The sequence below is a fragment of the Novosphingobium sp. GW821-FHT09E05 genome (assembly GCF_059416165.1).
This window is the reverse complement of record NZ_JBWKOQ010000008.1, coordinates 1-54,115: the sequence shown is the minus strand read 5'-3', so window position 1 is coordinate 54,115 and position 54,115 is coordinate 1. Positions and strand designations below refer to the sequence as shown.

The 54,115-nt window shown below is 69.9% G+C and carries 53 protein-coding genes, 1 tRNA gene and 1 riboswitch; of the genes, 35 read left to right on the top strand and 19 right to left on the bottom strand.

The window, feature by feature from the left end:
- The first annotated feature begins 356 nt into the window (after window positions 1-356).
- The 4 genes from AC07M9_RS19825 to mdoH all read left to right on the top strand — a co-directional run bounded on the left by AC07M9_RS19825 (window position 357) and on the right by mdoH (window position 5,932).
- On the top strand, window positions 357-1,334 hold the full coding sequence (locus AC07M9_RS19825) for an RND transporter (protein WP_494886187.1): 978 nt from the start codon (window positions 357-359) through the stop codon (window positions 1,332-1,334).
- Window positions 1,327-2,520 carry an efflux RND transporter periplasmic adaptor subunit gene (locus AC07M9_RS19820; protein WP_494886186.1) on the top strand — a complete coding sequence of 398 codons (1,194 nt, stop codon included), beginning with the start codon at window positions 1,327-1,329 and terminating at the stop codon, window positions 2,518-2,520. The genes AC07M9_RS19825 and AC07M9_RS19820 overlap by 8 nt, the downstream gene beginning before the upstream one ends.
- 95 nt (window positions 2,521-2,615) lie before the next feature.
- Window positions 2,616-4,103: an OpgD/OpgG family glucan biosynthesis protein gene (locus tag AC07M9_RS19815; protein WP_494886184.1), complete on the top strand. Its 1,488-nt coding sequence runs from the start codon at window positions 2,616-2,618 to the stop codon at window positions 4,101-4,103.
- Window positions 4,100-5,932 (top strand): glucans biosynthesis glucosyltransferase MdoH, encoded by a 1,833-nt coding sequence (gene mdoH, locus AC07M9_RS19810; RefSeq protein WP_494886182.1) that lies wholly within the window; start codon window positions 4,100-4,102, stop codon window positions 5,930-5,932. The genes AC07M9_RS19815 and mdoH overlap by 4 nt, the downstream gene beginning before the upstream one ends.
- On the opposite strand, the gene AC07M9_RS19805 is transcribed toward mdoH, so the two are convergent.
- The gene (locus AC07M9_RS19805) at window positions 5,911-7,227 is read right to left on the bottom strand and encodes a cobyrinic acid a,c-diamide synthase CobB (RefSeq protein WP_494886181.1); all 1,317 of its coding nucleotides are present in this window, start codon (window positions 7,225-7,227) and stop codon (window positions 5,911-5,913) included. The genes mdoH and AC07M9_RS19805 overlap by 22 nt on opposite strands.
- Window positions 7,228-7,300: 73 nt before the next feature.
- Window positions 7,301-7,494: riboswitch (cobalamin riboswitch) on the top strand.
- A 114-nt stretch (window positions 7,495-7,608) separates the two neighbouring features.
- Between AC07M9_RS19805 and AC07M9_RS19800 the strand changes: the two genes are divergently transcribed.
- From AC07M9_RS19800 to AC07M9_RS19755, 10 genes are all read left to right on the top strand, one after another.
- Window positions 7,609-9,570: a TonB-dependent receptor plug domain-containing protein gene (locus AC07M9_RS19800; protein ID WP_494886180.1), complete on the top strand. Its 1,962-nt coding sequence runs from the start codon at window positions 7,609-7,611 to the stop codon at window positions 9,568-9,570.
- Complete coding sequence (locus AC07M9_RS19795; RefSeq protein WP_494886179.1) at window positions 9,570-9,977, top strand: DUF1636 domain-containing protein; 408 nt, start codon at window positions 9,570-9,572, stop codon at window positions 9,975-9,977. The genes AC07M9_RS19800 and AC07M9_RS19795 overlap by 1 nt, the downstream gene beginning before the upstream one ends.
- Window positions 9,974-10,990 carry a nicotinate-nucleotide--dimethylbenzimidazole phosphoribosyltransferase gene (cobT, locus tag AC07M9_RS19790; RefSeq protein WP_494886177.1) on the top strand — a complete coding sequence of 339 codons (1,017 nt, stop codon included), beginning with the start codon at window positions 9,974-9,976 and terminating at the stop codon, window positions 10,988-10,990. The genes AC07M9_RS19795 and cobT overlap by 4 nt, the downstream gene beginning before the upstream one ends.
- Window positions 10,987-11,547, top strand: coding sequence for a histidine phosphatase family protein (locus AC07M9_RS19785; RefSeq protein WP_494886176.1), 561 nt, complete (start codon window positions 10,987-10,989; stop codon window positions 11,545-11,547). Before cobT ends, AC07M9_RS19785 begins: the two co-directional genes overlap by 4 nt.
- Window positions 11,548-11,734: 187 nt before the next feature.
- A complete protein-coding gene (gene cobS / locus AC07M9_RS19780; protein ID WP_494886174.1) occupies window positions 11,735-12,445 on the top strand; it encodes an adenosylcobinamide-GDP ribazoletransferase in 711 nt (236 codons plus the stop codon).
- Window positions 12,442-13,425 (top strand): threonine-phosphate decarboxylase CobD, encoded by a 984-nt coding sequence (cobD, locus tag AC07M9_RS19775; protein WP_494886172.1) that lies wholly within the window; start codon window positions 12,442-12,444, stop codon window positions 13,423-13,425. Before cobS ends, cobD begins: the two co-directional genes overlap by 4 nt.
- A complete protein-coding gene (gene cbiB, locus AC07M9_RS19770) occupies window positions 13,418-14,362 on the top strand; it encodes an adenosylcobinamide-phosphate synthase CbiB (RefSeq protein WP_494886171.1) in 945 nt (314 codons plus the stop codon). The genes cobD and cbiB overlap by 8 nt, the downstream gene beginning before the upstream one ends.
- A complete protein-coding gene (locus AC07M9_RS19765; RefSeq protein ID WP_494886170.1) occupies window positions 14,350-15,807 on the top strand; it encodes a cobyric acid synthase in 1,458 nt (485 codons plus the stop codon). Before cbiB ends, AC07M9_RS19765 begins: the two co-directional genes overlap by 13 nt.
- Window positions 15,804-16,310, top strand: coding sequence for a bifunctional adenosylcobinamide kinase/adenosylcobinamide-phosphate guanylyltransferase (gene cobU / locus AC07M9_RS19760; RefSeq protein WP_494886168.1), 507 nt, complete (start codon window positions 15,804-15,806; stop codon window positions 16,308-16,310). Before AC07M9_RS19765 ends, cobU begins: the two co-directional genes overlap by 4 nt.
- A 58-nt stretch (window positions 16,311-16,368) precedes the next feature.
- Entirely contained in the window at window positions 16,369-17,034 is a 666-nt protein-coding gene (locus tag AC07M9_RS19755) for a response regulator (RefSeq protein ID WP_494886167.1), read from the top strand.
- Between the two features lie 3 nt (window positions 17,035-17,037).
- Here the strand turns inward: AC07M9_RS19755 and AC07M9_RS19750 are convergent, their stop codons facing one another.
- Window positions 17,038-18,372: a sensor histidine kinase gene (locus AC07M9_RS19750; RefSeq protein WP_494886166.1), complete on the bottom strand. Its 1,335-nt coding sequence runs from the start codon at window positions 18,370-18,372 to the stop codon at window positions 17,038-17,040.
- Window positions 18,373-18,567: 195 nt separating this feature from the next.
- Between AC07M9_RS19750 and AC07M9_RS19745 the strand changes: the two genes are divergently transcribed.
- Window positions 18,568-19,263: a type IV toxin-antitoxin system AbiEi family antitoxin domain-containing protein gene (locus AC07M9_RS19745; RefSeq protein ID WP_494886164.1), complete on the top strand. Its 696-nt coding sequence runs from the start codon at window positions 18,568-18,570 to the stop codon at window positions 19,261-19,263.
- 59 nt (window positions 19,264-19,322) lie between these two features.
- Window positions 19,323-21,632, top strand: a complete 2,310-nt coding sequence (locus AC07M9_RS19740; RefSeq protein ID WP_494886162.1) for a TonB-dependent receptor — start codon at window positions 19,323-19,325, stop codon at window positions 21,630-21,632.
- 107 nt (window positions 21,633-21,739) lie between these two features.
- On the opposite strand, the gene AC07M9_RS19735 is transcribed toward AC07M9_RS19740, so the two are convergent.
- Window positions 21,740-21,816: transfer RNA gene (locus AC07M9_RS19735), tRNA-Arg, on the bottom strand.
- 114 nt (window positions 21,817-21,930) lie between these two features.
- Here AC07M9_RS19735 and AC07M9_RS19730 point away from each other — a divergent pair.
- From AC07M9_RS19730 to AC07M9_RS19675, 12 genes are all read left to right on the top strand, one after another.
- On the top strand, window positions 21,931-22,416 hold the full coding sequence (locus AC07M9_RS19730) for an MmcB family DNA repair protein (RefSeq protein ID WP_494886160.1): 486 nt from the start codon (window positions 21,931-21,933) through the stop codon (window positions 22,414-22,416).
- A 278-nt stretch (window positions 22,417-22,694) separates the two neighbouring features.
- Window positions 22,695-24,110, top strand: a complete 1,416-nt coding sequence (locus AC07M9_RS19725; RefSeq protein WP_494886158.1) for a DEAD/DEAH box helicase — start codon at window positions 22,695-22,697, stop codon at window positions 24,108-24,110.
- A gap of 318 nt (window positions 24,111-24,428) precedes the next feature.
- On the top strand, window positions 24,429-25,169 hold the full coding sequence (locus AC07M9_RS19720; protein WP_494886157.1) for a sterol desaturase family protein: 741 nt from the start codon (window positions 24,429-24,431) through the stop codon (window positions 25,167-25,169).
- Between the two features lie 2 nt (window positions 25,170-25,171).
- Window positions 25,172-25,576 carry a DUF2141 domain-containing protein gene (locus tag AC07M9_RS19715; protein ID WP_494886155.1) on the top strand — a complete coding sequence of 135 codons (405 nt, stop codon included), beginning with the start codon at window positions 25,172-25,174 and terminating at the stop codon, window positions 25,574-25,576.
- Between the two features lie 62 nt (window positions 25,577-25,638).
- Complete coding sequence (locus AC07M9_RS19710; RefSeq protein WP_494886153.1) at window positions 25,639-26,928, top strand: MFS transporter; 1,290 nt, start codon at window positions 25,639-25,641, stop codon at window positions 26,926-26,928.
- Window positions 26,929-27,022: 94 nt separating this feature from the next.
- The gene (locus AC07M9_RS19705) at window positions 27,023-28,357 is read left to right on the top strand and encodes a PAS domain-containing protein (protein ID WP_494886152.1); all 1,335 of its coding nucleotides are present in this window, start codon (window positions 27,023-27,025) and stop codon (window positions 28,355-28,357) included.
- Between the two features lie 224 nt (window positions 28,358-28,581).
- Entirely contained in the window at window positions 28,582-29,943 is a 1,362-nt protein-coding gene (locus AC07M9_RS19700; RefSeq protein WP_494886151.1) for a M48 family metalloprotease, read from the top strand.
- 39 nt (window positions 29,944-29,982) lie between these two features.
- On the top strand, window positions 29,983-30,681 hold the full coding sequence (locus AC07M9_RS19695) for a DsbA family protein (RefSeq protein ID WP_494886190.1): 699 nt from the start codon (window positions 29,983-29,985) through the stop codon (window positions 30,679-30,681).
- A gap of 198 nt (window positions 30,682-30,879) precedes the next feature.
- Entirely contained in the window at window positions 30,880-32,040 is a 1,161-nt protein-coding gene (locus tag AC07M9_RS19690; RefSeq protein ID WP_494886149.1) for a sensor histidine kinase, read from the top strand.
- A gap of 62 nt (window positions 32,041-32,102) precedes the next feature.
- Window positions 32,103-32,900, top strand: coding sequence for a LytR/AlgR family response regulator transcription factor (locus AC07M9_RS19685; RefSeq protein WP_007680063.1), 798 nt, complete (start codon window positions 32,103-32,105; stop codon window positions 32,898-32,900).
- A 231-nt stretch (window positions 32,901-33,131) separates the two neighbouring features.
- The gene (gene nadC / locus AC07M9_RS19680) at window positions 33,132-33,992 is read left to right on the top strand and encodes a carboxylating nicotinate-nucleotide diphosphorylase (RefSeq protein ID WP_494886146.1); all 861 of its coding nucleotides are present in this window, start codon (window positions 33,132-33,134) and stop codon (window positions 33,990-33,992) included.
- A 98-nt stretch (window positions 33,993-34,090) separates the two neighbouring features.
- Entirely contained in the window at window positions 34,091-34,693 is a 603-nt protein-coding gene (locus tag AC07M9_RS19675) for a ribonuclease T2 family protein (RefSeq protein WP_494886145.1), read from the top strand.
- On the opposite strand, the gene AC07M9_RS19670 is transcribed toward AC07M9_RS19675, so the two are convergent.
- Complete coding sequence (locus AC07M9_RS19670) at window positions 34,690-35,145, bottom strand: nucleoside deaminase (RefSeq protein ID WP_494886143.1); 456 nt, start codon at window positions 35,143-35,145, stop codon at window positions 34,690-34,692. The two genes, AC07M9_RS19675 and AC07M9_RS19670, sit on opposite strands and share 4 nt — an antisense overlap.
- 115 nt (window positions 35,146-35,260) lie before the next feature.
- Here AC07M9_RS19670 and rpmB point away from each other — a divergent pair, with 115 nt between their 5' ends.
- Window positions 35,261-35,545 (top strand): 50S ribosomal protein L28, encoded by a 285-nt coding sequence (rpmB, locus tag AC07M9_RS19665; RefSeq protein WP_494886141.1) that lies wholly within the window; start codon window positions 35,261-35,263, stop codon window positions 35,543-35,545.
- 98 nt (window positions 35,546-35,643) lie between these two features.
- On the opposite strand, the gene AC07M9_RS19660 is transcribed toward rpmB, so the two are convergent.
- From AC07M9_RS19660 to xseA, 4 genes are all read right to left on the bottom strand, one after another.
- Window positions 35,644-36,639, bottom strand: a complete 996-nt coding sequence (locus tag AC07M9_RS19660) for an esterase-like activity of phytase family protein (RefSeq protein ID WP_494886140.1) — start codon at window positions 36,637-36,639, stop codon at window positions 35,644-35,646.
- 76 nt (window positions 36,640-36,715) lie between these two features.
- Entirely contained in the window at window positions 36,716-37,609 is an 894-nt protein-coding gene (locus AC07M9_RS19655) for a M23 family metallopeptidase (protein WP_494886138.1), read from the bottom strand.
- Window positions 37,610-37,616: 7 nt separating this feature from the next.
- On the bottom strand, window positions 37,617-37,820 hold the full coding sequence (locus AC07M9_RS19650) for a DUF2093 domain-containing protein (RefSeq protein ID WP_007680047.1): 204 nt from the start codon (window positions 37,818-37,820) through the stop codon (window positions 37,617-37,619).
- 21 nt (window positions 37,821-37,841) lie between these two features.
- Window positions 37,842-39,350, bottom strand: coding sequence for an exodeoxyribonuclease VII large subunit (xseA, locus tag AC07M9_RS19645; RefSeq protein WP_494886137.1), 1,509 nt, complete (start codon window positions 39,348-39,350; stop codon window positions 37,842-37,844).
- Window positions 39,351-39,355: 5 nt separating this feature from the next.
- Between xseA and purD the strand changes: the two genes are divergently transcribed.
- A complete protein-coding gene (gene purD, locus AC07M9_RS19640; protein ID WP_494886136.1) occupies window positions 39,356-40,639 on the top strand; it encodes a phosphoribosylamine--glycine ligase in 1,284 nt (427 codons plus the stop codon).
- Window positions 40,632-41,165 (top strand): hypothetical protein, encoded by a 534-nt coding sequence (locus tag AC07M9_RS19635; protein ID WP_494886135.1) that lies wholly within the window; start codon window positions 40,632-40,634, stop codon window positions 41,163-41,165. The genes purD and AC07M9_RS19635 overlap by 8 nt, the downstream gene beginning before the upstream one ends.
- 21 nt (window positions 41,166-41,186) lie before the next feature.
- On the opposite strand, the gene AC07M9_RS19630 is transcribed toward AC07M9_RS19635, so the two are convergent.
- Genes AC07M9_RS19630 through AC07M9_RS19620 form a run of 3 tightly spaced genes read right to left on the bottom strand, consistent with a single transcriptional unit; the run spans window position 41,187 to window position 43,144 of the window.
- Window positions 41,187-41,597 carry a hypothetical protein gene (locus AC07M9_RS19630; protein WP_494886133.1) on the bottom strand — a complete coding sequence of 137 codons (411 nt, stop codon included), beginning with the start codon at window positions 41,595-41,597 and terminating at the stop codon, window positions 41,187-41,189.
- Window positions 41,594-42,100, bottom strand: coding sequence for a 3'-5' exonuclease (locus tag AC07M9_RS19625; protein ID WP_494886131.1), 507 nt, complete (start codon window positions 42,098-42,100; stop codon window positions 41,594-41,596). The genes AC07M9_RS19630 and AC07M9_RS19625 overlap by 4 nt, the downstream gene beginning before the upstream one ends.
- 48 nt (window positions 42,101-42,148) lie before the next feature.
- Window positions 42,149-43,144 (bottom strand): adenosine kinase, encoded by a 996-nt coding sequence (locus AC07M9_RS19620; RefSeq protein ID WP_494886129.1) that lies wholly within the window; start codon window positions 43,142-43,144, stop codon window positions 42,149-42,151.
- 470 nt (window positions 43,145-43,614) lie between these two features.
- Here AC07M9_RS19620 and AC07M9_RS19615 point away from each other — a divergent pair, with 470 nt between their 5' ends.
- Window positions 43,615-44,076 carry a hypothetical protein gene (locus tag AC07M9_RS19615; protein ID WP_494886127.1) on the top strand — a complete coding sequence of 154 codons (462 nt, stop codon included), beginning with the start codon at window positions 43,615-43,617 and terminating at the stop codon, window positions 44,074-44,076.
- Between the two features lie 199 nt (window positions 44,077-44,275).
- On the opposite strand, the gene AC07M9_RS19610 is transcribed toward AC07M9_RS19615, so the two are convergent.
- Window positions 44,276-45,217 carry a cation diffusion facilitator family transporter gene (locus AC07M9_RS19610; protein WP_494886126.1) on the bottom strand — a complete coding sequence of 314 codons (942 nt, stop codon included), beginning with the start codon at window positions 45,215-45,217 and terminating at the stop codon, window positions 44,276-44,278.
- Window positions 45,214-45,822 (bottom strand): pyridoxamine 5'-phosphate oxidase, encoded by a 609-nt coding sequence (gene pdxH, locus AC07M9_RS19605; protein WP_494886188.1) that lies wholly within the window; start codon window positions 45,820-45,822, stop codon window positions 45,214-45,216. The genes AC07M9_RS19610 and pdxH overlap by 4 nt, the downstream gene beginning before the upstream one ends.
- Window positions 45,823-46,007: 185 nt before the next feature.
- On the opposite strand from pdxH, the gene AC07M9_RS19600 reads away from it, so the two are divergent.
- From AC07M9_RS19600 to fabI, 3 genes are read left to right on the top strand one after another with little or no spacing between them, the layout of a single operon-like run.
- Window positions 46,008-46,979, top strand: coding sequence for a DnaJ C-terminal domain-containing protein (locus AC07M9_RS19600; RefSeq protein WP_494886124.1), 972 nt, complete (start codon window positions 46,008-46,010; stop codon window positions 46,977-46,979).
- Window positions 46,969-47,946 carry a YihY/virulence factor BrkB family protein gene (locus AC07M9_RS19595; RefSeq protein ID WP_494886123.1) on the top strand — a complete coding sequence of 326 codons (978 nt, stop codon included), beginning with the start codon at window positions 46,969-46,971 and terminating at the stop codon, window positions 47,944-47,946. The genes AC07M9_RS19600 and AC07M9_RS19595 overlap by 11 nt, the downstream gene beginning before the upstream one ends.
- Window positions 47,943-48,746 carry an enoyl-ACP reductase FabI gene (gene fabI / locus AC07M9_RS19590; RefSeq protein ID WP_494886121.1) on the top strand — a complete coding sequence of 268 codons (804 nt, stop codon included), beginning with the start codon at window positions 47,943-47,945 and terminating at the stop codon, window positions 48,744-48,746. The genes AC07M9_RS19595 and fabI overlap by 4 nt, the downstream gene beginning before the upstream one ends.
- 67 nt (window positions 48,747-48,813) lie before the next feature.
- On the opposite strand, the gene AC07M9_RS19585 is transcribed toward fabI, so the two are convergent.
- From AC07M9_RS19585 to AC07M9_RS19560, 6 genes are all read right to left on the bottom strand, one after another.
- Window positions 48,814-49,668 carry a sulfite exporter TauE/SafE family protein gene (locus tag AC07M9_RS19585; RefSeq protein ID WP_494886120.1) on the bottom strand — a complete coding sequence of 285 codons (855 nt, stop codon included), beginning with the start codon at window positions 49,666-49,668 and terminating at the stop codon, window positions 48,814-48,816.
- Window positions 49,669-49,947: 279 nt separating this feature from the next.
- Complete coding sequence (locus tag AC07M9_RS19580) at window positions 49,948-50,553, bottom strand: hypothetical protein (RefSeq protein ID WP_494886119.1); 606 nt, start codon at window positions 50,551-50,553, stop codon at window positions 49,948-49,950.
- A 310-nt stretch (window positions 50,554-50,863) separates the two neighbouring features.
- On the bottom strand, window positions 50,864-51,385 hold the full coding sequence (locus AC07M9_RS19575; RefSeq protein ID WP_494886117.1) for a demethoxyubiquinone hydroxylase family protein: 522 nt from the start codon (window positions 51,383-51,385) through the stop codon (window positions 50,864-50,866).
- Window positions 51,382-51,870, bottom strand: a complete 489-nt coding sequence (locus AC07M9_RS19570) for a disulfide bond formation protein B (protein ID WP_494886116.1) — start codon at window positions 51,868-51,870, stop codon at window positions 51,382-51,384. The genes AC07M9_RS19575 and AC07M9_RS19570 overlap by 4 nt, the downstream gene beginning before the upstream one ends.
- A 14-nt stretch (window positions 51,871-51,884) precedes the next feature.
- The gene (locus tag AC07M9_RS19565) at window positions 51,885-53,246 is read right to left on the bottom strand and encodes a S41 family peptidase (RefSeq protein WP_494886114.1); all 1,362 of its coding nucleotides are present in this window, start codon (window positions 53,244-53,246) and stop codon (window positions 51,885-51,887) included.
- A gap of 176 nt (window positions 53,247-53,422) precedes the next feature.
- A partial coding sequence (locus AC07M9_RS19560) for a murein hydrolase activator EnvC family protein (protein WP_494886113.1) occupies window positions 53,423-54,115 on the bottom strand: 693 nt, incomplete at its 5' end.

Below are 54,115 nucleotides of genomic sequence, written 5' to 3'. Positions count from 1 at the left end.
GCAAACCGTGTGGTCCGCTGCGGTGAAACGCCCTCTAAGTCCCACCCGCGATTCGGTCAACACGGTTTTTCAAAAAAGCTTCATGAAACTTCAGGATCGGCCGTTTTCTGCGGATTTTCCGTTAGATAACCAGCGCTAGAGGCCCGGAGTGCCTTACCGGCGCAGTGTTTCGCATCCAATTGGGCGGACGAGGCATGCAGCCAGTCGCGCCTTGCCGCGTTCGCTGTCGCAGCAAGATTGCTTCGCCGGACTCAGGTGCTATCGCATTGTACGTGTCGAATACGTTCAGAACAGCCGCCCTGCCGGGCCACGCCGCGATGCTCGCGCTCGTTCTCGCGAGTGCGGGATGCACCGGTATGTCCCGCAAGGTGGCAGGCGCGGCGGGGCCGGTGGCCGAAGCGGCGGCCGATCAACCCGCACCGCCCACGCCCGCATGGTGGCGGGAGGCCGGCGACCCCGTGCTCGCGGCGCTCGTGCAGCAGGGACTGGATCGCAGTCAGGAACTGGCCTGTCAGGTTTCGGGTTTGCGCCGCTACGATCAGGAAGCGGAGCACGATGCCCGCCGCATCGGTGCCCGCCTCGGGCGGCTCCTTGGAGACAGAAGCGTCCAGCCCGTTCCGAATGCGCGCGACGGCAGGGTGGAGCGCGTGGCCACGCGGCGAGCCCGCATCGCCCGGCAGATCGCGCTGGCCTATGTCGATGTCAGGCGGCTGCAACGGGATGTCGCCGTGCGCAGCCAGCTGCGCGGCCAGTACAAGGACAATGCGGAAGTCGCCCAGTTCCGCCGTGAGGCCGGCCTCGCTTCGGCAATCGACGGTGCACTGGCCCGATCGCAGGCCGAAGTGGCGCAAGGCGAACTCGGCTTCGCGCAGGGGCGGCTCGAAGAGGCGATGGCCGAACTCGCCCGTCTCGTCGGCGATACGCCGGAGGCCCTTGCCGCCAGGCTGGGCGTGTCCGCGCCCATTCCCGATCCCCCGGTGGACCCGCTGGCGCTGGCCCCGCCCGAAGATCCGCGCCGCGCATCGCTGGCCGACGGCGTGCTGCGCGAGGCGCGTCTGGCCCAGGCGCTCGAGGAATCGCGCCGCACCGTCAGAGATGCCCGCAGCGCCTATCGCGCAGGAGCGGGCAGCTTCCCGGCGCTGTATGTCGCCGAAGCGGCGGCGACCGCGGTCGATCTCGCCCTGCTCGATGCACGCGCCGCACGGGTGACCGCGACGCTGGACCTGTGGTCCGCGCAGAACCAGGACTGGGCACGCGAGGGCCTTGGCCCGGTGGTCGCCGCGAGCCCGCCCGCCACGGATGAGACGATAACGGTGACCGCCGGCTGTGACTGAACAAGACACGCATACCCCGCTCGACGCCCTGCTGGGCGCCGCTCCGCGCCACGTCCTGCGCCACTGGCTGAGCCTGCTGGTACTGGCGCTGGCGGCGCTGGCCGCGCTGACGTTCTTCGTGCGCTTCGTGACGGGCGAGGATTCGCCCTATTATTCCGCGCCCGTCGAAAGGAGAGACCTCACCCCGCTGATATCGGAGCGCGGACAGGTGCGCGGTTCGGGCGAAGTGACGGTCACGGCGGGCCTTGCCGGGCAGATGACCTGGATTTCCGGCAAGACCGACGGCGGGGTCGAGAAGGGCGAACTGCTGGCGGTGATCGATGCCGCGCAGGTGACCCGTCTGGTCGAGATCGACCGCTCGCGGCTCGCCGCCGCGCAGGCCGCGCTCGAAGGGGCGCGCGTTTCCGCGCAGGATGCCGGATCGCGGCTCGCCCGCTTCGAAAGCGTATGGAAGCGCTCGGGCGGGCGGGCGCCGTCGCTCAACGAAATCGAACGGGCGCGGGCCGAAGCGCGCAGGGGCGACCTCGGTGTTGCCGCGGCGCGGGCGGAAGCCGAGGCGGCGCAGCTGCAGCTCAGGGACGACCGCGCGAAGCAGGCCGGCTCCGAAGTGCGCGCGCCGATCGCGGGAACGCTTGTCATGCGCCACGCCCAGCCGGGACAGCCGGTGGCCGAGCACCAGCCATTGTTCACGATCGCCGCCGGGCTCGCCCCGCTGACGGTGGAAGTGCCGCTCACTGCCCGGTCCAGCGCGCCGATCAAGGCGGGAACGCTGGCGCAGGTCCGCCTCGATGCCATGCCGGAGACACCGCAGTCGGCCACGCTGACGCTCATGCGGATCAGCCCGCCGCCGCAGTCCGCGCCGCCCCGCGCGGTGTTCACGATCGAGCGGCCCGACCCCAAGGTCCGCCCCGGCATGGCCGCGACGGTGGAAATCGAGCTGCCACGACGCAGCAATGTCCTCCTCGTGCCCAACCCGGCGCTGCAGTTCGAGCCCGCGACCGGGCAGAGCCACCGGCGCGAGCGGATCTACGTGCTCGAGGACGGGGAGCCGCGCCGGGTCTACGTGACCGTCGGGAGCAGCGACGGGAAGCGCACCGAAGTGTTCGCCAACGGCCTCGAACCGGGCGATCAGGTGATCATCGGTTGGCGGGACGCGACGAGCGGAACGGACCAGACAGGTCGCTGAAAGGTTTGCGGTGCAACAATTACGCCGTCCGAGCGTATTGGGCATCGAGGCAATAGCGCCAGCGAAGGGGTCCATTTCTGAGTATCGACGCGCAGATGTCGCGCCGCATGGCGGTCAGGCTGTTCGCAGCGCTTGCAGCGGCAAGCGCAATGCCCGGAGGAGTCCTCGCGGCCACCAGCGGCCGCCTCGGCGCCCCGGCGGCGTTTTCGTGGGAAATGCTGGTGGCCCGCGCCCGCGCGCAGGCCCGCAAGGCTTACGTCGAGACCGCCGACTCCCCGCGCGCCGCTGCCGACTACGATGCGGCGGTCAAGCTGACCTACGGCGATACGGAAGCGGTAGCGGGCAACGTCCGCCTGTTCCCGGCAACACGCGGCACCGCACCCAAGCCGGTGCGCATCGCCATCGTCGAAGGCGGGCAGGCGCGCGAGATCGTCGATACCGCCGGACTCTTCGTAGGTGATACCAACACCGACCCGGTCGGGTTCCGCGTCATGGATGCGGGCGGCAAGAGCGACTGGCTCGCCTTCCAGGGCGCCAGCTACTTCCGTTCCTCCGGCTCGCGCGACCAGTACGGCCTTTCGGCCCGCGCGGTCGCCGTCGATACCGGGCTTTCCAAGGGCGAGGAATTTCCCGCCTTCACCCACTTCTGGATCGAGCAGACCGGGCCGGACACCGTGCGCATCCACGCCCTGCTCGACGGCCCGAGCCTGACCGGCGCCTATGCCTTCGACTGCCGCAAGGGCGCCAGCCGCGTGACGCAGGACGTCACCGCCGCGCTGTTCCTGCGCAAGAACGTCGAGCAGCTCGGCCTCGCCGCCGCCTCCAGCATGTTCTGGTACGACCAGTCGAGCCCGCCCGCCCGGCGTGACTGGCGGCCCGAGATCCACGATTCCGACGGCCTCGCGATCTGGGCCGGCAATGGCGAGCGCATCTGGCGCCCGCTGGAGAACCCGCCGGTCGCCAGGCTGCATTCGCTGCGCGCGCCCTCGCCCAGGGGCTTCGGCCTGATCCAGCGCGACCAGGCTTTCGACCACTACCAGGACGACGGCGTGTTCTACGACCGCCGCCCCTCGCTCTGGGTCGAGCCCAAGGGGGACTGGGGCGCGGGCGCGGTGTGCCTCTACGAAATGCCGACCGAAAGCGAGACGATGGACAACATCGCCATGTTCTGGCGCGGCGACAAACCCGCAAAGGCCGGCGAGCGGCGCGACTTCGCCTATCGCCTGACCTGGACCTCGCAGGACCCGGCCGCCGACCAGGCCTCGCGCTGCGTCGATGTCTACGACGGTCCCGGCGGAATTCCCGGCGCCCCGCCGATGGCGGGCGTGCGCAAGTTCGTGTTCGACTTCGCCGGCCCTTCGCTGGCCGGACTGACCCGCGACAGCGGCGTGACGCCGGAAACCGACCTGCCCAAGGGAGCCATTGCCTCCGCCACGGCTTATCCCGTCGCACAGGCCGGGGCGCGGTGGCGCGTCATGCTCGACGTGAGGACAAAGGATTTGAACCAGCCACAGTTCCGCCTGTTCCTGAAGCGCGGCGACACCGCGCTCAGCGAAACCGTCATCAAGGCGCTGGAAGCATGAGCATGACCCCCGTCCCCAGCCTGCCGATGTTGCCCGCCGAAGCGCCGATGGCGATGCCGGTGCAGAACCTCTACGGCAACCCGCCCGGCGCGCGCGAGGTGCTCACCAGCCCGCACGGCATGCTGGTCAAGCGCCTGCTGCTGCTGGCGCTGACCGCGGTGATCGGCCTTGCCGCCTCGAGCACGGTGCGCATGGAGCTGTCGCGCGACGGGCTCGACTGGGTCGAAGTCGTGCTGCTGCTGTTCTTCGTGCCGCTGTTCTGCTGGATCGCCTTCGGCTTCGTCACCTCGACGATCGGCTTCCTCAAGCTCATCACCGGCGAGCATCCGGGCTTCACCGCCCTGCCCAGCCCCGCCTCCAGCCTGCGCCACCGCACCGCCGTGCTGATGCCGGTCTACAACGAGAGCGTCGAGGAAGTCTTCGCCCGCGCCCGCGCCATGGCCCACTCGATCGCCGCATCGGGCGGCGCGCCATGGATCGACTTCTTCATTCTCAGCGATTCGAACCCCTTCCACGGCAAGCGCGAGGAAGCCGCCGCACGCGAACTCGCCGCCGCAGCGCCGATCAAGGTCTATTATCGCCGCCGCGAGCAGAACACCGCGCGCAAGCCCGGCAACATCGCCGAGTGGGTCCGCCGCTTCGGCGCCGCCTACGAATGCATGCTGGTGCTCGACGCCGATTCGATGATGAGCGGTGACACCATCGTCGGCATGGCATCGATCATGGAGGAACGCCCCTCGATCGGCCTGCTGCAGACGGTGCCGATGATCACCAATGCGCGCACGCTGTTCCAGCGCTGGATGCAATTCGCGAGCGAGGCCTACGGGCCGATCGCCAGCGCCGGGCTACTGTGGTGGTCGGGCGCGGAATCGAACTTCTGGGGACACAACGCGATCGTGCGCACCCGCGCCTTCGCCGAATCCTGCGGCCTGCCCGAGCTTCCCGGCAAGGCGCCTTTCGGCGGCCACATCCTGAGCCATGACATGCTCGAATCGGCCCTGCTGCGGCGGCGCGGATGGGCGGTGCACATGGTCATGATCGGCGGTTCCTACGAGGAATTCCCGCCGACCATCGTCGACATGGCGATCCGCGATCGCCGCTGGATGCAGGGGAACCTCCAGCACCTCCAGCTGCTCGGCGCCTCGGGCCTGCACTGGGCCAGCCGCCTGCACCTGCTGATCGGCGCCTCGGCCTACCTGACCTCGCCGGGCTGGCTGCTGCTGATCCTGACGATGATCGGCCAGGTCGCGACCCGCGATACCGGCGGCTTCGTCACACTCGCCCCGCCCAGCGTGCTGGCGCTGACGCTGGTGCTGCTGTTCGGTCCCAAGGCGATGGGCACCATCTGGATGCTCGCCGACCGCGACCGTCGGCGCAGCTTCGGCGGCGCCAGCGCGATCCTGCGCACCGTGCCGCTGGAAATCGCGCTGGGCATGCTGCTCGCGCCGATCACGATGGTGACGCAGACCAAGGCGCTGCTCGGCCTTTTGCTGGGCATCTCGGCCGGGTGGAACACCCAGTCGCGCGACGCCCGCCGCATCCCGGTGCGCGAGATCCTGCCGGACCTGCGCGAGCATCTGCTGCTGGGCGCCGCGCTCGCCGCGACCGCGTGGCTCGACCCGATGACCGCGCTGTGGCTTTCGCCGATCATCGTCGGCCTGCTCGCCTCGCCCTGGCTTATCAGCACGTCGTCGAGCGAGGCGCTCGGCGACCGCGCGGCGGCGGCGAAGTTCTTCCGCGTGCCCGAGCCCGGCATCACCGAAACCCCGCGCCTGCCCAGCCCCGAGCCGCTCACCCCGCTCAAGGATCAGGCGGTCGTCGAGGCCTGAGGCGCGAACAGCGCGGCCGCCGCCAGCGGGGCGGATGGGAAGTAGAAATGCATGTAGCTCGCGATGAGCGAGCCTTGCCTATAGATCGCCTCGCCCTCGCGCCCGTCCGGCGTCGCCGCCCGCGCGAAAGGCGACAGCGGCGTTTCCAGCCGGGAATAATGGAAGGTATGACCGCGCAGGGTGCCGCGTTCCAGCGCGACCTGCTGCATGCCCAGCGCCGCAAGCCGTGGCTGCATGGTCACTTCGCCCGGCATCAAACCCAGCATTTCCGCCCGAGTCCCCTTGCCGTCGTCCAGCGCATCGCAGGTGTAGAGCATCCCGCCGCACTCGGCGAGGATCGGCCTGCCCGCTGCGTGATGCGCCCAAATCGACGTCAGCATCGGTGCGTTGGCCGCTAGCTGTTCCACGTGTAACTCGGGATAGCCGCCGGGCAGCCACAGCGCATCGCATTCCGGCAAGGCCTGGTCCCGCAGCGGGGAGAAGAACGAAAGCCGGGCCCCTGCCCGCTCCAGCCAGGCGATATTGGCGGGGTAGAGGAAGGCGAAGGCCTCATCCCGCGCCACGGCGATACGCTTGCCTGAAAGCCCGGCAACTTCGGGCGCGATTCCGCCTGGTGCCGCAAAAGCGACCGGCGGCGGCAGGTGCAGCGCCGCGTCGGCAAGCAGCGCGGCGGCGCGGGCCAGCCGCGCTTCAAGGTCAGCCACTTCGCCTGCCTGCACCAGCCCGAGATGGCGCTCGGGCAGCGCTACCCCCGCCTCGCGGGGCAGGGCGCCGAGCCAGGTCACGCCCGGTGGGACGCTCGATTCCAGCAGCTGCGCATGCCGCTCGCTCCCCACCCGGTTGGCGATCACCGCATGGAGGTCCAGCCCCGGCCGGTAGGTGGCGAGGCCGTGGACGAGCGCCCCGAAGGTCTGCGCCATCGCCGATCCGTCGACCACCGCCAGCACCGGCAACCCGAAGCGCTGGGCAAGGTCGGCGGCGCTGGGATCGCCGTCGAACAGGCCCATCACCCCCTCGACAAGGATCAGGTCCGCCTCGCCCGCCGCCTCGTGCAGGAGCCTGCGGCACTCCGCCTCGCCGCACATGAACAGGTCGAGCTGGTGGACCGGCGCCCCGCTGGCCGCCTCCAGCACCATCGGGTCGAGGAAATCGGGCCCGCACTTGAACACCCGCACCCGCCGCCCGGCGTCGCGGTGGCGGCGGGCGAGCGCGGCCGTCACCAGCGTCTTGCCCTGCCCCGAGGCGGGGGCGGCGACCAGCAGCGCCGGGCAGTGCCTGATATCCATATCGTTCATCGCCCCGGCACCTATTGGGCCGCGCTTCCCGGCGCAAGCATAGGCCACTTGCGCCTTGGCTCGCCGCACGATAGTTGCCCGCCTTGCGACAGGTTCCCCGCGAGGGGATCAAAAGGGAACTCGGGTGAAATCCCCGGGGCTGCCCCTGCAACTGTAAGCGGAGAGCCATCGGCCATCACGCCATTGGGACCCTGCAAGGTCCTGAGAAGGCGGCCGGACCGGCACCGACCCGTGAGCCAGGAGACCTGCCCGTCGCCGTCGTTCTTCGACCGGACAGGGTGTGCCGGACGAACGGGGTATAAATCCTCGCGTGACGACAGCCACAGCCTCGTGGGCCGCCCGGCCTGCGGGGTCGATGCCGTCTGCTTGAAGGAAGTACCGTTGTATCATAAACTTACCGCCGTCGCCGTACTCGCTCTTACTGCGAGTCCCGCACTCGCCCGTGACGACGCCCAGGCCTACCCGAACGACACCGGCAGCGACCTGGACAGCGGCAACGGCGCCGCCGACCGCATCGTCGTCACCGCCCTGCGCACTCCCGTCGCCGCGAGCCGCGTCTCCTCGACCGTCACCGTGCTCGACGAGCCCGCGATCGTCGCCCTCCAGCCTGTCGCCGTGACCGACGCGCTGCTGCGCACGCCGGGCATCAGCCTGTCGCGCAACGGCGGCTACGGCACCACCACCTCGCTGCGCATCCGCGGCGCCGATGCGGGGCAGAGCGTCATGGTGATCGACGGCATGCGCCTGTCCGACCCCTCGTCCACCGCGGGCGGCTACGGCTTCTCCAACCTGCTGCTCGACGACATCGACCGGATCGAGATCCTGCGCGGGCCCCAGTCGATCCTGTGGGGCAGCGACGCGATCGGCGGCGTCGTCAACGTGCGCACCCGCCGCCCGGCCGAGCCGCTCGAAGGCAGCGTCGTGGTCGAGGCCGGCACCCACGACACCGTCTCCGCCCGCGCCGGGGTGGGCGGCACGTCCGAGGCGATCGACTGGCGCCTCGCCGCCTCGCGCTTCACCACCGACGGCATCTCCGCCCGTTCGAACGGCACCGAGGCCGACGGCTACACCCGCAGCGCCGCCAGCGGCACGGTGACGGTGCGCGTCGCGCCGGGCGTCAGCCTCGACCTGCGCGGCTACTGGTCGAAGTCCAACAACGACTTCGACGGCACCAGCGGCGACACTCTCGCCTATGGCCTGACGAAAGAGTGGTCGGGCTACGCCGGGCTCAACTTCGCGCTGCTGGACGGCAAGCTCGTCAACCGCGTGGCGTTCCTCCAGGGCGAGACCGACCGCGCCAACTACGACCCGGCGCGCAAGATCCGCGCAATCAGCTTCGACGCGCACGGCCGGGTCCGCCGCTACGAGTACCAGGGCACCTACACCGCCTCCGACGCGGTCCAGGCCGTGTTCGGCGCCGAGCGCGAGGAACAGCGGATGACCACTGCCTCGCCCGGCAACAACACCGCTCCCTATGTGCTGACGCCCACCAGCGTGGACACCAACAGCGTCTACGGCGAACTGCGCATCACGCCCGTCACCGGCCTGACCCTGAACGGCGGCGCGCGCTATTCCGACCAGTCGCGCTTCGGGAGCAACACCGTGCTGAGCGCGGGCGCGGTCTACACCCCCAACGCGGGCGCCACGGTCCTGCGCGCCAGCTATTCGGAAGGCTACAAGGCCCCCTCGCTCTACCAGATGTTCAGCATCTACGGCGTCGCCGACCTCAGCCCCGAAAAGGCCAAGGGCTGGGAAGTCGCCGCCGAGCAGAACTTCGGAGAGGCGCTGCACCTCGCCGCCACCTGGTTCCAGCGTGACACCGACAACCTGATCGACTTCGCCTATTGCCCGACCGCGGGCGCGCAGCCCGCCGTCTGCTATATCCCCGGCACCACCACGACGCGCTTCGGCTACTACGCCAACGTCAAGGCGGCCAAGGCGCGCGGGCTTGAGCTTTCCGCCTCGGGCAAGCTGGGCGTGCTGTTCGCGAACGGCAACTACAGCTGGATCGAGGCCGAGGACCGCACCGCCGGCGCCACCTACGGCCGCCAGCTCCAGCGCGTGCCCCGCCACCTCGCCAATGCGGAGGCCGGGATCGAGCTGCCGCAGGGGCTGCGCGCCAGCGTCGCCGCGCGCTATTCAGGGGAGAGCTTCAACGCCGCCACCGGCACCGCGAAGCTCGACGACTACTGGCTGGTCGACCTGCGCGCGCAGTGGCAGGTTACGGACGGCCTGACCCTGCAGGCCCGCGCCGAGAACCTCACCGACAAGGACTACGAGACGGTCAGCGGCTACGGCACCCTGGGCCGCACCGTGACCTTCGGCATAAGGAGCCGCTTCTGATGCTCGAACCCGTCGCGCCCGGCCCCTCGGTCGTCGTCTGCAACACCTGCAAGCTCAGCGCGGACGTGCGCGAGGACGACCGGGGCCGGCGCGGCGGGGCCTTGCTGGAAGAGGCGATGCGCGAAGTGCAGGCCGCCGACCCGAAGCTGCAGGGGGTGGCCGTCCAGGCCATGCCCTGCCTCTTCGCCTGCACCCGTTCCTGCACCGTCCACATCCGCGCGCCGGGCAAGGTCGGCTACGTGCTGGGCGACTTCGTGCCGGGCGAGGACGCCGCCCGCGCCATCCTCGAATATGCGACTGCCCACGCCGCCAGCGAGGAGGGCCGCGTGCCGTTCCGCGAATGGCCGCAGGGCGTGAAGGGCCACTTCATCACCCGCACCCCGCCGGAAGGGTTCGTCTGCACATGATCCGCTTCGATGACCCCCCCGCCTTCGCCGCCGCGCTTGCCGCCCTGCCCGGCCCGGACGCCGCCAGCCGGGACGCCGCGTATCATCGCCAGTCGCGGCTGACCAAGCCCGCCGGTTCGCTCGGGCGGCTCGAGGACATCGCGCTGTTCATGGCGGGATGGCAGGGCGCCGAGCGTCCGCACGCCGACCGGGTGCAGGCGGTGGTCTTCGCCGGCAACCACGGCGTCGCCGCGCGGGGCGTGAGCGCCTATCCCCCCGAAGTGACCGCGCAGATGGTCGCCAACTTCGAGGCCGGGGGCGCCGCGATCAACGCGCTCACCCGCGCCTGCGGAGCCGAACTCTCGGTCGTGGCGCTCGATCTCGACCGCCCGACCGGCGACATCACCCGCGAACCCGCGATGAGCGCGGCCGATTGCCTCGACGCGCTCAATCAGGGAGCAGCCTCGCTCAAGGCGGGCACCCAGCTCCTCCTCGTGGGCGAGATGGGCATCGGCAACACCACCCCGGCCGCGGCGCTCTGCGCGCAGGAACTCGGCGGCGAGGCCGGCGCATGGGTCGGGCGAGGAACCGGGCTCGACGATAGCGGCCTCGTGCGCAAGGCGGCGGCGGTCGAAGCCGCGCTCGCGCTCCATGGCGCGGGCTGCACCGACGCCTTCGAAACCCTGCGCCGCCTCGGCGGGCGCGAGATCGCCGCCATGGCCGGCGCCATCCTCGCCGCGCGCCTGCAGCGCGTCCCTGTGCTGCTCGACGGCTTCATCGCCTCCGCCGCGATCCTGCCGCTGGCGCGGGGCAGCCGCGCCTTCACCGACCACTGCATCGCCGCGCACTGCTCGGCCGAGGCGGGCCATGCGCGCTTGCTGGAAGCGCTCGGCCTCGAACCGCTGCTGCGCCTCGGCCTCAGGCTCGGCGAAGCCAGCGGCGCCGCGCTTGCCGTGCCGATCGTGCAGGCCGCGCTCGCCGCGCACGGCGAAATGGCGACGTTCGAGGAAGCGGCGGTGGCGGGAGCGCGATGAGCGGCCTGCTCGTCCACCTCATGCGCCACGGCGCGCCGGTGGTGCCGGGCCTGCTGCTCGGACACCGCGACGATGCAGCCCTGCCCTCGGGCACCGCGCGGTGCGTGGCCGGGGCGCAGGGGCTGGACTTCGCACATGTCATATCCTCGGACCTCGTCCGCGCGCTCGACCCTGCGATGGCCATCGCCGAGGCACAGGGCCTGCCCCGCACCATCGACCGACGCTGGCGCGAACTCGACTTCGGCGCCTGGACGGGCCTCGCGCCCGCCGAGGTCGACCCCGCCGCCCACGCCCGCTTCTGGGACGATCCCGAAACCCACGCTCCGCCGGGCGGCGAGTGCTGGTCACAGCTGCGCGCGCGCGTGGGCGAGGCGCTGGCGGGGCTGGACGGTCCCAGCTTGGTCCTCACCCACGCGGGCGCGATGCGGGCGGCGCTTTCGGTCTTGTTCCACATGGAACATCGACAGGTCTGGGCCTTCGACCTGCCGTATTCCTGCGTCCTGTCGCTCAGGGTCTGGCCGGGCGAGGCGGCGCAGATCGTGGGACTGAAGACGTGAAGGGCGAAGAGCTGGGGCCATCGCGCCAGACCCCTTTCCCGTCGTCCTTGCGCCCGCAGCAGCCTTGCGCGCTCCTTGCTGGCGCAGGCTTTCCATGTCTCCCGGCTCGCGGTGGGCACCGGGATCCACCTGCGCGCGTGACCTCGACATTAAAGGGGTCCGGGGCGATGGCCCCAGGTCTTCCTTTATGAAGCACCTGATCCTCGCCCTCCAGTTCCTGACGCGCCTCCCGCTGCCGCAGGTCAAAGCCGACCGGGAGGACTTCGCCGCCGCCATGCGATGGTTCCCCGTAGCGGGGCTGGCGGTGGGCGCGGCGGTGGCCCTCCCCTGGTGGCTCCTCCAGTCCCGCGACCCGTGGCTGGCTGCACTGGCCGGCCTGACCGGCTGGGTGGCGATCACCGGAGCGCTCCACCTCGACGGCCTCGGCGACGTCGCCGACGGCGCGGGCGCGGCGCATGGCGGGCGCGAGCGGTTGTCGGCGGTCATGGCCGACCCGCACGTCGGCAACTTCGCGGTGGTGGTGATCGTGCTGCAACTGCTGGCCAAGCTGGTGCTGCTCCACGCCCTGCCCGCCGCGCATGTCGCCGCGCTGGTCCTGGTGGCGGTGCTCGCCCGGATCGCCCCGATCGCCTGGACCCTGTACCTGCCGCCGCTGCACGAGGGGCTCGGCACCCGCTTCCGCAGCGGGGTGAGCGTGGTTCACCTCGCGCTGTGGAGCCTCGTCGCCATACTCGCCGCCGCCGCTTTGGCGCTCCCGCTGCTGGTGCTGTTCGTCGCCGTCCCGCTGTGGGGCTGGTGGCTGCGCAGCCGTCTCGGCGGGATATCGGGCGACGGGCACGGCGCCGGGATCGAGCTCGTCGAGACCGTGCTGCTGGCCGCGCTGGTGCTGCTCCCATGACCCCGGCCTTCCTCCACCACGGCGGCCGCCTGGCCGAAGCGGCACGCAGGTTCGGCGGCGAGTCGGAGGAATGGCTCGACCTCTCGACCGGCCTCAACCCCGTCCCCTGGCCCATCGAAAAGGCCGCTGCGACCGACTGGACCTCCCTCCCCGACCCCGACGCGCTCGCCGCGCTGGAATCCGGGGCCGCGCGCCACTTCGGCACCGACCCGGCGCTCACCTGCGCGGTGCCCGGCAGCGAGACCGCGCTGCGCCTGCTCGCCGGGATGCTGGACCGCCCCGGCCGCGCGCTCGTCCCCGCCTACCGCACCCACGTCGAGGCGTTTGCCAAGTCCCGCCCGATCGCCTTCAATGAGGCCCCGCAGGACGGCGAAGTCGTCGTCCTCGCCAACCCGAACAACCCCGACGGCCTGCTGCGCGCGCCCGCCGACATTCTCGAATGGCACGCCCGCATCGCACAGGTCGCCGGCTGGCTGATCGTCGACGAGGCCTTCGCCGACTGCCACCCCGAAGCCAGCGTCGCCGCGGAGGTCGGCCCCGGATCGCGCCTCGTGGTCCTGCGCTCGTTCGGCAAGTTCTTCGGCCTCGCGGGGCTGCGCCTCGGTTTCGTGATCGCGCCGCCCAAGCTCGCCGCGAGGCTGCGGCTCCTGCTCGGCAGCTGGCCGGTCCACGCCGCCGCGCTGACGATCGGCCGCGCCGCCTATGCCGACGCGGAGTGGGTTGCCGACACCCGCACGCAACTCCCGTACCGCGCGGCCGCGCTCGACGCCGTGCTCGAACGAAGCGGCCTCACCCCGCAAGGCGCCTGCCCGCTGTTCCGCTACCTGACCGGCTGCGATGCGCAGGCCCTGTTCAACCGCCTCGCCGCGTCGCGCATCCTCACCCGCCCCTTCGCCGAGCACCCGGACACGCTGCGCCTCGGCGTCCCGGCCCGGCCCGAGGCACTGGACCGCCTCGACCGCGCGCTGCGCCATGGCTGAGCCGATCGCCGCCGCCGCGCTCGCCATCGAGGCCCTGCTCGGCTGGCCCGCGCGCCTCCATGCCGTGACCGGCCATCCGGTCGGCCTTTTCGCCAAGGCCATCGACGCCGCTAACCGCGTCCTAAACCGCTCCTATTGGTCCGCTAATCGCCGCCGCCTCGCTGGTCTCGCCGCTATGGCCCTGCTCATCGCCCTGACCGCCGCAGCCGCCGCGCTGATCGAATCCCTAGTCCGTGCGCTGGCGGGCGCCTGGACCTGGCCGGTCCTCGCCCTGCTGGCCTGGCCCGCCATGGCCGCCCGCAGCCTCGACGATCACGTCCGCCCGATCCGCGCTGCACTGGACGCAGGCGACCTCCCCGCCGCCCGCCGCGCCGTGGGCATGATCGTCGGCCGCGATACGCAAGGGCTCGACGCCCCCGGCGTCACCCGCGCCGCCATCGAGAGCCTGGCCGAAAGCTTCTGCGACGGCGTCGTCGCCCCGCTGTTCTGGCTGCTCGTGCTGGGCCTGCCCGGCTTATGGGTACTGAAGGCCATCAACACCGCCGACAGCATGATCGGCCACCGCGAGGAGCCCTACGGCCCCTACGGCTGGGCCGCCGCGCGCATCGACGACCTTGCCATGCTGATCCCCGCGCGCCTGTCCGGCGTGCTGCTGTGCCTCGCCGGAGGCGGCGGCTGGCGGACAATGGCGCGCGACCACGCCGCCCACGCCTCGCCCAACGCCGGCTGGCCCGAGGCTGCGATGGCGGGCGCGCTGGGCGTCCGGCTCGCCGGGCCAATCGCCTACGACGGCGTGCTTGCGGACAAGCCGTGGATCGGGAAGGAGGGCCGGGACGTGCAGGGCGCCGACCTCGGCCGCGCCCTCACCGTCTACCGGCGCGCCTGCGTCATTCTGGGAGCGATCACGCTGATGGGAGCAGCTTCATGGCCGGGCTGATGCTGCAGGGAACCGGGTCGGACGTCGGCAAGTCGGTGCTGGTCGCCGGGCTGTGCCGCGCCGCCGCCAACCGGGGCCTGCGCGTGCTCCCCTTCAAGCCGCAAAACATGTCTAACAATGCCGCCGTCACGCCCGAGGGCGGCGAGATCGGCCGCGCGCAGGCGCTGCAGGCACTCGCCGCGCGGGCTCCGCTCCATGTCGACATGAACCCGGTGCTGCTGAAACCGCAGGCCGACCGCACCTCGCAGCTGATCGTCCACGGACAGGTGCGCGGCACTCTGGGCGCCGCCAATTTCCGCGAGGCACGCCGCCCGCTGCTCGGCGAAGTGCTGGCCAGCTACCGCCGCCTCGAAGCGCGCTGCGACCTCGTGATCGTGGAGGGCGCGGGCTCGCCAGCCGAGATCAACTTGCGCAGCGGCGACATCGCCAACATGGGCTTCGCGCGCGAGGCCCATGTGCCCGTCGTGCTGGCCGGCGACATCGACCGGGGCGGGGTGATCGCCGCCGTCGTCGGCACCCGCGCGGTGATCGATCCCGAGGACGCGGCGATGATACAGGGCTTCCTCATCAACAAGTTCCGGGGCGACCCTGCCCTCTTCGCCGATGGCTACGAAGCGATCGAGCGGCTCTCGGGCTGGCGCGGTTTCGGCGTGCTGCCATGGGTGCCCGCCGTCGCGCAGCTGCCGAGCGAGGACGCCGTGATCCTCGAACGCGGGCTGGGCGCCGCGCCCGGCAAGCGGCTCGTCGCCTGCCCGATCCTGCCCCGCATCGCCAATTTCGACGACCTCGACCCGCTGCGGCAGGAGCCCGGGCTCGAAGTCGCGATGATCCCGCCCGGAAGCCCGATCCCGGCAAGCGCCGCGCTGATCGTGCTCCCCGGCTCCAAGGCGACGATCGCCGACCTCGCCTTCCTGCGCGCGCAGGGCTGGGACATCGACGTGCTCGCCCACCACCGGCGCGGCGGCGCGGTGCTCGGCATCTGCGGCGGCTACCAGATGCTCGGCCGCACCATCGCCGACCCGCTGGGGATCGAGGGCAGCCCAGGCGAGGTCGCCGGGGTCGGCCTGCTCGACGTCGCCACCCTGCTGGGCAGCCGCAAGGCGCTGGCGCAGGTCGAAGGCACCGCGCTCGGCAGGCGTTTCACGGGCTACGAGATGCACATGGGCGTGACGCAGGGGCCCGACACCGCCCGCCCCTTCGCCCGCCTCGACGCCGGCCGCGACGACGGCGCCACCAGCCGCGACGGGCGTGTGCTGGGCACCTACTGCCACGGCCTGCTGGCGAAACCGGCGCTGCGCGGCGCGCTGCTGGAGCGGATCGGCAGCGCCTCGGACGGTGTGGACCACGACGCCCGCGTCGATGCCGCGCTCGATGCGCTGGCCGCGGCCATGGAGGAACACCTGGATATCGACGGACTTCTGGCAATCGCGGGCTTGGCCGCATGACCGCGCTATTCGTCCTCGGCGGCGCGCGTTCGGGCAAGAGTCGCTATGCGCAAGCCCGCGTCGAGGCGCATCCGGGCGTCCTTGCCTACATAGCCACCGCGCAGGCCTTCGACGCGGAGATGACCGACCGCATCGCCCGCCATAAGGATGATCGCGGGCCGCGCTGGACGACGCTGGAGGAACCCCTCGACCTTGCCGCCGCCATCGACCGCGCGGGGGCCGGGGGCGGCGCGATCCTCGTGGACTGCCTGACGCTGTGGCTCTCGAACCTGATGCTCGCAGACGTGCCGCTGGACGCGCCCGTCGCCGCGCTCGGCGAGGCGATCCGCCGCTGCCCGGTGCCGCTGGTGCTCGTGTCGAACGAGGTGGGCCTGAGCATCGTCCCCGAAAACGCTCTCGCCCGCGCCTTTCGCGACGAGGCAGGACGGCTGAACCAGACAGTCGCGGCGCTTGCCGACGAGGTGCAGTTCGTTGCGGCGGGGCTGCCCCTGCGTCTGAAGTGACGAGCCCGTTCAGGTTCGGTTGGGGTTGGCGCTCTATCCGCGAGGATGGAGGCGTCGCATGCGCATATTGGTAATCGAGGACGACCGCGCGCTCAGCGATGAGATCGCGCGGGCCCTGCGTGCCGAAAACTTCGCGGTGGACGTTTCGGGCAACGGCGAGGACGGACGCCACCTGGGCGAGACCGAGCGCTACGACGCCGCCGTGCTCGACCTGGGCCTGCCCAAGGTCGACGGGCTGACCGTGCTGCAATCGTGGCGGGCGGGCGGGCACGACCTGCCGGTGCTGATCCTCACCGCCCGCGACGCCTGGTCCGAGAAGGTCGCCGGTTTCAAGGCGGGCGCGGACGACTACCTCATCAAGCCGTTTCGCGTGCAGGAACTGATCCTGCGCCTGCGCGCGCTCGTGCGCCGGGCAAGCGGCCATGCCTCCAGCCGGGTCGCCTGCGGCTCCCTGGTGTTCGACGCGCAGCTGGGCCATTTCGAGATGGACGGCCTGCCCCTGCGGCTGACGGCCTTCGAGTGGCGGGTGCTCTCCACACTGATGCTGCGCAAGGAGACGGTGGTGGAACGGCGCGAATTGCTCGACCGGGTCTACGAATACGACGCCGACGTCGATTCCAACTCGCTGGAAGTGATCGTCGGACGTCTGCGCCGCAAGATCGGCGCCGACATGATCCGCACCATCCGGGGACGCGGCTATCTGCTGAGTGCCGCGCCCGCCTGACGCTCAGCGCGGCAGGACGAGCACCGCCTCGAGGCCGCCCAGGGCGGAGCGGCCGAGTTCCAGCGAACCGCCGTGCAGTTCCGCCAGCTCGCGCGCGATGGGCAGGCCGAAGCCGTGCCCTTCCTCGCGCTCGTCGAGGCGGCGGCCGGGCACCAGTGCCTGGTCGATCGCTTCGGCGGAAAGCCCCGGCCCGTCGTCGTCGATTGCGATCCGCACGGCATTGCCCGACGCCGCCGCCGTCACGCGTATCTCGCTTGCAGCCCACTTCCACGCATTGTCGAGCAGGTTGCCGAGCATCTCCGCAAGATCCTGCGGATCGCATTTGACCGCCAGGTCAGTCGCCATGTCGGCCGCGAACGAGACCTTCCGCTCGGCATGGATGCGCCCCAGCGCCAGCACGAGTTCGCCCACCGTCGCCTCGACCGGCACGAGCGGGTTGCCGGGGGCGCCGGGCGACGCGGCGCGGGCGCGGCCGAGGTGGTGGCGGATCGCGCCGTCGATCTGCCCGACCAGCTCGCCCAGCTGACCTGTGGGATCGCAGCCCGGCTCCGCCAGGCGGATGCTCAGCGTGGCGAGCGGCGTCTTGAGGCTGTGCGCAAGGTTGGCGACATGGCCCCGGGCGCGTGACAGGGCCGCCTCGTTCTCGTCGAGCAGCGCGTTCAGTTCGCCCGCCAGCGGGGCCAGCTCGGTCGGCTGGCGCGCCGGGACGCGGTCGAGCGTTCCATTGCGCACCGCCGTCAGCGCGGCCTGCAGGCGGGCGAGCGGCTTGAGGCCGAAATGAAGCTGCACGAACGTCGCGCCGAGCAGCGCCAGGCTCAGGGCGCCCAGAGCGATCAGGACCGGCAGGACCGCGGTGTCATGCAGCCGTTTCAGCACCCCGATCGGGGCGAAGGCGGTGATGCGGATCACGCCCGCAGCCGTGCGGTTCTCAAGCGTCCGCACATAAGCCGCATCGCTCCGGCCGGCCCGCAAGCGTTCGGGCGGGCGGCGAAAATGGCCCTCGCGCCCCAGGGGGCCTTCCCAGTGTATGCGGTCCAGCCGCGCGACGTCGCGGGACCCGTATTTCCGGGTGGGGGTTTCGATCACCCAGCCCCAGCCGCGGCGATGCTGCGTGAACGGCCCGATCTCCTCGAGCATGGTGCCATCGACGGTGCCGTCGGGGCGGACGCTGCGCAGGAGGAGCGCGATCTGCGCATCCAGCCGGTCGTTGAGCCCGCGCCGCACGAACATGTCGAGGCCGCTGCTGATCGACAAGGACGCGACCAGCACCGCCAGCCCGGTCAGCAGCAGGCCGGCCAGGAGCAGACGGCTGCGGATCGAACGGGGAAGCAACTTCATGTCCGGTAGGTCCCTGTTGTCGACAGCCCGCAATCGCCCCGGCACGCTCATACCCTTCGCCCCCCAACCGAACCTGAACGCCGCCCGCGACAAAGCCCAACCGGACCTGAACGGGATCATTCAGCCTGCATATGCCCACCATCGCTATTAAGAGTCACTATCAAGAAGCAAGTGGCCAACAGGCTATGAGGGAAAATGCAGAAGCACACCGTCGTTCGACCGGGAGCGGGCGCGAACGCCGCGCGATGCGCCCGCCGTCCGGCCAGCATTCTGACGACGCAGGAGCGCAAGGTGATCGGCCAGTTGCGCGCGATCTGCGCCAGGCCCGCCGCGTCCCAAGACCAGGATCACGCTGAAGCGGCGTCGCTTCCGGCCGGCACCCACCGCGCACTGGCGAGCCTCGCCGCCGAAATCCGTAAGAATGCGCTCGTCGTCTTCGGCGAGCGTTCGATCTATGTGAGCGACGACGAACTGGCCATCCTGCGCTGGCTGTCCGCGCTCCAGCGCCCGTCGCAGTCCGCTCAACTGCGCATGGCCAATCCCTTCCAGCAGGCACTCAAGGCCTGCGCCGACGCCCTGGCGTGCGAGGAGCGGCGGCTTCCGTCGCGCTCGATGCTCGCCGATGCCTGCGTCGAGCGCGAGGGCTGCTTCGCCATCGCCCTGATCGCCGATGGCGCACCGGGCGAAGCGCCGCCCGTGCGGACCGACAGCGCCGAAGCCAGGGCGCTCGCGCTGGTCGAGGCGCACAAGTTCGCCACGGTATCGCAGTTCCGCGCGCTGGGCATTTCCACCCAGAAGCTCAGCCGCCTGTGCCGGCGCGGCTACGTCGAGCGCGTGGCGCTGGGGCTCTACAAGAAGGCCGGCATCCCGGCCCTGGCGCACGCGCGGTAACTGCCGCCCGCGCCGCATACGCTTTCGTCACCGTATCCGATTTCAACCAAGGGGGTCTTGTGTCCTATTCCCGTTACCGTCGTTCGCCTTCCAAAGTCGCACCTGCCTATCTGGCACTGGCCTGCGTGGGCTTCGCCGCCACGCCCGCCATCGCCCAGGAAGCCGAGGGCGACGCCGCCGCCCGCAGCCTCGGCGGGGTGACCGTCACCGACACCGCGCTCGACGAGTCAGGCTACAAGGTCGATGAGGCCGCCTCGCCCAAGTACACCGCGCCGCTGCTCGACACGCCCAAGACGGTCATCATCGTCCCCTCGCAGGTCATCCGCGAGAGCGGCTCGACGACTTTCGTCGAAGCGCTGCGCACCGTGCCCGGCATCACCTTCGGCGCCGGTGAAGGCGGCAACCCGCAGGGCGACCGTCCCTTCATCCGCGGCTTCGACGCGCAGGGCAGCACCTATATCGACGGCGTGCGCAGCGTCGGCGGCCAGTCGCGCGAGATCTTCGCGATCGAGCAGATCGAAGTGGTCAAGGGCGGCGATTCCACCATGGGCGGACGCGGCAGCGCGGGCGGCAGCCTCAACCTCGTCAGCAAGCTGCCGCACCTGGGCACCGACGTGCTCGGCGACTTCAGCTACGGCACCGACGATTACAAGCGCGCCACCGTCGACGCCAACTACCAGATCGGCGACATGGCCGCGATCCGCATCAACGGCATGTGGCACGACGCCGATGTCGCCGAGCGCGACGTGGTGACCTACCACCGCTGGGGCATCTCGCCTTCGGCCGCTCTGGGCCTGGGAACCTCGACGCGCGCCTACATCAACTTCTATCACCTCGAGAGCGACGACGTCCCCGATCCGGGCATTCCGTTCGAGCGTCCCGGCAGCGCCACGTACGTCAAGACGGCGGACCAGCTCAAGATCGGCCCGGCAGACGTCGATCGCAGCAACTTCTACGGCCTCGCCAACCGCGATTTCCGTACCACCAACGTCGATGAACTGCTGTTCCGCGCCGAGCATGATCTCTCCGACGAGATCCGCGTGCGCGCCACCGGCAAGTATGCCAGCGTCCAGCAGGCCTACATCATCACCCAGCCCGACGACAGCCAGGGCAACGTGGTCAACGGCCTCGTCTGGCGCCGCGCCAATACCCGCTGGAGCGACGTCGATTCGATGGTCGGGCAGCTCGACCTGTCGGGCAAGTTCGCCACCGGCGGCATCGAGCACTCGTTCTCCACCGGCTTCGAGGCCAGCTGGGAACAGTCGACGCGCGGCAGTTTCGCGGTGAACACGAACGTCGCCGCAGCGGCGACCGCTCGTTGCAACGCTGCCAACCAGGCCGCAGGCAACTGCACCAGCCTGTATAACCCGACGCCCTACGACAACTGGCAGAACATCCCGGCCGGCGGCACCACCGGCGTGCCGATCACCCGGTCGGCGGCGACCGGCCAGACCGAGGCGACGACTTATGCGCTCTACGCCCTAGACACCGTCAGCATCACCGACTTCCTGCTGCTGAACGTCGGCCTGCGCTACGACTGGTACGACACCACCTCGACGACGATCTCGGCGACCGCGGGCAACACCGACATCCGCAACAGGGAGAACTACTTCAACTACCAGGCCGGCCTGGTGCTGAAGCCGATGTCGAACGGCAGCGTCTACGTGTCGATCGCCCAGTCGACCACGCCGGTCGGCAGCATGCTGGGCGAGGGGTCGGAAGGCAATGCCGTCTCCGCCACGCTCGACCTCGACGCCGAGAAGACCAGGTCCTACGAAATCGGCACCAAGTGGAGCTTCCTGGACGACGCCTTCGGCGTAAACCTGGCGCTGTTCCGCACCGACACCGACAATGCCCGCATCACCGACAACGGCATCGTCGTGTTCCAGGGCGAGCGCAAGATCAAGGGCGTCGAGGTCGGCTTCAACGGCAAGCCGCTGCCGTTCTGGAGCGTGTTCGGCGGCTACACCTACATGGACTCCGAGGTCGGATTTGCCGGCACCGGCAACATCAACAACGGCAAGCCGTTCCCCAACACGCCCAAGCACAGCTTCACCGCCTGGACGACCTTCGACATCGCCAGCCGCTTCCAGGTCGGCGGCGGCGCGATCTACAGCTCCAAGCAGTACGGCAGCTTCGGCAGCGTGACCCTGCCGGGCGAGACCGCCGCCTCGACGATCGTGCGCTCGATCCCGGGCTACTGGCGCTTCGACGCGACGGCCTCGGCGACGCTTACCGAGAACGTCTCGCTGCGGGTGAACGTGCAGAACCTCACCAACAAGAAGTACTACGACCGTACCTACTCGACCCACTTCGCGACCGTCGCACCGGGCCGCTCGGCCTTCGCGACGCTCTCGCTGAAGTACTGATCCGGAGCGCCGGCACCGGGCAAGAGCCGGTGCCGGCGCACAGGTATCCACCCCGCGGGGACGACAGCGGACGCCTTCCGGTCTTTTCCGAGGAGGTTGGGGGGAAATGGTGCACCCGACTGGATTCGAACCAGTGGCCTACGCCTTCGGAGGGCGTCACTCTATCCAGCTGAGCTACGGGTGCAACGACAGGGCGGTTAGCAGAGGGTGGAGGGGGTTTCCAGCGACAATTTGAACCTGTCGTCAGGGTCTTGCGGACATGGCTTGCCAGTTCCCTGTATGTTCTTATTATGGCGCCATGGCCGAAGCCGATTCTCTCCCCCTGCTCCGCACCGCGTCCGATGTCTCGCGCGGAATTGGCCGCCTGTTTGCCCGCAACGGCATCTGGTGCATGCCCGAAATGCCGCTGCGCTGCGGCCGCCGCGCCGATCTCATGGGGATCGACGCCAAGGGCCACGTCATCATCGTCGAGATCAAGGTTGCGCGCGCGGACCTGCTCGGCGACGGCAAGTGGCCCGACTATCTTGACTACTGCGACCGCTTCTACTGGGGCCTCTCCCCCGCGCTCGACCGCTCGCCGCTGGAAACCGCGGCGTTCCTGCCAGAACGCTGCGGCGTGATCGTCGCCGACGGGTACGACGCCGAAATCCTGCGCCCCGCCCCGCTGCACCAGCTCGCCGCCGCCCGCCGCAAGGTCGAGACCGAACGGCTGGCGCGCGCCGCGCTGCGACGGCTGGTCACGCTGGGCGACCCCTATACGCAGCAATGGGGCTCGGAGGCCTGACCGGCGCGCACACGCAATTTTCTTGCTTTTCGCTGCAACGCACCCTATGTGGCACCTCAGCAACCGGCGCGCGGGGATTTTCCCGCCGCAATCCGTGAGCAGCGTGAGGTCATGGCGCCAGCCGCCAGGACCGGCCCGGACGAACGATTGCCACCAATAAAAGCTTCCTTCCTCACGCAGGGTCGCCCGTAACGACACCTTGCCGTGCGCGCGCTCTTCTTCGAAAGCCTCGTCTTTTCGAAAGCTGTGCGCCCCCGTGCACTTTTGAAAGTGACTTGATGTCCTATTTTTCTGAACTTGGCCTTGCCGAGCCCATTCTTCGTGCGCTCGCAGTCAAGGGCTACACCGATCCCTCGCCGATCCAACGCCAGGCCATTCCGGCCCTGCTCGAAGGCCGCGACCTGCTCGGCATCGCGCAGACCGGCACCGGCAAGACCGCCGCATTCTCGCTGCCTTCGCTGCACCGCCTCGCCCAGGACCCCAAGCCGCGCCAGAACGCCGGCTGCCGCATGCTCGTGCTCTCGCCCACGCGTGAGCTGGCCGCGCAGATCGCCGACAACATGCGCGGTTATGCGAAGTTCCTGAACCTCACCATCCAGTGCATCTTCGGCGGCGTGCCGGTGGGCAAGCAGGCCCGTGCCCTCGAGCGCGGCGTCGACATCCTCGTCGCCACCCCGGGCCGCCTGCTCGATCTCATCGACCAGCGCGCGCTGACCCTCAAGCACGTCGAGATCTTCGTGCTCGACGAAGCCGACCAGATGATGGACCTCGGCTTCATCGTGCCGCTCAAGCGCGTCGCCAACATGCTGCCCGCAGGCCGCCAGAGCCTGTTCTTCTCGGCGACGATGCCGCAGGCGATCGCGGACCTCGGCCGCCAGTTCATCAACAACCCGGTCAAGGTCGAAGTCGCCCCGCAGTCGACCACCGCCGAGCGTGTCGAGCAGTTCGCCACCTCGATCAACCAGGCCGAGAAGCAGGCGCTGCTGACCCTCAGCCTGCGCGCCGGCCTCGCCGATGACGCCGCCGAGAACGCCAGCCACGGCGCGATCGACCGCGCGCTGGTGTTCAGCCGCACCAAGCACGGCGCCGACCGCATCGTGCGCCACCTCGTCGCCGCCGGCATCCCGGCCGCCGCGATCCACGGCAACAAGAGCCAGGCGCAGCGCACCGCCGCGCTCGGCGGCTTCCGCCAGGGCGCCATCCGCGTCCTCGTCGCCACCGACATCGCGGCGCGCGGCATCGACGTCTCGGGCGTCAGCCACGTCTACAACTACGAGATCCCGAACGTCGCCGAGCAGTACGTCCACCGCATCGGCCGCACCGCGCGCGCCGGCGCCACCGGCGTCGCCATCAGCTACGTCGCCCCGGATGAGAAGCCTTACATCCGCGACATCGAGCGCCTGACCCGCATCAAGCTCGAGCCGCTGGCCCTGCCCGAGGACTTCCAGAACCAGGCGGCCCGCCTGCCCGCCCCCGCCCGTGCAGCCCCGGCCCAGCCGCAGGGCAGCGGCCGCGGCCAGGGCGGCGGCCGTGGCGGCCAGGGCGGTGGCCGCAGCGGCGGCCAGCGCAGCGACCGTCCCCAGGGCGATCGCCAGGCTGCCGGCGGCGAGGAAGGCGAGCGCAAGCGCCGCTTCCGTCCGCGCGGCCCCAAGGGTCTCGGCGCACACAAGGGCGCGGTCCGCCGCGCCGGTTGAGGCACTCCGGGTGAGGTAAGTCTTGGGGCCACAACCCCGGACGCCATTACCGCCGTCATTGGGCGCGCAGCCAAGCTGCGCGCCCATTTCGTTTCAGCTCCCGACAAACCGTCATCCCAGCGAAAGCTGGGATCGCTGCCAGCCCTTGAGGTGATGGCTCTCCGACGGCAAACCGCGAGCGGGCGCCTTGCCGTGATGTGGGCGCGGCCTTTGCCAGCGGTCCCAGCCTTTGCTGGGACGACGAGTGTGCATCTCCCCGCCCGCATACCCTCCCTTTTCCCCTTCCCCTGAGCCCGCACAAGGCCTAGTCCGGCGCCCATGGCGCTCGACGCTCCCCTCACCGCGATCATAGCTTCCGCCGCCGCCATGACGGCCATCGTCGGCGTGCGCTATCTGGTGACCTCGGGCCTGTTCGCCTGGATCACCGGGCGCGTGCGGCCGGGGCATTACCAGGGGCTCGAAAGCCAGATCCGCCGCGAGATCGTGTGGTCGCTGCTGTCGGCGGCGATCTACGGGATTCCGGCCGGCGTGGTCGCCTGGGGCTGGCAGGCGCATGGCTGGACCGGCATCTACACCGACGTGCATGCGCGGCCGCTCTGGTGGCTGCCGGTCTCGGTGCTCGTCTACCTCCTGCTCCACGATACCTGGTTCTACTGGACCCACCGCTGGATGCACCGCCCGCGCGTGTTCCGCATGGCCCACGCCGTGCACCACGCCAGCCGGCCCCCAACCGCGTGGGCGGCGATGAGCTTCCATCCGCTCGAGGCGCTGACCGGCGCGGTGGTGGTCCCGGCGCTGGTGTTCTTCGTGCCGATCCATGTCGGCGCGCTCGGCGCGGTGCTCACGATCATGACGGTCATGGGCATCACCAATCACATGGGCTGGGAGATGTTTCCCCGCCCGCTGGTGCAATCGCGCCTCGGCCGCTGGCTCATCACCGCCAGCCACCATCACCGGCACCACGAAAGCTACCGATGCAACTACGGGCTCTACTTTCGCCACTGGGATCACCTGTGCGGCACCGACCGGGGGCTCTCGGACGGGCTGGCGCCGCGCTGATCGTGGCCGCCGTGCTGTCCGCGAACGCTCCGGCGGCGACCTCGGTCCAGGTGACGGTGACGGAGCTGCGCTCGGCCAAGGGGCAGGTCCTCGCCTGCCTGACCGCGCGCGCCGACGCCTTTCCCGACTGCGACAAGGACCCGCTCGCCCGCAAGCTGGCGGTTCCCGCCGCGAGCGAGGTCCATCTCGACTTCGGGACCGTGCCGGCGGGGCGATATGCCGTCTCGGTGATCCACGACGAGAACGCCAACGGCAAGCTCGACACCCGGCTGGGGATCCCCCGCGAAGGCTACGGTTTCTCGCGCGACGCGCCGGTGCGGATGGGGCCGCCCAAGTTCGAGCAGGCCGCCGTGGCGGTGGAGGGCGAATCTATCCGCCTGACGATCCGGATGCGATATCTTCTCTAGACGGGCTTGCCGCTCCCGGCCGTGCGCCCTAGCCTCGGGGCGTGTCAGGGAAAGAGGATGCTTTGGAACACGCCGTCGAAAAGACGGTGGACGTGGCGACCGCCGGCCTGGTCGCGCCGCAGGCGCGCGGCGGCACGTTCTCGCCGTTCCGCTATCCCGTGTTCCGCGCGATCTGGACCGCCAACCTGTTCTCCAACCTCGGCTCGACGCTGCAGGGGGTGGGCGCGGCCTGGCTGATGACCGAGCTGACGCCCTCGCACCAGCTCGTCGCGCTGGTGCAGGCTTCGGCGACGGTGCCGATCATGCTGTTCGGGGTCTTCGCGGGCGCCATCGCCGACAACTACGACCGCCGGCAGGTCATGCTGGTGGCGCAGGTGGGCATGCTGGTGGTTTCCGCCGCGCTGGCCGGCCTCGCCTATGCGCACCTGCTGACGCCGTTCCTGCTGCTCGCCTTCACGCTGAGCGTGGGCATCGGCACCGCGCTCAATTCGCCCGCGTGGCAGGCCTCGGTGCGCCAGCAGGTGAACCCGCGCGAGATCCCGCAGGCGATCGCGCTCAACTCGATCTCCTTCAACATCGCGCGCTCGATCGGCCCGGCGCTGGGCGGATTGCTGATGTCGATCTGGGACGTCTCGTTCGCCTTTGCGATCAACGCCGTCAGTTACGTCGGGCTGATCGGCGTGCTGCTCTGGTGGAAACCCGAGGCGCGCCCGGTGCCGGCCGACCGGCGGCCGATCCTGCCCGCAGTGGCCGTAGGTATCCGCTATTGCGCCACTAATGGCCCGCTAAGGCGCCTGCTGATCCGCGGCTTCGCGCTCGGATTCAGCCTTTCTGCCTACCAATCGCTGCTGCCCGCCGTGGTCAGCGGCAACATCCACGGCGACGAAATCGACTTCGGGCTGATGCTCGGCCTGTTCGGCATCGGCTCGATCATCGCCGCGCCGTTCACCGGCACGCTCCGCAGCAAGCTGGGCCTCGAGGGTATTCTGGCGCTCGGGGCGGCGATGTTCGTGTTCTCGCTGTCGCTGATCGCCGAGGTCCACGACATCCGCTACGCCCTGCCCGGCGCCTTCGTGTCCGGCGTGGCCTGGGTGATGATCCTGACGACGCTCAACACCGCCGTGCAACTGCGCTCGCCCGACGCGATCCTCGGCCGCTGCCTGTCGATCTACCAGGCGGCGACGTTCGGCGGCATGGCGCTGGGATCGTGGGTCTGGGGCACGGTGGCCGACTGGCAGAGCCTGTCCTTCGCCCTCCACGCCGGGTCGATCTTCCTGCTCGCCTCCTTCCTGCTGCTGCGCATCGTCGCACCGCTGCCGAAGCCGGGCGAAGGCGTGATCCGGCAGGATTGAAGAATCGCGGAGTACCCAGTGGGCGCGGCTTAAAGGTTAATTCACCATGTCCGGCCAGAACGGTCGTTCCACAGGGGTGAGTCGGGATTTCGGCATGGACAGTTTGCGCGGTCAGTTTTCCGATCAGGACGGGCCCGAAACGGATCGGGACGACGTGGATCCGGGCTCCAGCGCGCCGGCGATCGGCAACGACGAGCGGCGCATGCAGGTGCGCGCCTACAATTTCTGGGCCAGCATGCTCGGCTCGCGCGCCTTTCCCGACATCGCCGGCCTGACACCCCAGACCCTCCCCGATTTCGGCCCCCGCAGCGTCCTGCTCGACTTCACCGGCGGCATCGAGAATCCCGCGATCACCCATCTGGGCTCGCTGCTGGCGCAGGAATGCGGCGCCGACGGGCCGATCGAGGGGATCGCGGACGTGCCGAGCCGCTCGCTGCTCTCGCGCATCACCGACCACTACATGCAGATCCTCGCCAACGAGGCGCCGATCGGTTTCGAGGCGGAATTCGTCAACACTCTCGGGGTCACCATCCTCTACCGCGGCATCCTGCTACCCTTCTCACGCGGCGACACCGACCGGATCGACTTCATCTACGGCGTCATCAACTGGAAGGAGCGCGCCGGACCGCTCGGCGACGAAGCGCCCACCCCGGAAGTGGAGAAGGACGCCCGCCCCGCCATGCTGCGCGGGCTGGAGCCGTTGACCGAATGGGCGGACGGCCCCGCCGACCTCGGCCTGTCGATGCCCCTCAGCGGCTACGCGCCGATCGAGCTGCCGCGCCCCGGCTTCGCGATGGACGAGGAGCCCACCTCGTTCGAACCGCAGGGCCTCGGCCTCGCCGACTGGCTGGCCTCCGCGCGTGAACTGGCGCGGGTCGCGCACGGCTGCGAGGAACGCTCGCACCAGGCGCTCTACGACGCGATCGGGCGTGCCTACGACTTCGCGCTGGCCGCCGCCGGGGCGCCGGAAGACCTTGCCGAATTGCTTGAAGATGCCGGCATCAAGCGGCAGGAGCGCGCACCGCTGCTGCCGCTGGTCAAGCTCGTCTTCGGCGCCGACTACGACAAGACTCGCCTCACCGAATTCGCCGCCGTGATCGCCCACGGCCGCCGCCTCGGCCTGCCGCGCGGCGCGCTTGGCGACCACCTCGGCGCTACGCCCGGCGGCCTCAAGGCACTGGTGCGCGAGGAACGCCGCCTGCGCCGCGAGGAAGAAGGCAAGGCCGCCGCGTCTGCCAGAAGCCGCGAACGCCTCGCCAACGGCCTGCGCGCCATGGAGACCCAGCCGCTCGCCGCCCTCGCCCGCGACGGCGAGGAATTCACCGTACTCGTCGCCCGCCGGCTGGAAAGCGGCGAAGTCGTGGTGCTGGGCGAAGCGGGTGGCGACGAAGCCCTGCTCCAGCGCGCAGCAAGGCATCTGCTGGGCTGACAGCTGCCGTCATCCCGGCCGAAGCCTGGGAACGCTGCCATTCCTTGAGATACGGCCTAGCCGACAGCCCCCGCCTGATGACCGGCCAGCGACCCCAGCATTCGCTGGGATGACGAACTTTCCTACTCCCATCCTCGACACGGACGGGCATGGTGTGCTTTGGTCGCCCGGGCGCTCGGAGCGGCTTCATCGCCGGTTAAGCCCGCCGCCCCCGAAGAGGAACGATGCCGAAGCTGCGATTTCCCGCAACTCTCCTCGCCCTGTCGGCCCTGTTCGGCATGTCGGCCGTTCCGGCGAGCGCACAGTCGATCCTGCGTGACGCCGAAACCGAGTCGCTGCTCAGGGACATGGCCGCGCCGCTGGTCAAGGCCTCCGGACTGGGCGTGGGCAACGTCGACATCGTGCTGGTCAACGATTCCTCGGTGAACGCCTTCGTCGCGGGCGGACAGGCGGTCTACGTCAACTCGGGCCTGATCGACGAGGCCGACACCGCCGCCGAAGTGCAGGGCGTGATCGCCCACGAACTCGGCCACGTGACCGGCGGTCATGCCGTGCTGAACCTGGGCGGCAAGAGCGCGACCAACATCTCGCTGCTCTCGCTGCTGCTGGGCGCTGCGGCCGCTGCGGCGGGCGGCGGCGAGGCGGCGATGGGTGTCATCATGGCGGGCCAGCAGGCGGCCATGGGCAAGTACCTCGCCTATAATCGCTCGCAGGAAGCCTCGGCCGACGCGGCGGGCGCGCAGTATCTGTCCAGCGCCGGGATCAGCGGGCGCGGCTCGGTGGAGTTCTTCAAGAAGCTGCAGAGCATGGAGTTCCGCTACGGCTACCGGCCCAAGGACGGCGACGAGTTCTATTCCAGCCACCCCCTCACCGCCGACCGCATCGCCACGCTCCAGGACACTTATGAGAAGGACCCGGCCTGGACCAAGCCCGACGATGCGGCGATCCAGAAGCGCTTCATCCGCGCCAAGGCCAAGCTGTTTGGCTTCCTCGCCACTCCGCGCGAGGTACTGCGCAAGTTTCCCGTCACCGACACCTCGGTGCCCGCGCGCTATGCCCGCGCCTATGCCTATCACCGCGAATCGCAGTTCGACCTCGCCCGGCAGGAGACCGAGGCGCTGATCGCGGTCGATCCCAACGACCCCTATTTCCTCGAACTCGATGGCCAGATCCTGCTTGAGGCGGGCAAGGCGGCCGAGGCAATGGTGCCGCTGCGCAAGGCGACCGAGCTTTCGGGCAACGCCCCGCTCATTGCCACGCTGTTCGGCCACGCACTCATCGCCACCGAGGATCCCGCCAACTTCCGCGAAGCGCAGGACGTGCTCAAGACCGCTGTCGCGCGCGACCGCGAGAACCCCTTCGCCTGGTATCAGCTGGGCGTGATCTACGCCGCCAACGGCGACATGCCGCGCGCCTACCTCGCCAGCGCCGAGCAGCAGGTCATGTCGGGCCGCATGGAGGAAGCCCTGCGCAGCGCCCAGGCGGCCGAAGCAGGGCTCAAGGAAGGCACGCCCGACTGGCTGCGCGCGCAGGACATCGAGATGCAGGCCCGCGCCGAACTGGAACGGGACAAGAAGCGCCGCTAAGGGCGCTTCTCACGCACGTATGAAACCGACAGGAATATGATGGGCAACGCCTCGAAGTTCGCAATGATCGCCGGAGTCCTTGTCCTGGTGGGCGCCGGAGGTTGGTACGGGGGGCGCATCGCGGTCGAGCACGTGGTTCACGACTACATCCTCGATCACCCCGAAATCCTGCCGCAGGCGATGGAGAACCTCCAGAAGCGCCAGGCCACGCAGGCGCTGGCCGGCGTGCGCCAGAACGTCGAGACGCCGTTCCCGGGCGCCGTGCTCGGCAATCCGAACGGCAAGGTGACCCTGGTCGAGTTCACCGACTTCGCCTGCGGCTACTGCCGCCAGAGCCTCGGCGACGTGGCGCAGCTGATCCAGAAGAACCCGGACCTGCGCATCGTCGTGCGCGAACTGCCGATCATCAGCCCGCACAGCCCCGCCGCCGCCCGGATGGCGCTCGCCGCCGCCGAGCAGGGCAAGTACCCGCAGTTCCACGACGCCATGTTCGCCGCCGGGCAGGTCGACGACGCCACCATCGCGGCGGTGGCGCAGAAGGTCGGCCTCGACATGGAGCGCGCCCGCCGCATCGCCGCGAGCCCGACAGTGGAGGCCGAACTCTCGCGCAACCTCGAGATCGCCCAGCGTCTCGGCTTCTCGGGCACGCCCAGCTGGATCGCCGGCGAGCGCCTGATCGCCGGCGCGGTGGGCATCGACCAGCTTTCCGAGGCGGTGAAGGCGGCGCGGGGAAGCTGAGCACCCCCGGTTGCCCCCGCGCAGCGGGGACCGCTGGCATGGCCGCCCCATCTCGGCGCCGCGCGCCATGCCGCAGTAGCCCATCGCGAGCCCGCGCTTCAAGAGTACCCAGCGCTCCCGGATCCAGTCCGGGACGACGGCGGAAAATCCCGGGCCCCACGTTTTGCAACCGCCTGAAGGTTCCGCTAGGCTAGGCCCATGAGCGTGTTGCCGATCCAGCCGATCCCCTTCTTCGCCAACAAGGACAAGGCGTTCTGGCGCCTCCAGATCATCGGCTGGAGCGGGGCCATGGTCCTGCGCACGATGTCCGCGATCGCCAACAACCTGCCGCTGGCCTCGCTGGTGCTGGTGCTGATCGCGACGATCACCGGCTTCTCGATCTCGCTGGTTCTCTCGGTGATATTCCGCACGCTGATCACCAGGCGCGCGCTCGTCACCTGGGGCCTGACGGTGCTGGTCCTGCCTTTCGCGGTGGGCCTGCACGCCTTCATCGACGCCTGGGTGATTTCGCTCTGGCGGACCGAGGGCGACGCCAGCTTCACCCAGCTGTTCCTCGGCGTGTTCTACCTCGACGCGACCCTGCTCGGCGCCTGGACCGCGCTCTACTACATGGTCAACTTCTACCTTCAGGTGGAAGAACAGAACGACCAGCTGATCCGGCTCGAGAACCAGGCGACCAGCGCCCAGCTCGCCATGCTGCGCTACCAGCTCAACCCGCACTTCCTGTTCAACACGCTGAACTCGATCTCGACGCTGGTGCTGCTCAAGCAGACCGAGCCGGCCAACGCCATGCTCAGCCGTCTGTCGTCGTTCCTGCGCTACACGCTGGTCAACAAGCCTTCGGCGCGGGTCACCGTGGCGCAGGAGGTGGAGACGCTGCAGCTCTACCTCGACATCGAGCGCATGCGCTTCGAGGAACGCCTGCGCACCACCTTCGACATCGATCCCGCCACCGAGACCGCCCTGCTGCCCTCGCTCCTGCTCCAGCCGCTGGTCGAGAACGCGATCAAATATGCCGTCAGCCAGCAGGAAGCGGGAGCCGAGATCACCGTCTCCTCGCAACTCGTCGGGCCGATGCTTCGCATCACCGTCTCGGACACCGGGCCGGGCTTGCAAAGCCCCACGACCGACAACAGGTTGTCGGGCATGACCTACGATGGAGGGGAGCCGGTATCGACCGGCGTGGGACTGGCCAACATTCGCGACCGCCTGTCGCAGGCCTACGGCGAGCAGCATCGCTTCGAGACGGTGGAACCGCTCGAGGGCGGTTTTGCCGTCGTCATCGAAATTCCCATCGACCGCCGCGAAACCTCCGAGGACATGCACGAGCCCATGCGTCAGCCCGTTTCGGCGCGGTAAGCAATCTGGACGATGAAACAATTTTGGTCCGCGCGCGTTTGCCGGTCCGGAGAAAACAACTGATGACCATCCGCACGATCCTTGTCGACGACGAGAAACTCGCCATCCAGGGGCTGCAACTGCGGCTCGAGAAGTACCCTGACGTCGAGATCATCGACACTTGCGCCAACGGGCGCGAGGCGATCCGCAAGATCAAGACCGAAAAGCCCGACCTCGTCTTCCTCGACATCCAGATGCCCGGCTTCGACGGGTTCTCGGTGGTCAAGGGCGTCATGGAGATCGAGCCGCCGCTGTTCGTCTTCGTCACCGCCTACCAGGAACACGCGGTGCGCGCCTTCGAGGCGAACGCGGTGAACTACCTGATGAAGCCGGTGGACGAGAGCAAGCTGGACGATACCCTAGCCCGCGTGCGCCAGCGCCTATCGGAAAAGCGCTCGTCCGAGGAAGCCGAAAAGCTCAAGACCGTGCTCGCCGAAGTCGCCCCCGACGCGGTGGACCACATGCCCGAGGACAGCGATCCGGGCGCAGACCGCTACGAAAAGCTCATCAACATCAAGGATCGCGGCCAGATCTTCCGGATCGACGTCGATTCGATCGAGCACATAGAGGCCGCCGGCGACTACATGTGCATCCGCACCGCCGACAACTCGCTGATCCTGCGCGAGACGATGAAGGACCTCGAGCGCCGCCTCGACCCGCGCGTGTTCCAACGCGTTCACCGCTCTACCATCGTCAACCTCAACCAGGTCCGCCAGGTGAAGCCGCACACGAACGGCGAATGCTTCCTCGTGCTCGATTCGGGCGCGCAGGTGAAGGTGAGCCGCTCGTACCGCGACGTGATCGCGCGCTTCGTTCATTAGGACCGAGCACCCCTCCCTCGTCATTCCCGCGAAGGCGGGAACCCATCTGATGCGGTTTCAGATTGCACTGGCTGCAGATGGATCTCCGCCTTCGAGGGGATGACGAAAAGGGGGATGCGCACTTTGGGCTGCCGCGCGCTATGGCGAGGTTTCGGGCCGAAGCCCCCCCTTCCGCTTCAACCAACCCACACCCCCTCGACAACACCCGATGAACGCGCAAAAGACGCGGTCATGACATCGTTCTCGATCCCCGGTTTCGACCTCGCCGCCTTCGTCGACGCAACACTGGCCGAGGACCTCGGCACGGGCCTTCCCGGCGGCGGCCGCGACGTCACGTCGGAAAGCGTGATCGAGGCCGAGGCGCGGTTCTCCGGCGTGATGGATTCGCGCGACGCGATCACCGTCGCCGGCCTGCCGATCGCGGCGGCATTCTTCCGCAAGCTCGACCCGGCGATGGAGATCGAAATCCTCGTCGAGGAAGGCGCGCAGGTCACGCCGGGCACCAACCTCATGCAGCTGGCCGGCAACGCCCGCGCCATGCTGACGGCGGAGCGCGGCGCGCTCAACACCGTCCAGCACCTTTCCGGCATCGCCACGATGACGCGCGAGTACGTCGATGCCATGGATGGCCACGCGACCTTGCTGGACACGCGCAAGACGATCCCCGGCCTGCGCCACCTCGAAAAGTACGCGACGCGCCAGGGCGGCGCCAGGAACCACCGCATGGGCCTGTGGGACGCGGCGATGATCAAGGACAACCACGTCCTCGTCGCCGGCGGCGTCGGCCCGGCCGTGGCGCGCGCAAAGGCGGCGGGCGTGGCGCAGATCATCTGCGAGGTCGACCACCTCGCCCAGATCGAGCCCGCCATCGCCGCGGGTGCGCACCACCTACTGCTCGACAACATGGGCCCGGACACCTTGCGCGAGGCCGTCGCCATCGTCGCCGGCCGCGTACCGACCGAAGCCTCGGGCGGCGTCAACCTGAAGACCATCGGCGCCATAGCCGCCACCGGCGTCACCTACGTTTCTGTCGGCCGCCTCACCCAGAGTGCCCCCGCCGCCGACATCGGACTGGACTTCACCCCGCTGTGAGCCGCGGCGGGGCACTGATCGCGGCGGTGGCGAGCGTCCTACCCGTCCCGGTGCTCGCGCAGGCCTATCAGTGCTCCCTGCCGCCCAGAGTCGCTCCCGTGGCCCCTGTCTCGCCCGACGGCCCCGCGCGCCGGACGCCGATCGCGGGCTACACCCTCGCCGCTAGCTGGTCGCCCGACTACTGCAAGACCAGCGGCGACACGCGTTCGATGCAGTGCGCCAAAGCCAACGGGCGCTTCGGCTTCGTGCTGCATGGTCTATGGCCCGAATCGGCAAGCGGACCCTCGCCGCAATGGTGCGCCGCGCAGCCCCTCCCCTCGCCGCTGCTGCTGCGCCAGCACTTGTGCATGACCCCGTCGCCCTCGCTGCTGGCGCACGAGTGGGCCAAGCACGGCAGCTGCATGGTGAAGACGCCCGAGACATATTTCCGCGTCAGCGCGATCCTCTGGCGCTCGGTCGTGTGGCCCGACGCCGACCGCCTGTCACGAAAGCGGGACCTGACCGCCGGCATGCTGCGCGACCATTTCCTGCTGACGAACCCCGGCTGGCCGCGCGCAGCAGTCGGCATCGACGCGAGCGACAAGGGCTGGCTGCGCGAAGTCCGGCTCTGCTACCGCAGGGACTTCCGTCCCGGTCGCTGCCAGGATCGCCAGTTCGGCCTGCCCGATTCGGCGCCGCTGAAGATCTGGCGCGGGCTTTAGCGCCGCTCGCGGAAAAAACGCCGCAGCATCTCCGCCGATTCGGTCGCCCCGATACCGGAATAGACTTCCGGCCGGTGCAGGCACTGGGGATGCTCGAACACGCGCGCGCCGTGCTCCACCGCCCCGCCCTTGGGGTCCGAGGCGCCGTAGTAGAGCCGCGCGATGCGGGCGTGGGCGATGGCGCCGGCGCACATCGCGCAGGGCTCCAGCGTGACCCACAGCTCGCAGTCTTCGAGGCGTTCGTTGCCCAGCACCCGCGCCGCCGCGCGAATCGCCTCTATCTCGGCGTGGCTGGTTGGGTCGTGCCGTTCACGCGGACCGTTGCGGCCGGTCGCGAGCACGCGGCCGCCCTTCACCACCACCGCGCCAATGGGAACTTCGCCCAGAACGGCGGCTTCGCGGGCTTGCGCGAGGGCGAGAGCCATGTATTCGGGGAGCGGCCAACGAGTCATGGGTTTGCGCTAGCCTGCGAAAAACCTGTGCGCAACTTGACCTTGCACGGGCGACTCGCTAAGGGCGCGCCTTCCCGTTTCTACGGCAACAGATCTTTTTCGAGCGAGAGTAGACATGTCCCGCATCTGCGAACTGACTGGCAAGGGCCGCCAGGTCGGCTGCAACGTCAGCCACGCCAACAACAAGACCAAGCGCGTCTTCCTTCCCAACCTGCAGAACGTGACCCTGCTGTCGGAAGGCCTGGACCGCAGCTTCAAGTTCCGCGTTTCGACGCACGGCCTGCGTTCGGTCGAGCATAACGGCGGCCTCGACAACTGGCTGCTCAAGACCTCGGACACCAAGCTTTCGCCCGGCGCCGTCAAGGTGAAGCGCGAACTGCTGAAGAAGCAGGCCGCCTGATCTCGCCGCTCTCCTGAGGGAGAGCGCGGCAGGCAAATCGCTTAAAAAGGCGTGCGAAGCCCGGCTTTGCACGCCTTTTCGCGTTCGCTGTCGGCCGCCTATCGCGGCCAGGGCAGCCGTACCGGATCGACCGACAGGCGCCACAGCACCGTGTGCTGGTAGTCGGCGCGGTTGTCGTCCGAGATCAGCCAGACGCCCAGGCGGCCATCGGCGCGCGGCTCCACGGTCAGGCCCTCGAGGTTGTCGATCGGCAGTACTGAGGCGAGCCGCGCCACTTCCTCAACATGCCACGTCCCGCCCTCGCGGATCCGGCGCGGATCGCCGATCGCGATACGCGAGGCGAATCGCATCGGGAACGGCCAGATCAGCCGCCGCATGAGCACAAGAATGCGCCCGTCCGGCATCTGCGCCATGTCGGTGACCGCGAAATTGCGCGGCCCGTCCAAGGTGAAGCGCATCGGCTCCGCGCCTTCGGTAGGGTCGCCGGGGAACAGCAGGCCGGGATTTCCCGTACCGTCGAACAGCCCGGGCGGAACCTCGCGGACCGTCAGGAAGCGGCCGTCCGCGAGCCGCACCAGGCTTTCCGGCCCGGTATTGTCGCCCCAGTCGGACATCGCGGGCGGCTGGCTCGCTGCCGATATCCGGAAGTTCGGGTCAAGCCGGATGATCTGGTTGCGACCCTCCAGCCCCAGCCAGAACCGTCCCGTGGCGGGATCGTGGGTGGCGGATTCGACGTCGTTGAAATCCTTGTTCTTCGGAGGGCTGAGCATCAGCTCCTCCGCGCCGGGTCCCGGCCCGGCGCGGTCGGGCGGGGTGAAGCGCAGCATCACGCCGCTGTCGCTGATCGCCACCCAGCGCCCGCGCGGCATCGCCAGCAGGGCGGAATAGCCGCCGAACCGCGTCGACCTGCTGCGCAGCCGCCAGATCTTCTCAAGCCGGAAGGCCCCCAGCCGCGCCGTCTCACGCGGGGGCGGCAGGGGCTGAGCCTCCACGCGCATGTTCAGCCGATAGACGGGCTTGGGCGGGCCCTCGCCCTGCGCCCAGGTCAGGGCAAGCAGGCCGACGAGGGCGAGGGAACCGAGAATGCGCTGCACGGGCGCCTCGGTAGCGGCTTGCCGAATCGGCGCAAGGCGCGAAGCCGAGCTGCGCCGATTTACCGGGGCACAGGCGTCAGTTCATCGGCCCGGTAAATAGCAGTGGATCGAGCCGCGCCTCGTTCCACTTGATCGACCAGTGCAGGTGCGGGCCCGTGGCGCGGCCGGTCATCCCGATGCGGCCGATGACCTGTCCCTGCCGGACATGGTCGCCCTCCTTCACGAGGATCTGCGAGCAGTGGAGGAAGGCGCTGTTGAGCCCCATGCCGTGATCGAGCATCAGGAGGTTGCCCTCCAGCGTGAACGGCTTTTCGGCGGCGAGGATCACTACGCCGTCGGCAGGCGCGACGAAAGGCGTGCCGCTGGTGCCGCTGCTGATGTCGAGGCCGGAGTGATAGGCGCCGGGCTCGCCGCGATAGATGCGCTGCGAGCCGAAGCGGCCGGAGATGCGCCCCTTGGCGGGCCACACGAAGCGCTGGCGCCACCCTTGGGCATCGGTCACCTGCGCCCGCGCCGCGTTGATGCGCGCGAGTTCGGGGCGGCGGATAGCCATGTAGGCCTCGGTCGAGCCGCCGGGGCTGCGGGCAATGTTGACGTTCTCGATCTGCCAGGCGCGCGGAGAGACGACGATGTGCTGCTCCCCGATCGTGCCGTTCGCCAGCACCGTGCGCAGCAGCGCCTGCGGGGCGGCATCACGGTCGAACGCGGCGAACCAGGAGCCGTCGGGCGCGACCTTGACCGGCGTCCCGTCGAGCGAGAGCGTGCGCATCCCGGCGGGGAGCGAGCCGCGAATCCAGCCGCCCTGCGTCTGCTCGCCGCTGAAGGGGATCGTGACGGGACGAGCCGGTGCGGCGGGAGCCACCGGCGCCACGCCGCCGCGCGGAGCTGCGCGGATTACCATGGGAACCGCCAACGCCGTGCCAATGGCGACGACAGCGAGCAGCGCGAAGCCGCGCCGGCTTTCCGTCATGTCCCGGTCAGACCTGACCGAGCAGGCGCTTCGTGGCGATTTCGGCGGTGGCGTAGGGCTCCTGCCGCTCGTTGCTCCAGTAGCGGAGCATTTCGAGCGGGATCTTCTCGCCGCTCACGGCGCACAGGACGTAGTGCCCGGCGCTCAGCACGCGAAAGCCGTTGGGGCCATAAGCGAGCTTGGCGGGGCGATCGGCGGAGGACATCAGCATGGCTCGGTCCTTAGCAGACCATCACGATCCGAACAAATCGTCCTGTCGCGGCGCTATGGGCGCCGGTCGCGCGGGCTTGCGGGCGGGGGCTGCAGCGGGGACGACCGGCGGCGGCGCAGCGCCGGTTTCGCCGAGCGACACCGCCAGTTCGCCGTCGCGGAACTCGATCACCAGACCGGCCTCGCGCGAAGCGGCCTCGCGGCTCGTCAATGCCTTGCCGCCTGCGGTCTTGACCAGCGCATAGCCGCGCTGGAGCGGCAGGCGTGGGTCGAGCTGGGGCAGCACGCGGGCCACCGGAGCCAAGCCGTCGCGCGCCAGCGTCCAGCGGCGCTCCAGCAGGCGCGGGGTCAGGCCCACGCGCACCAGCCGCTCGCCCGAGGACTGCACCCGGTGGCGCAGCAGCGGCAGCGAGAGCGTGCCGGCGACGCGGTGCAAAGCCTCGCGCTTGGCCGCTGCCTCGTCGCGCAGGCCGCGCCGCAGGCGTTCGGACAGCTCGTCGAGCTTCTGCGCCTTGGCGGCGAGGATCGCCTCGGGCTTGGGCAGGCGCTGGACGCGCGCCTCCAGCCGCTCGCGGCCGAGCATGACCGGACGCAGCGCGCAGCGGCGCTTGCGCAGGCCCAGTTCGTCGATCTGGTTCTGGAGTTCGGCGCGCACCGGCACCGCCATTTCGGCGGCGGCGGTGGGGGTGGGGGCGCGGCGGTCGGCGGCATGGTCGCACAAGGTGGTGTCTGTCTCGTGGCCCACGGCGGAGATCACCGGGATCGACGATTCGGCGACCGCGCGCACGACGATCTCCTCGTTGAAGCTCCACAGGTCCTCGATCGAGCCGCCCCCGCGCGCGACGATGACGAGGTCGGGGCGCGGCACCGGGCCGCCGGGCTGGATCGCCGAGAAGCCGCGCACGGCATTCGCAACCTGCGCCGCCGCGCCCTCGCCCTGCACCAGCACCGGCCAGACCAGCACGCGGCTGGGGCAGCGGTCGGCAAGGCGGTGGAGGATGTCGCGGATCACCGCGCCGGTGGGCGAGGTGACGACGCCGATAACCTGCGGCAGGAACGGCAACGCGCGCTTGCGTTCGGGCGCGAACAGGCCCTCGGCGGCGAGGCGCGCGCGCAGCTTTTCGAGCAGCGCCAGCAGCGCGCCCTCGCCCGCGATCTCCATCGATTCGATGACGATCTGATACTTCGAGCGGCCGGGGTAGGTGGTCAGCTTGCCGGTGGCGATGACCTCGATGCCGTCCTCGGGCCGGAAGGCGAGTCGCTGCGCGCCGCCCTTCCACATGACGCCGTCGATGACCGCCTTGTCGTCCTTGAGCGCGCAGTAGAGGTGGCCCGAGGCCGCGCGTTTCACGCCCGAAAGCTCGCCGCGCAGGCGCACGAAGCCGAAGCGGTCCTCGACCGTCCGCTTGAGCAGGTTCGAAATCTCGCTGATCGAAAGGGGCGCGGCGTTGTCCCCGGCCGACTCCTTCGCTACCAGCCCCCCCGAACGACCGTCGTTGTAATCATCGTCGTAGAATTGATCGGAAGGCACGGGAAATGAACATCCTGCTACTGGGCTCGGGCGGCCGCGAACATGCACTGGCGTGGAAGCTGGCGCAATCGCCGCGCTGCGATGCCCTGTGGGCGGCGCCCGGCAATCCGGGCATCGCAGAGGTCGCGACGTGCATCGCGCTCGACGCGACCGACCACGCCGCCGTGCTCGCTTTCTGCGAGGCGAACGTGATCGGCCTCGTCGTCATCGGCCCCGAGGCGCCGCTGGTCGATGGCCTCGCCGACTCGCTGCGCGGCGAAGGTTTTGCCGTCTTCGGACCGAGCAAGGCGGCAGCGCAACTGGAGGGCTCGAAGGGGTTCACCAAGGACCTCTGCGCGCGCGCCGGCATCCCGACCGGCGGCTACGAGCGCGTCATCGATGAGGCCGCCGCCATGGCCGCGCTCGCGAAGTTCGCCGCGCCGGTGGTCATCAAGGCCGATGGCCTCGCCGCCGGCAAGGGCGTCACCGTGGCGATGACCATGGCCGAGGCCGAGGACGCCGTGCGTGACATCTTCGCCGGACGCTTCGGCAGCGCCGGCGCCGAGGCTGTGATCGAGGAGTTCCTCGACGGCGAGGAAGCCAGCTTCTTCGCGCTGACCGACGGATCGACCATCCTGCCCTTCGCCTCGGCGCAGGACCACAAGCGCGTGGGTGACGGCGACACAGGCCCGAACACCGGCGGCATGGGCGCCTACAGCCCCGCCAGGGTGCTCACCCCCGAGCTGGAAGCTCTGGCGATGACGCGCATCATCGCGCCGACCGTGCGCACGCTCGCCAACGAGGGCATGCCCTATTCGGGCGTGCTGTTCCTCGGCATCATGCTCACCGCCAAGGGGCCCGAACTGATCGAGTACAACTGCCGCTTCGGCGATCCCGAGTGCCAGGTCATGCTGATGCGGCTCGAATCGGACCTCGTCGAACTGCTCCACGCCTGCGCCGAGAACCGCCTCGCCGCGATCGAGCCGCCGCGCTTCTCGCCCGATGCGGCGCTGACCGTGGTGATGGCGGCCGAGGGCTATCCCGGCACGCCGGCCAAGGGCGGCGCGATCCGCGGCATCGCCGAGGCCGAGGCGAACGGCGCCAGGGTATTCCACGCCGGCACCGCGCTGACAGACGGCGAACTGGTGGCCAGCGGCGGGCGCGTGCTCAACGTGACCGCGCGGGCGAAGACCGTGACGCAGGCGCAGGACCTCGCCTATGCGGCGGTCGACGCGCTCGATTTCCCCACCGGCTTCTGCCGCCGCGACATCGGCTGGCGCGAAGTGGCGCGCGAAAAGTCCGATGCTTAAGCACGCCGACCCCATCCTCAAGGTCTCGCTCGCGCTCGCGGCACTGCTCGCGGGCGCGGGCGTGGGCTATTACTACGGCATCTACCTGCCCGCGCAGGACGTGCGGCGCCAGGCGCAGGAGATGACCGCGCGGCAGACCCGGGCCGCCGCCGAGACCCGGGCGCTCGCCGAACGCGCTCGCCGCGAACAGGCCGCGCAGACCGAGTACCAGGACTGCGCCAACTTCGCCGAGCTGTCGTACAAGCAGCGCTGGAACCTCAGCTGCCAGAGCCTGCACGACGCCGACCAGGCCGCGTTCGAGGACTGCGCCGACAACCTGTTCAGCACCGACAGCGGCTGCCTCGCCAAGAACCCCGTGCGCCCGGCGCAGGGCTGTGCCCTGCCCGCGCAGGTCGCCCAGTCGCTGTCCGGGGCACGCGATCAGCGCAAGGCGGAGTGCCTCGGGCGGCTGGAAGCGGTGCAGCGGGGGCGCGGCCCGGCACCGATCGACGAAGCGCCGATGACCGAGCCGAGCGGGCTGAACTGAGCGGTCGCCATACGGGGCCGGTCAGCCGCGCCAGGCCAGCCGCGTCGGCGAAACCTCGATGACCGGCACTTCCCAGGGATGCGCGTCCAGCAGCCGCCCCACCATCGCCGGCAGCGCCGGATCCTCGGGCGCGCAGGCGGCGTACGTCGTCAGGATCACTGTCGGCGACAGGCTGGCCTCGCCCGCCGTGCCCAGGGTGGGCGCGGCATCGGGGCCGGAGCGGAAGGATTCCCAGCCCGGCGCGATCTCGACCACGCCGGTGTAGAGGCCGAAGTCGCCCAGCACGCCGCCCTCCCGGATGAGGGCCAGCATCGCGGCGAGCACCGGGTCGCCCTCGGCGCCGGCGGCATCGCCGGTCAGCATCGCGGCAAGCGTTGCGGCGCGGACGGGAACGTGGATGCGCACCATCGTCGCATCGCGCAGCGTGGTCACGGCGCGTCCCCGTCCACCAGCAGCTTGACCACCAGCGCCAGCCGCTTGGCGTCCTCGCGCGCGAGGTGTTCCTTGGGCAGGAGGCGCTTGGCTTCCTCGAGCGCGGCGACGACCTGCGGGCGGGTGTAGCCGTGCTCCTTCAGGAATTCACCGAGGTAATGGACCGGGAACGGCAGTTTCGCGCCGATGCCCTGGCACATCACCTCGAGCCAGTACTGGTCGAGGTCGGCATCGGCGTAGACGTGGCAGTCGCGCACGAATTCGGCCATCTCGGCCAGCACCTGCGCGGGCGGCAGGCCCTCGGTATCGAGCATGTCCTGGGTGATGCCGTGGAGCGCCTCGGCCTCGTCCGACCAGTCCCAGTAGCGCCAGGCCTCGACCGGGCGGATCAGCCAGGCCCGGCTCGTGCCGTCGATGCGCGCCACCGCGACTTCGATGGGATAGGACTGCCCGTATTCGGGCAGGCAGCTCGCTTCGAAATCGATCAGCGCCGGACAGCTCAAGCCGTTGTTCCTTGTTTGCGTGCGGCAGCGGACCGCTGCCGCAGCGTGTCATCCCATCTTCGCGGCGACGAAATCGGCCAGGTCGCATTCGGGCCGAGCGCCGTAGTGCGAGATGATCTCGCTGGCGCAGAGTGCCCCCATGCGCAGCGACTCGGCAAGGCTCTTGCCGCGCACGTGGCCGTAGAGGAAGCCGGCGGCGAAGAGGTCGCCCGCGCCGGTGGTGTCGACCACCCGGTCGATCGGCTCGGCCGCCACTTCCACGCGCTCGCCGCCCTGCAGCGCCACCGCGCCCTCGGCGCCCCTGGTGACGACCAGCACGTCGACCCTGGCGCTCAGCTGGGCAAGGCCGTCCTCGAAACCGGCCTTGCCGGTGAGCGAGGCCATCTCGTGCTCGTTGCAGAACATCAGGTCGATGGCGCCGTCCTCGATCAGCTCGAGGAAGTCGAGGCGGTGCATGTCGATGATGAACGATTCGGACGGGGTGAAGGCGATCTTGCGCCCGGCGGCGCGGGCGGCGGCGATCGCCTTGCGCATCGCGGCGCGCGGCTCGACCGGGTCCCACAGATAGCCTTCGAGGTAGAGCACGGCGGCATCGGCGATCGCCGCTTCGTCCACCATGTCTTCGGACAGCAGGTGCGAGGCGCCGAGGAAAGTGTTCATCGTGCGCTGGCCGTCGGGGGTGACGAAGATCAGGCAGCGTGCGGTCGGCGTCTCGCCGGCGCGGGCGGGGACCGAGAATGCGATGCCCGCGGCGTGGATGTCGTGGGTGAAGACCTCGCCCAGCTGGTCGTCGGCGACCTGGCCGACGAAGCCGCACTTCGCGCCCAGCGCGGCGAGGCCGGCAAGCGTGTTGGCGGCCGATCCGCCCGAGACTTCGCGCGCCGGGCCCATCGCGGCGTAGAGGGTGCGTGCCTGCTCGCCGTCGATCAGCTGCATGCCGCCGTGCGTCAGGCCCAGCTCGTCGATCAGGCTGTCGGGGCAGTTGCCGATGACGTCGATGATGGCATTGCCGATGGCGATGACGTCCAGCTTGGGTTGCGTCATGGGAGCGGGAGATCCTTAAGTCGTGTCCGGGAAAAGCGATTAGGCCCGCGCCTAGCGCGCGGCGCGGCGGCCGACAAGGTTGCGCGAGGTTTACACGGTTTACACGGTCCTGGAGGCAAACTGCCCTCCCAGGGCCGGAAAGTGTCGCCTTGTGCGGCAAAAGTGTCGCCTTGGGCTGCAAAAGTGTCGCCTTGCGTCGGCAAAGGTGTCGCCTTGCGTCTGTAAAGTGTCGCCTTGTGTGTCGCCTTGCGCCGACCGCCGGACGAAGTGTCAACTTGCGCTCGGTGCAAGGCGACAGGCGTGTGCGGTGCGAGGGCAAGGGCGATCCGGGTCATGCGCCTTGGTACCCCACGGCATCGGCTGTAGGAAAGCGCACGGCCGCCGGCCGCGGGCGTTCCCCGCAATCGCGGCCGGGTCCGGCGAAGGGCCGTTGACTCGCCCCCGGCGGCGCGCAATGCCCCGGGCCGACCATGACGACGATCCTTCCCGCGCCCACCCGCCCTTCCCTGCGCCTGCTGAGAGGCGCCCTCGCCGCCGCCTCGCTGGCCTTGACGATGGCCGCCTGCACCAGCGGCGGCAGCGTCGCGAGCACGCCGCAGCCGCCCCGGCGGACGTTGGGGGTGCCGCCGGTGCGCCAGCCCACCCGCACCCCGACGCGCGACGCCCAGCTGCAGATGGCGCCGGGCCTCGAAGGCGTGATCGGCGCCAACCAGGGCCAGCTCGTCCGCCTGTTCGGCCCGCCCCGCCTCGACGTGTGGGAAGGCGACGCGCGCAAGCTGCAGTTCACCGGCACCGCCTGCGTGCTCGACGTGTTCCTCTATCCCAGCGCCTCGTCGAAGGAGCCCCACGCCAGCTACGTCGACGCGCGCCGCTCGTCCGACGGGCAGGACGTGGACCGGGGCGCCTGCGTGGCGGCGCTGAAGGGGAAGTAGGGGGCTGACGGGCGTTGCCTGAGTCCCCTCGCCAAGGTCGGGAATCAAGTCAAAAGCCACTTCGTCGCCCCCGCGCAGGCGGGGGCCTCGCTTTGCGCGCCCTCGAAGGCAAAAGCGGGGTCCCGCCTGCGCGGGGACGACGGAGCGATTTGGCGAACCCGAGCGCTTCGAGCGGGTCGGCCTGTCGCTCTCCCCATCCTCACCCCACCCGGATCGGCGGCAGTACGTCCTTGCCCGCCGCGCCGGCCTCGTCGACGAGGCCCTCGGGATCGGTGTGGATGAGGATCTCGGTATCGGGAAAGTCCGCCCGCAGCCGCGCCTCCAGATCCGCCATCACCCGGTGCGCGTCGCGCACGGTCATGTCGGCATCGACCCAGACGTGGAACTGCACGAAATCCTGATTGCCCGAGGTGCGCGTGCGCAGGTCGTGGACGCCGCTGATGTCGGGGTTCGTGGCCAGCACTTCGAGGAAGCGGCGCTTCTTCTCGGGCGGCCATTCGTGGTCCATCAGCTGGTCCAGCACCTGCTCGGACGCGCTGAACGCGCCCCAGGCCAGCCAGCCGGCGATGGCAAGGCCGAACAGCGGGTCCGCCTGGCGGAAGCCGATGTACTGGTCGAGCACCAGCGCCGCGATCACCGCGACGTTGAGCAGCAGGTCGGACTGGTAGTGGACGCTGTCGGTGGCGATGGCGAGGCTGCCGGTGCGGCGGATCACCCGGCGCTGCCAGGCGATCAGAGCGAAAGTCACCGCGATCGCCGCGATCGAGACGCCGATGCCCTCCCCCGCCGCCGCGACGCGGCCCCCGGCGGCGAACTGCTCGACCGCGCGGGTGGCGATGCCCAGCGCCGAGATCGAGATCAGCACGATCTGGAACAGCGCGGCGATCGCCTCCGCCTTGCCGTGGCCGAAGCGGTGCTTGTCGTCCGCCGGCTGCGCCGCGATCCACACGCCCACCAGCGTCGCCACGCTGGCGACGAGGTCGAGCGCGGTGTCGGCCAGACTGCCCAGCATCGCCGTCGAGCCGGTGGTCCACGCGGCGTAGCCCTTGATCGCCAGCAGCAGCGTGGCCGCGGCGATGCTCGCCAGCGCGGCGCTGCGGTTGAGCTTTGCGCGCTCCGTGCCGGCGTCGGGCGGGCTCACGGATAGAGCAGCGTGCTGGCCCAGCCGTTCGGCCCGTGCTCGAAGCGGCGGCGTTCGTGGAGGCGGTGCGGACGGTCGTGCCAGAACTCGATGGCGAGCGGGCGCACGCGCCAGCCGCCCCAGTGCGCCGGGCGCTCCACCTCCGCATCGTCGAAGCGCGCGCGCGCCTCCTCGTAGCGGCTGAGGAAGGTTTCGCGCGAATCGAGCGGGGCGGACTGATCGGAGGCCACCGCGCCGATCTGCGAATCGCGGGCGCGCGAGTGGAAGTAGGCTTCGGCCTCGGCCTCGCTCACCGGGGAGAGCGGGCCCTCGATGCGGATCTGGCGGCGCAGGCTCTTCCAGTGGAACAGCAGCGCGACCTGCGGATTGGCGGCGATCTCGCGGCCCTTGCGGCTGTGGCCATTGGTGTAGAACACGAAGCCGTCGGGGCCATGGTCCTTGAGCAGCACCATGCGCACGGAGGGCACCGCGTCCGGCGTCGCGGTGGCGAGCGCCATGGCGTTGGCATCGTTGGGCTCGGCGGCGCGCGCCTCGGCGTACCACTGCGTGAACAGCGCGAGGGGATCGCCGTGCGGGATGACCTCGCGGGCCTCGGCGGCGTCGATGTCGGAGGGGAAGGATGTGGACACGGGTATGGGCTGCCTTCGAATGGGGGGCCGGGCTCGGGCGGTGTCGTCCGGCACCGCGCGGTAGGAAACCATCGCACGGGCCGCAAGTTGCTGGCAACCCGGCGCACGGCGCATCGTTGCGCTTGTCCAAAGGCGCGTCGCGACCTAGCTAGGCAGTCATCATGGCAGCAGACCCTTACACCACCCTGGGCGTACCGCGCGGCGCGAGCGAGAAGGACATCAAGTCCGCCTATCGCAAGCTCGCGAAGGAACTCCACCCCGACAAGAACCAGGACAACCCCAAGGCGGCCGAGCGCTTCAGCGAAGTGACCGGCGCCTACGACCTGCTTTCCGACAAGGCCAAGCGCGCCCAGTTCGACCGCGGCGAGATCGACGCCGACGGCAACCCGGCCGGTCCCTTCGGCGGGTTCGGCGGCGGCGGAGGCTTCGGCGGCGGTCCCGGCGGCCAGCGCGGGTTCGGCGGCGGCTTCGGCGGCGGCAGCGAGGACGGCATCGACCTCGAGGACCTGTTCGGCGGTATCTTCGGCGGCGGCGCGCGCGGCGGTCCCGGCGGCGGCATGGGCGGCATGGGCGGCATGGGTGGACGCGGGCGCGCGGCCCCGCGCGGCGCCAACGTCAGCTACCGGCTCGCCGTGCCGCTCACCGACGCGGCGGAGCTGAAGGCCCAGCGCATCACCCTGTCGGACGGCAAGACCATCGACCTCAAGCTCCCCGCCGGGCTCGAGGACGGCACCCAGATGCGCCTCGCCGGCAAGGGCGAGCCCGGTCCCGGCGGCCCCGGCGACGCTACGGTCACCATCCAGATCCAGCCGGACGCGTTCTTCCGCCGGGAAGGCGACGACCTGCGCATCGACCTGCCGATCACGCTGGACGAGGCGCTCGCCGGCGCCAAGGTCAAGGCCCCCACCCCGGCGGGCGCGGTCATGCTCTCGGTCCCCGTGGGCGCCAGCTCGGGCAAGGTGCTGCGCCTCAAGGGCCGCGGCATGAGCCGCAAGGACGGCACCCGCGGCGACCAGCTGATCGCGCTGCAGATCGCCATGCCCGAACCCGATTCCGACGCCGGACGCGACCTCGCCGCCCGGCTGGAAGGCTGGAGCGACGGCCGCGACGTGCGCGGCAAGCTTGGCATCTGACCCTTCCAAGGCGCCGGTGGGCGTGACGGGCGGCGAGCACCGCCACGAAGCGCTGCGCCACAGGATCAAGCGCAAGGCCGGCCCTGGCACGCGGGTCTTCCGCGTGGTCGGTCGCGTCATCAACGGCACCTGGGACGACGGCTTCATCCACGCCGGAAACCTCGCCTACATGACGCTGCTGGCGCTGTTTCCCTTCTTCATCGCGCTGGCCGCGATCTTCTCGGCGCTGGGCGAGCAGGACCAGCTCGGCGCCTCGATCGACGCGGTCTTGAGCGCCATCCCGCCGCGTGTCGCCGAAGTGCTCGGCCCCGTCGCCCACGACGTCGCCGCCGCGCGCCACGGCCACCTGCTGTGGATCGGCGGCATCTTCGGCCTCTGGACCGCGACCAGCCTGGTCGAGACGATCCGCGACATCCTCCACCGCGCCTACAACACCACCAAGCGCCAGCGCTTCTGGCGCTCGCGGCTGGTCTCCACGGGCCTCATCTTCGGCTCGGTGCTGCTGCTGCTGGTCTCGCTGTCCTCGCAGGTGCTGATCTCGGCGAGCGAGGCGATCATCGCGGTGCTGTTCCCCCGCCTCGACGACCTGTCGGAGCAGATCGCGATATCGGGCGCCATCAGCGCGGGCGCGCTGTTCGGCTCGATCTACATGCTGATCTACCTGCTCACCCCGTCCCAATACCAGAAGCGCCGCTACCCCAAATGGCCCGGCGCCGCGCTCGTCACCGGGTGGTGGCTGCTGGTCGCCTATGCGCTTCCGAAGGTCCTCCAGACGTTCTTCATGTACGATCTGACGTACGGAAGCCTTGCCGGGGTGATGATCGCGCTTTTCTTTTTCTGGCTTGTGGGACTAGGGATGGTGGTAGGCGCCGAACTCAACGCGGCGCTCGCGGGGGCGCCAGACACGCCAGGAACCGCCACGGCCCCCGGGCCGAACGACAAGGAAAGTACAGGAAGAAACGAATGACCGGTCTGATGCACGGTAAACGCGGCCTGATCATGGGCCTTGCAAATGACAAGTCGCTGGCCTGGGGAATCGCCAAGAAGCTGCACGAACAAGGCGCCGAGCTCGCCTTTTCCTACCAGGGCGATGCGCTGGCCAAGCGGGTGAAGCCGCTGGCCGAGAGCCTGGGCAGCGATTTCCTCGTCGAATGCGACGTGTCGAACATGGAAGCCCTCGATACTGCCTTCGCGCAGATCGCCGAGCGCTGGGAGACGATCGACTTCGTCGTCCACGCCATCGGCTTCTCCGACAAGAACGAACTGCGCGGGAAGTACGTCGACACCAGCCTCGACAATTTCCTGATGACGATGAACATCTCCGCTTACAGCCTAGTGGCCGTCACCAAGCGGGCGCTGCCGATGATGTCGGCAGGCGGCTCGATCGTGACGCTGACCTATTACGGCGCCGAGAAGGTGGTGCCACACTACAACGTGATGGGCGTTGCCAAGGCCGCGCTCGAGGCTTCGGTGAAGTACCTCGCCAACGACCTGGGCCCGCAGGGCATCCGCGTCAACGGCATCTCCGCCGGGCCGATCAAGACGCTGGCGGCCAGCGGCATCGGCGACTTCCGCTACATCCTCAAGTGGAACGAGCTGAACGCCCCACTGCGCCGCAACACCACGATCGAGGACGTCGGCGGCGCCGGGCTCTACCTGCTCTCCGACCTGTCGTCGGGCGTGACGGGCGAGACCCACCACGTCGACTGCGGCTACCACGTCGTCGGCATGAAGCAGGAAGACGCGCCCGACATCGCGCTCGCCTGAGCGCGAGCGGCGTGGAACGACGAAGGGCCGGGGTGATTCCCGGCCCTTTCGCGTTCCTCTCTCCCCGTCAGCGCGGCTGCGCGGCCCGGGCCGGGGCGATCACCTCGACCTTCGCCTTCTCGGGCGTATAGGCCTTCACGAACAGCTGCCACGACGACAGCGCCAGCACCCCCGCCAGCAGCGGCTGCAACACCCGGTCCGGCGCGTGCGATGACAGGTAGCTGCCCACCACCACGCCCGGAATCGAGCCGATCAGCAGGTTGGTCAGCAGCCGCCCGTCGACGTCGCCCATGATCCAGTGCCCGGTGCCGGCGATCAGCGCCAGCGGCACCGCGTGGGCAATGTCCGAGCCAACGATGCGCGCCATCTGCAGGCGCGGGTAGAGCATCAGCAGCACGGTCACGCCGATAGCGCCCGCGCCCACCGAGGACATCGACACCGCCACCCCGATCAGCGCGCCCAGCGCCACCGTGCCGCCGGTCACACGGCCTGGCGAGCGCACCGCGTCGAAGTCGTGGGCATGGCGGAACAGCCACTTGCGCCCGATCACCGCCAGCGCCGTCAGCGCCAGCAGGCAGGCGAGCGAAACCAGGATCACATGCTCGGCGGACTTTCCGACCTTGCCGATGCTCGCCAGCACCGCCAGCGTTACCAGGGCCGCCGGGATGCTGCCGATGGCAAGGCGGCGCACGATCGTCCACTCGACCGTCTCGCGCGATCCGTGGACCGCTGAACCCGCGATCTTGGTGATCGCCGCGAACAGCAGGTCGGTGCCCACCGCGGTCTTGGCGCTCACCCCGAACATCAGCACCAGCAGCGGCGTCATCAGCGACCCGCCGCCCACGCCGGTAAGCCCGACCAGCGTGCCGACCAGCAGCCCGGCGATGGCGTGGAACATGTCGATCGAACCCGTCACGCCCATGCGCGCACCCGCTTTCCCTCAGCCTGTCGATGGATTTGGGGGCCGCCCGCGCACGGACGCGCCGACCGGAAACCCGGTCCGCATGGCGTCGGCGCTGATGCTGCGGAACCCCTCACGCCGCCGTCTGAGCCGATTTGCGGGGTGCGGACAAGCGCGTTCCGGTTTCAGGCCATGAAGCGCGGCTTGGGCGGAGAAGCGCGCGTCCGCAGAGCGCCGGCGCACCGGCGCCCGTCCCGATAAACCCTCGTCATCCCCGCAAAGGCGGGGAGGACGTCCGGATTACTGCACCTTGGGCAGCGGCGCGGTCTTGGCGGCGGCGGCGTCGGCCGCATCCTCCTGGGCTTCCTGGCGCTGGCGCTGCTCAAAGTAGGCCTTTTCGGCCTCCTCGACGCGGGCCTGCTGTTCGGCGGCATCGGCGTCGATGGTCGAGAGGCGCTTCTCGCGCTCGGCGGCGATCAGTTCGCCGAACCTCACGTTCGAGCCTTCCTTCTTCTCCGCATAGGCCTTGTCGATCAGCTGCTGGGTGCAGCCCAGCGAACCGCCGGCGCCGACCGGCGAGCAGCTCAGGGTGCCGAAGGCGCCCACGCTCTCGTAGGCCTGGACCTTGTTCGCCCAGGCTTCCGACTGCGGCGCGTCGATGCCGCGCAGCGATTCGGGAATGCGATAGCGCTCCTGCTCTCCGCGCCGCACGCAGATCACCATTTCCGCATCGGTCGACTGCGGGCAGGCGTCGTCGCCGTAGATGATGAGCTGGTTGACCTTCTCGTCGTGCGTGTTCACCCGCGCATCGAGCGGCACGCTCTGCTGCGCGAAGGCGGGCGCGGCGGTCAGCATCAGGGCGGACATGGCGGCACCCAGGGCGGCTGAAGTCGGGAGGCGGGTCATCGCGGGGGCTCCAATGCGTCGATATCGGCGAAGTATGGGCTCGATATAGGGGCGCGCGGGCTTGAACGATAGCTTAAGCCGCCCCCTTTGCGAACAAACCCGCAGCGGCGTGGATTCGTTCCGCGAACGGCAGCCCGCTCCTTACCTCCGACACAGAACGGCCGACCCAAAACGCTCCGTCATGCCCGCGCAGGCGGGGACCCGGCTTGTTCCTTCGGCCTTGCGCAAGAAGGAACCCCGGCCTTCGCGGGGGCGACGGGAGTGTTGGGTTGCTGCCGGAACCCCGGCCGGCTTCGTCGGCCCCGCCGGCCTATATCCGCTCGGACAGTTTGATCGCGACGCGGCAGCCCATGCGGATGGCGTGGAACAGCAGCGGATAGGCCGGCGCCTGCTCGGCCCCCGCCGCCAGCGCGGCGTCGCGGTGTTCGCGCTCGTCGTCGCGGAATTCGCGGATCACTTCGGACAGTTCGGGATCGTCGGTGCCGAGGTCGTCGACCTGCTGGGTGTAGTGACGCTCGATCTCGGTCTCGATCGCGGCGGTGCAGGCCATCGCCGCCTTGGGACCGATCAGCGCCGTCGCCGCGCCGAGCGCATAGCCCGCCACCGACCACACCGGCTGGAGCAGCGTCGGGCGCACCCCGCGCGCGGCGATCATGGCGTCGAAGCGGGCGCGGTGGTCGGCCTCCTGCGCGGCCATGCCGGCGATCTCGGTGGCATGCGGCGCGCGCGTGCCCATCACCGCGAGCTGGCCCGCATAGATCCGCGTCGCGCCGTATTCGCCCGCCTGGTCGACCCGCAGCATCCGCTCGCTGCGCCTGGAAACTTCACTCATGGCCTGGTCCTCCCGGAAGCCGCGATCAGCCCGAAGACGGCCAGCGCGCCGGCGACCGAGAACAGGAAGTTCCAGCCCGCCAGCGAGACCCCGAACAGGTCCCACGGCGCCACGTCGCAGCGGATCACCGGCGCGTTCATGATCGCGGCGAGCGGATCCCCGCCGCCCGCCATCGGGCTGGCGGTGCAGGCGGTCATGCCTTCCCACCAGTGGTATTCGACCCCGGCGTGGAAGCCGCCGATCAGCCCGGAGACAAGCACCGCCAGCGCCGCCACCGCGACGAGCGGGCGCACCGGGCGCCAGAAGAACGCCAGCGCCGCCAGCGGGATCGCCAGCATGTGCGGGTAGCGCTGCCACCAGCACATCTCGCAAGGGTGGAGCCCAAACAGGTACTGGCCGACCAGCGCCCCGCCGAGCAGGAAGACGGGAACGCCCAGCGCAAGCCAGCGGGCGGCGCGCACGGGGGCGTCGACGGGAACGGCCATGCCTGCCTCTACCCTCAGCGCTTGGCCGGGGCGGCCGCCGCAGCCAGCGCCGGCTTGCCTGCCGTGCGCTTCAGCGTGGAGATCGCGTAGTTGAGCTGAAAGTCCTTGATGCCCTGCTTTTCAAGCTCGGCAGCGGTGACCTTGAACCGCGGATCGTCCATCTTGTCGGTCTCGAGGTCCTTGTCCTTGAGCGAGGCCTCGTTGATGAGGTGGCCGCGCAGGTCGGACTCGCGCACCGCCCGCTCGGCCCGGGCGCGGGCGTCGGGGTCGGACAGCTGGGGCACCTTGATGTCGGGGACGATGCCGCCCTCCTGCACCGAGTGGCCAGACGGCGTGAAGTAGCGCGCCGTGGTCAGCTTCACCGCGCTGTCGTTGTCGAGCGGCAGGAAGGTCTGGACCGAGCCCTTGCCGAAAGTACGCTCGCCCATGATGACCGCGCGGTGCTGGTCCTGCAGCGCGCCCGCCACGATCTCGGAGGCCGAGGCGGAGCCCGCGTCGACCAGCACGACCACCGGCAGGCCCTTGGCGGCATCGCCCTTGAACATCGATTCGGCGCGGTAGAACTGGTTTTCGGCCGCGTTGCGGCCGCGCTGCGAGACGATGTCGCCCTTTTCGAGGAACAGGTCGGACAGCGCCACCGCCTCGTCGAGCGAGCCGCCGGGGTTCGAGCGCAAGTCGAGCACGAGACCCGCCAGCTTGCCGCCCTTGAGCGCGGCCTGCTTCTTGAGGTCGGCGAGCGCGCTGTTCACGTCGTTGCCGACATCGCGCGAAAACTCGTTCACCGAGATCACCCCGACGTTGTCCTTCAGCTCCGAAGTCACCGGCTCCAGCTCGATCACGCCGCGCGTCACGGTGACGTCGAACGGCGCGTCGCGGCCCTGGCGGAAGATCGTCAGGCGGATCGAGGTGCCCGCCGCGCCGCGCATCTTGGAGACGGCCTCGTCCAGATCGCGCTCGTAGTAGAGCACGCCGTCGAGGTGGGTGATGTAGTCGCCCGCCTTGAGCCCCGCCTTCTCCGCCGGGCTGCCCTTGAACGGCGAGATGATCTTCACCGCGCCCTCGTCCTCGATGACCGAGAGGCCGAGGCCGGTGTACTTGCCGTCGATCATCGTCTCGAGCCGCTGCAGCGAGGGGCCGTCGAGGTAGTTCGAATGGGGGTCGAGGCTGGCCAGCATGCCGTCGATCGCGCCCTTGAGCAGCTTGTCGTCGTCCACCTGGTCGACGTAGTTCTCCTTCACGATCTGGTAGATCGTGAACAGCTTGTCGAATTCGTGGGCGGCGCGGGTATCCACCGCCGCCAGCCCCGAGGTCGCGGCGGGCAGCACCGCCACGGCGGAAACGAGCAGCGCGGCGCGCAGGAACGGAGCGATCTTCATCGGGCGATGTGCCTCTTTCAGGTCATCCAGCGACGCGGCCGGACGGGGGTTGTGTCATCCTATCGTCCGATTGGCGTGAACGCCAGCGGAACGGGCGGGCTTTGCCTCCATATGGGAGCCATCGGGCGCGGGGAAAGGCTTCGGGGCGGCGAAGGCGGTTGCCAAAAGCGTCGCCCCTACAACGAGCGGATGTACGCCAGCGGATTGACCGCCACCCCGCCGCGCCGCAGCTCGACCATCACGCGCGGTGCGCCGGGCCCGGCGGTGCCGATCGGCGAGCCGGCCACCACCGTTTCGCCGACCGCGACGTCCAGCCGCGCGAGGCCGGTGACGAGCGAGGTCCAGCCGCCCTCGTGCTCGACGATGACGATGTTCTGGTAGCCGCGGTAGGGCCCGGCGAAGGCCACGCGGCCGGGCGCGGGCGCCACCGCCTGCGCCAGCGCGCGCGGGCCCAGTACCAGCCCGGCCGAGCGCGCCTGCCCCGGCGCCTCCTCGCCGAAGCCGGTCACCAGCCGCCCGGTCACCGGCAGCAGGTAGGTGGCGAGCCCCTCGGGCGGCGGCACGAACTGCGAGGCGTCGGCGACGCGCGCGTCTTCGGGCCGCGCCGGGCGCATGATCGGCCCCGGCAGCGCGGCGAGCCGGGCGCGCAGCTGGCCCTGACGGCCGACTTCCTCGACCAGATCGCCGAGGTCCCGCGCCTTTTCGGCGAGCGCCAGCGCCCGGTCGCCCTCGCGCGCGGCGACGCCGGCGGCCTCCCGCCCGGCAAGGCGCTGGCGCGATTCGAGCACGGCCAGCTGGCGGCGGCGGTCCTGCATCTGCGCCTGCGCGCCCGCGAGCCCGGCGGCGGCGGCGCGCGCCTGTCCCTCGAG

Excerpts from the sequence above, each read along its gene's own strand:
- purD (WP_494886136.1), top strand. The coding sequence starts at position 39,356 with ATGAACATCCTGCTACTGGGCTCGGGCGGCCGCGAACATGCACTGGCG.
- cobU (WP_494886168.1), top strand. The coding sequence starts at position 15,804 with ATGACCGCGCTATTCGTCCTCGGCGGCGCGCGTTCGGGCAAGAGTCGC.
- rpmB (WP_494886141.1), top strand. The coding sequence starts at position 35,261 with ATGTCCCGCATCTGCGAACTGACTGGCAAGGGCCGCCAGGTCGGCTGC.
- AC07M9_RS19825 (WP_494886187.1), top strand. The coding sequence starts at position 357 with ATGTCCCGCAAGGTGGCAGGCGCGGCGGGGCCGGTGGCCGAAGCGGCG.
- AC07M9_RS19685 (WP_007680063.1), top strand. The coding sequence starts at position 32,103 with ATGACCATCCGCACGATCCTTGTCGACGACGAGAAACTCGCCATCCAG.
- mdoH (WP_494886182.1), top strand. The coding sequence starts at position 4,100 with ATGAGCATGACCCCCGTCCCCAGCCTGCCGATGTTGCCCGCCGAAGCG.
- AC07M9_RS19750 (WP_494886166.1), bottom strand. The coding sequence starts at position 18,372 with ATGAAGTTGCTTCCCCGTTCGATCCGCAGCCGTCTGCTCCTGGCCGGC.
- cbiB (WP_494886171.1), top strand. The coding sequence starts at position 13,418 with ATGGCTGAGCCGATCGCCGCCGCCGCGCTCGCCATCGAGGCCCTGCTC.
- AC07M9_RS19600 (WP_494886124.1), top strand. The coding sequence starts at position 46,008 with ATGGCAGCAGACCCTTACACCACCCTGGGCGTACCGCGCGGCGCGAGC.
- AC07M9_RS19725 (WP_494886158.1), top strand. The coding sequence starts at position 22,695 with ATGTCCTATTTTTCTGAACTTGGCCTTGCCGAGCCCATTCTTCGTGCG.
- AC07M9_RS19805 (WP_494886181.1), bottom strand. The coding sequence starts at position 7,227 with ATGAACGATATGGATATCAGGCACTGCCCGGCGCTGCTGGTCGCCGCC.
- AC07M9_RS19700 (WP_494886151.1), top strand. The coding sequence starts at position 28,582 with ATGCCGAAGCTGCGATTTCCCGCAACTCTCCTCGCCCTGTCGGCCCTG.
- AC07M9_RS19575 (WP_494886117.1), bottom strand. The coding sequence starts at position 51,385 with ATGAGTGAAGTTTCCAGGCGCAGCGAGCGGATGCTGCGGGTCGACCAG.
- AC07M9_RS19795 (WP_494886179.1), top strand. The coding sequence starts at position 9,570 with ATGCTCGAACCCGTCGCGCCCGGCCCCTCGGTCGTCGTCTGCAACACC.
- AC07M9_RS19585 (WP_494886120.1), bottom strand. The coding sequence starts at position 49,668 with ATGGGCGTGACGGGTTCGATCGACATGTTCCACGCCATCGCCGGGCTG.
- AC07M9_RS19785 (WP_494886176.1), top strand. The coding sequence starts at position 10,987 with ATGAGCGGCCTGCTCGTCCACCTCATGCGCCACGGCGCGCCGGTGGTG.
- AC07M9_RS19705 (WP_494886152.1), top strand. The coding sequence starts at position 27,023 with ATGGACAGTTTGCGCGGTCAGTTTTCCGATCAGGACGGGCCCGAAACG.
- AC07M9_RS19695 (WP_494886190.1), top strand. The coding sequence starts at position 29,983 with ATGGGCAACGCCTCGAAGTTCGCAATGATCGCCGGAGTCCTTGTCCTG.
- AC07M9_RS19580 (WP_494886119.1), bottom strand. The coding sequence starts at position 50,553 with ATGACCCGCCTCCCGACTTCAGCCGCCCTGGGTGCCGCCATGTCCGCC.
- AC07M9_RS19730 (WP_494886160.1), top strand. The coding sequence starts at position 21,931 with ATGGCCGAAGCCGATTCTCTCCCCCTGCTCCGCACCGCGTCCGATGTC.
- AC07M9_RS19815 (WP_494886184.1), top strand. The coding sequence starts at position 2,616 with ATGTCGCGCCGCATGGCGGTCAGGCTGTTCGCAGCGCTTGCAGCGGCA.
- AC07M9_RS19745 (WP_494886164.1), top strand. The coding sequence starts at position 18,568 with ATGCAGAAGCACACCGTCGTTCGACCGGGAGCGGGCGCGAACGCCGCG.
- AC07M9_RS19765 (WP_494886170.1), top strand. The coding sequence starts at position 14,350 with ATGGCCGGGCTGATGCTGCAGGGAACCGGGTCGGACGTCGGCAAGTCG.
- nadC (WP_494886146.1), top strand. The coding sequence starts at position 33,132 with ATGACATCGTTCTCGATCCCCGGTTTCGACCTCGCCGCCTTCGTCGAC.
- cobT (WP_494886177.1), top strand. The coding sequence starts at position 9,974 with ATGATCCGCTTCGATGACCCCCCCGCCTTCGCCGCCGCGCTTGCCGCC.
- AC07M9_RS19755 (WP_494886167.1), top strand. The coding sequence starts at position 16,369 with ATGCGCATATTGGTAATCGAGGACGACCGCGCGCTCAGCGATGAGATC.
- AC07M9_RS19655 (WP_494886138.1), bottom strand. The coding sequence starts at position 37,609 with ATGACGGAAAGCCGGCGCGGCTTCGCGCTGCTCGCTGTCGTCGCCATT.
- AC07M9_RS19635 (WP_494886135.1), top strand. The coding sequence starts at position 40,632 with ATGCTTAAGCACGCCGACCCCATCCTCAAGGTCTCGCTCGCGCTCGCG.
- AC07M9_RS19570 (WP_494886116.1), bottom strand. The coding sequence starts at position 51,870 with ATGGCCGTTCCCGTCGACGCCCCCGTGCGCGCCGCCCGCTGGCTTGCG.
- AC07M9_RS19620 (WP_494886129.1), bottom strand. The coding sequence starts at position 43,144 with ATGACGCAACCCAAGCTGGACGTCATCGCCATCGGCAATGCCATCATC.
- AC07M9_RS19650 (WP_007680047.1), bottom strand. The coding sequence starts at position 37,820 with ATGCTGATGTCCTCCGCCGATCGCCCCGCCAAGCTCGCTTATGGCCCC.
- AC07M9_RS19690 (WP_494886149.1), top strand. The coding sequence starts at position 30,880 with ATGAGCGTGTTGCCGATCCAGCCGATCCCCTTCTTCGCCAACAAGGAC.
- fabI (WP_494886121.1), top strand. The coding sequence starts at position 47,943 with ATGACCGGTCTGATGCACGGTAAACGCGGCCTGATCATGGGCCTTGCA.
- cobD (WP_494886172.1), top strand. The coding sequence starts at position 12,442 with ATGACCCCGGCCTTCCTCCACCACGGCGGCCGCCTGGCCGAAGCGGCA.
- AC07M9_RS19720 (WP_494886157.1), top strand. The coding sequence starts at position 24,429 with ATGGCGCTCGACGCTCCCCTCACCGCGATCATAGCTTCCGCCGCCGCC.
- AC07M9_RS19565 (WP_494886114.1), bottom strand. The coding sequence starts at position 53,246 with ATGAAGATCGCTCCGTTCCTGCGCGCCGCGCTGCTCGTTTCCGCCGTG.
- AC07M9_RS19615 (WP_494886127.1), top strand. The coding sequence starts at position 43,615 with ATGACGACGATCCTTCCCGCGCCCACCCGCCCTTCCCTGCGCCTGCTG.
- cobS (WP_494886174.1), top strand. The coding sequence starts at position 11,735 with ATGAAGCACCTGATCCTCGCCCTCCAGTTCCTGACGCGCCTCCCGCTG.
- AC07M9_RS19670 (WP_494886143.1), bottom strand. The coding sequence starts at position 35,145 with ATGACTCGTTGGCCGCTCCCCGAATACATGGCTCTCGCCCTCGCGCAA.